The sequence below is a fragment of the Sphingomonas sp. Y38-1Y genome, from assembly GCF_032391395.1.
Taxonomy (GTDB): domain Bacteria; phylum Pseudomonadota; class Alphaproteobacteria; order Sphingomonadales; family Sphingomonadaceae; genus Sphingomonas.
The window spans coordinates 859943-914855 of the sequence record NZ_CP135916.1; the positions used below are offsets into that span (position 1 = coordinate 859943).

General features: G+C 68.3%; 58 protein-coding genes (2 of these 58 cut by a window edge). 41 read left to right on the forward strand and 17 right to left on the reverse strand.

All coding sequences use genetic code 11. From position 1 onward, the window contains the following. The 3 genes from pepN to RS883_RS03865 form a co-directional block, all read left to right on the forward strand. Window positions 1-2462 carry the 3' portion of an aminopeptidase N gene (gene pepN, locus RS883_RS03855; protein ID WP_315762853.1) on the forward strand. It extends 133 nt beyond the left edge of the window, so only the last 2462 of its 2595 coding nucleotides appear in the window; its start codon lies beyond the left edge, outside the window; it ends in the stop codon at window positions 2460-2462. A gap of 7 nt (window positions 2463-2469) precedes the next feature. Continuing rightward, window positions 2470-3060 (forward strand): Holliday junction branch migration protein RuvA, encoded by a 591-nt coding sequence (gene ruvA / locus RS883_RS03860; RefSeq protein WP_315762855.1) that lies wholly within the window; start codon window positions 2470-2472, stop codon window positions 3058-3060. Window positions 3061-3192: 132 nt separating this feature from the next. After that, the gene (locus RS883_RS03865; protein WP_315762857.1) at window positions 3193-4413 is read left to right on the forward strand and encodes an endo-1,4-beta-xylanase; all 1221 of its coding nucleotides are present in this window, start codon (window positions 3193-3195) and stop codon (window positions 4411-4413) included. 26 nt (window positions 4414-4439) lie between these two features. Here the strand turns inward: RS883_RS03865 and RS883_RS03870 are convergent, their stop codons facing one another. Next, on the reverse strand, window positions 4440-4724 hold the full coding sequence (locus RS883_RS03870; protein ID WP_315762859.1) for an energy transducer TonB: 285 nt from the start codon (window positions 4722-4724) through the stop codon (window positions 4440-4442). A 91-nt stretch (window positions 4725-4815) separates the two neighbouring features. On the opposite strand from RS883_RS03870, the gene ruvB reads away from it, so the two are divergent. The 7 genes from ruvB (at window position 4816) to pal (ending at window position 10474) form a co-directional block, all read left to right on the forward strand. Continuing rightward, entirely contained in the window at window positions 4816-5838 is a 1023-nt protein-coding gene (gene ruvB, locus RS883_RS03875; RefSeq protein WP_315762861.1) for a Holliday junction branch migration DNA helicase RuvB, read from the forward strand. Between the two features lie 52 nt (window positions 5839-5890). Then, complete coding sequence (gene ybgC / locus RS883_RS03880) at window positions 5891-6340, forward strand: tol-pal system-associated acyl-CoA thioesterase (RefSeq protein WP_315762863.1); 450 nt, start codon at window positions 5891-5893, stop codon at window positions 6338-6340. A 6-nt stretch (window positions 6341-6346) separates the two neighbouring features. Beyond that, the gene (gene tolQ / locus RS883_RS03885; RefSeq protein ID WP_315762865.1) at window positions 6347-7039 is read left to right on the forward strand and encodes a protein TolQ; all 693 of its coding nucleotides are present in this window, start codon (window positions 6347-6349) and stop codon (window positions 7037-7039) included. Further along, the gene (tolR, locus tag RS883_RS03890; protein WP_315762867.1) at window positions 7039-7476 is read left to right on the forward strand and encodes a protein TolR; all 438 of its coding nucleotides are present in this window, start codon (window positions 7039-7041) and stop codon (window positions 7474-7476) included. The genes tolQ and tolR overlap by 1 nt, the downstream gene beginning before the upstream one ends. A 10-nt stretch (window positions 7477-7486) precedes the next feature. Further along, complete coding sequence (locus RS883_RS03895) at window positions 7487-8434, forward strand: cell envelope biogenesis protein TolA (protein ID WP_315762869.1); 948 nt, start codon at window positions 7487-7489, stop codon at window positions 8432-8434. Between the two features lie 20 nt (window positions 8435-8454). After that, a complete protein-coding gene (gene tolB, locus RS883_RS03900) occupies window positions 8455-9846 on the forward strand; it encodes a Tol-Pal system beta propeller repeat protein TolB (RefSeq protein WP_315762871.1) in 1392 nt (463 codons plus the stop codon). A gap of 106 nt (window positions 9847-9952) precedes the next feature. Beyond that, the gene (gene pal, locus RS883_RS03905) at window positions 9953-10474 is read left to right on the forward strand and encodes a peptidoglycan-associated lipoprotein Pal (protein WP_315762872.1); all 522 of its coding nucleotides are present in this window, start codon (window positions 9953-9955) and stop codon (window positions 10472-10474) included. Window positions 10475-10592: 118 nt separating this feature from the next. On the opposite strand, the gene RS883_RS03910 is transcribed toward pal, so the two are convergent. Together RS883_RS03910 and RS883_RS03915 are read right to left on the reverse strand one after the other, a co-directional pair. Continuing rightward, window positions 10593-11480 carry a S1/P1 nuclease gene (locus RS883_RS03910; RefSeq protein WP_315762874.1) on the reverse strand — a complete coding sequence of 296 codons (888 nt, stop codon included), beginning with the start codon at window positions 11478-11480 and terminating at the stop codon, window positions 10593-10595. Continuing rightward, window positions 11477-12442, reverse strand: coding sequence for an isoaspartyl peptidase/L-asparaginase (locus tag RS883_RS03915; protein ID WP_315762876.1), 966 nt, complete (start codon window positions 12440-12442; stop codon window positions 11477-11479). Before RS883_RS03915 ends, RS883_RS03910 begins: the two co-directional genes overlap by 4 nt. Window positions 12443-12599: 157 nt before the next feature. Between RS883_RS03915 and RS883_RS03920 the strand changes: the two genes are divergently transcribed. Then, window positions 12600-15446, forward strand: coding sequence for a pitrilysin family protein (locus RS883_RS03920; protein ID WP_315762878.1), 2847 nt, complete (start codon window positions 12600-12602; stop codon window positions 15444-15446). Window positions 15447-15459: 13 nt separating this feature from the next. After that, complete coding sequence (locus RS883_RS03925; RefSeq protein WP_315762880.1) at window positions 15460-15756, forward strand: hypothetical protein; 297 nt, start codon at window positions 15460-15462, stop codon at window positions 15754-15756. Window positions 15757-16006: 250 nt separating this feature from the next. On the opposite strand, the gene RS883_RS03930 is transcribed toward RS883_RS03925, so the two are convergent. The 9 genes from RS883_RS03930 to RS883_RS03970 form a co-directional block, all read right to left on the reverse strand. Further along, window positions 16007-17476 (reverse strand): efflux transporter outer membrane subunit, encoded by a 1470-nt coding sequence (locus RS883_RS03930; protein ID WP_315762882.1) that lies wholly within the window; start codon window positions 17474-17476, stop codon window positions 16007-16009. Next, window positions 17473-20673, reverse strand: a complete 3201-nt coding sequence (locus RS883_RS03935) for an efflux RND transporter permease subunit (RefSeq protein WP_315762884.1) — start codon at window positions 20671-20673, stop codon at window positions 17473-17475. The genes RS883_RS03930 and RS883_RS03935 overlap by 4 nt, the downstream gene beginning before the upstream one ends. Window positions 20674-20679: 6 nt before the next feature. Further along, on the reverse strand, window positions 20680-21861 hold the full coding sequence (locus RS883_RS03940) for an efflux RND transporter periplasmic adaptor subunit (RefSeq protein ID WP_315764958.1): 1182 nt from the start codon (window positions 21859-21861) through the stop codon (window positions 20680-20682). Between the two features lie 233 nt (window positions 21862-22094). Beyond that, window positions 22095-22637: a GNAT family N-acetyltransferase gene (locus RS883_RS03945; RefSeq protein ID WP_315762886.1), complete on the reverse strand. Its 543-nt coding sequence runs from the start codon at window positions 22635-22637 to the stop codon at window positions 22095-22097. Next, complete coding sequence (gene ribH, locus RS883_RS03950; RefSeq protein ID WP_315762888.1) at window positions 22634-23053, reverse strand: 6,7-dimethyl-8-ribityllumazine synthase; 420 nt, start codon at window positions 23051-23053, stop codon at window positions 22634-22636. Before ribH ends, RS883_RS03945 begins: the two co-directional genes overlap by 4 nt. Next, window positions 23053-24195 (reverse strand): 3,4-dihydroxy-2-butanone-4-phosphate synthase, encoded by a 1143-nt coding sequence (gene ribB, locus RS883_RS03955; RefSeq protein WP_315762890.1) that lies wholly within the window; start codon window positions 24193-24195, stop codon window positions 23053-23055. The genes ribH and ribB overlap by 1 nt, the downstream gene beginning before the upstream one ends. Then, the gene (locus RS883_RS03960) at window positions 24182-24790 is read right to left on the reverse strand and encodes a riboflavin synthase (protein ID WP_315762892.1); all 609 of its coding nucleotides are present in this window, start codon (window positions 24788-24790) and stop codon (window positions 24182-24184) included. The genes ribB and RS883_RS03960 overlap by 14 nt, the downstream gene beginning before the upstream one ends. After that, window positions 24790-25731 carry a bifunctional diaminohydroxyphosphoribosylaminopyrimidine deaminase/5-amino-6-(5-phosphoribosylamino)uracil reductase RibD gene (gene ribD / locus RS883_RS03965; protein ID WP_315764961.1) on the reverse strand — a complete coding sequence of 314 codons (942 nt, stop codon included), beginning with the start codon at window positions 25729-25731 and terminating at the stop codon, window positions 24790-24792. Before ribD ends, RS883_RS03960 begins: the two co-directional genes overlap by 1 nt. Before the next feature lie 17 nt (window positions 25732-25748). After that, on the reverse strand, window positions 25749-26099 hold the full coding sequence (locus tag RS883_RS03970; RefSeq protein WP_315762894.1) for a hypothetical protein: 351 nt from the start codon (window positions 26097-26099) through the stop codon (window positions 25749-25751). A gap of 132 nt (window positions 26100-26231) precedes the next feature. Between RS883_RS03970 and RS883_RS03975 the strand changes: the two genes are divergently transcribed. Together RS883_RS03975 and feoB are read left to right on the forward strand one after the other, a co-directional pair. Continuing rightward, window positions 26232-26486, forward strand: a complete 255-nt coding sequence (locus RS883_RS03975; RefSeq protein WP_315762896.1) for a FeoA family protein — start codon at window positions 26232-26234, stop codon at window positions 26484-26486. 3 nt (window positions 26487-26489) lie between these two features. Then, on the forward strand, window positions 26490-28346 hold the full coding sequence (feoB, locus tag RS883_RS03980; RefSeq protein WP_315762898.1) for a ferrous iron transporter B: 1857 nt from the start codon (window positions 26490-26492) through the stop codon (window positions 28344-28346). A gap of 124 nt (window positions 28347-28470) precedes the next feature. On the opposite strand, the gene RS883_RS03985 is transcribed toward feoB, so the two are convergent. Next, entirely contained in the window at window positions 28471-29448 is a 978-nt protein-coding gene (locus RS883_RS03985; protein WP_409977409.1) for an alpha/beta fold hydrolase, read from the reverse strand. Between RS883_RS03985 and RS883_RS17130 the strand changes: the two genes are divergently transcribed. After that, a complete protein-coding gene (locus tag RS883_RS17130; RefSeq protein WP_409977388.1) occupies window positions 29395-29541 on the forward strand; it encodes a hypothetical protein in 147 nt (48 codons plus the stop codon). The genes RS883_RS03985 and RS883_RS17130 overlap by 54 nt on opposite strands. Before the next feature lie 42 nt (window positions 29542-29583). Here RS883_RS17130 and RS883_RS03990 read toward each other — a convergent pair whose 3' ends face one another. Beyond that, entirely contained in the window at window positions 29584-29835 is a 252-nt protein-coding gene (locus RS883_RS03990) for a DUF4169 family protein (RefSeq protein WP_315762901.1), read from the reverse strand. Between RS883_RS03990 and ssb the strand changes: the two genes are divergently transcribed. From ssb to RS883_RS04005, 3 genes are all read left to right on the forward strand, one after another. Continuing rightward, a complete protein-coding gene (ssb, locus tag RS883_RS03995) occupies window positions 29819-30379 on the forward strand; it encodes a single-stranded DNA-binding protein (RefSeq protein ID WP_315762902.1) in 561 nt (186 codons plus the stop codon). The two genes, RS883_RS03990 and ssb, sit on opposite strands and share 17 nt — an antisense overlap. 74 nt (window positions 30380-30453) lie before the next feature. Beyond that, window positions 30454-30993 carry a hypothetical protein gene (locus RS883_RS04000; protein ID WP_315762903.1) on the forward strand — a complete coding sequence of 180 codons (540 nt, stop codon included), beginning with the start codon at window positions 30454-30456 and terminating at the stop codon, window positions 30991-30993. Window positions 30994-31149: 156 nt separating this feature from the next. Then, window positions 31150-31929 (forward strand): DUF1206 domain-containing protein, encoded by a 780-nt coding sequence (locus RS883_RS04005; protein WP_315762905.1) that lies wholly within the window; start codon window positions 31150-31152, stop codon window positions 31927-31929. 130 nt (window positions 31930-32059) lie between these two features. Here RS883_RS04005 and metW read toward each other — a convergent pair whose 3' ends face one another. Both metW and metX read right to left on the reverse strand, forming a co-directional pair. Next, the gene (gene metW / locus RS883_RS04010; RefSeq protein WP_315764963.1) at window positions 32060-32641 is read right to left on the reverse strand and encodes a methionine biosynthesis protein MetW; all 582 of its coding nucleotides are present in this window, start codon (window positions 32639-32641) and stop codon (window positions 32060-32062) included. A 69-nt stretch (window positions 32642-32710) separates the two neighbouring features. Then, window positions 32711-33841 carry a homoserine O-acetyltransferase MetX gene (metX, locus tag RS883_RS04015; protein ID WP_315762906.1) on the reverse strand — a complete coding sequence of 377 codons (1131 nt, stop codon included), beginning with the start codon at window positions 33839-33841 and terminating at the stop codon, window positions 32711-32713. A gap of 303 nt (window positions 33842-34144) precedes the next feature. Here metX and hisC point away from each other — a divergent pair, with 303 nt between their 5' ends. Both hisC and RS883_RS04025 read left to right on the forward strand, forming a co-directional pair. Further along, on the forward strand, window positions 34145-35242 hold the full coding sequence (gene hisC, locus RS883_RS04020; RefSeq protein WP_315762908.1) for a histidinol-phosphate transaminase: 1098 nt from the start codon (window positions 34145-34147) through the stop codon (window positions 35240-35242). Continuing rightward, the gene (locus RS883_RS04025) at window positions 35239-36144 is read left to right on the forward strand and encodes a prephenate/arogenate dehydrogenase family protein (protein ID WP_315762910.1); all 906 of its coding nucleotides are present in this window, start codon (window positions 35239-35241) and stop codon (window positions 36142-36144) included. The genes hisC and RS883_RS04025 overlap by 4 nt, the downstream gene beginning before the upstream one ends. Window positions 36145-36349: 205 nt before the next feature. Here the strand turns inward: RS883_RS04025 and RS883_RS04030 are convergent, their stop codons facing one another. Further along, entirely contained in the window at window positions 36350-37930 is a 1581-nt protein-coding gene (locus RS883_RS04030; RefSeq protein ID WP_315762912.1) for a lysine--tRNA ligase, read from the reverse strand. 101 nt (window positions 37931-38031) lie between these two features. Here RS883_RS04030 and RS883_RS04035 point away from each other — a divergent pair, with 101 nt between their 5' ends. The 21 genes from RS883_RS04035 to rplP all read left to right on the forward strand — a co-directional run. Continuing rightward, entirely contained in the window at window positions 38032-38922 is an 891-nt protein-coding gene (locus RS883_RS04035) for a bestrophin family protein (protein ID WP_315762914.1), read from the forward strand. A gap of 203 nt (window positions 38923-39125) precedes the next feature. After that, a complete protein-coding gene (locus RS883_RS04040) occupies window positions 39126-40259 on the forward strand; it encodes a site-specific DNA-methyltransferase (RefSeq protein WP_315762916.1) in 1134 nt (377 codons plus the stop codon). Window positions 40260-40270: 11 nt separating this feature from the next. Then, the gene (gene folP, locus RS883_RS04045; protein ID WP_315764965.1) at window positions 40271-41341 is read left to right on the forward strand and encodes a dihydropteroate synthase; all 1071 of its coding nucleotides are present in this window, start codon (window positions 40271-40273) and stop codon (window positions 41339-41341) included. A gap of 189 nt (window positions 41342-41530) precedes the next feature. Then, complete coding sequence (locus tag RS883_RS04050) at window positions 41531-42478, forward strand: hypothetical protein (protein ID WP_315762918.1); 948 nt, start codon at window positions 41531-41533, stop codon at window positions 42476-42478. Between the two features lie 54 nt (window positions 42479-42532). Continuing rightward, complete coding sequence (locus RS883_RS04055; protein ID WP_315762920.1) at window positions 42533-42769, forward strand: hypothetical protein; 237 nt, start codon at window positions 42533-42535, stop codon at window positions 42767-42769. Between the two features lie 2 nt (window positions 42770-42771). Next, complete coding sequence (locus tag RS883_RS04060; protein ID WP_315762922.1) at window positions 42772-43110, forward strand: DUF3140 domain-containing protein; 339 nt, start codon at window positions 42772-42774, stop codon at window positions 43108-43110. A 55-nt stretch (window positions 43111-43165) separates the two neighbouring features. After that, a complete protein-coding gene (locus RS883_RS04065; protein WP_315762924.1) occupies window positions 43166-44455 on the forward strand; it encodes a metal-dependent hydrolase family protein in 1290 nt (429 codons plus the stop codon). Then, the gene (locus tag RS883_RS04070; protein WP_315762926.1) at window positions 44452-45432 is read left to right on the forward strand and encodes an alpha/beta hydrolase; all 981 of its coding nucleotides are present in this window, start codon (window positions 44452-44454) and stop codon (window positions 45430-45432) included. The genes RS883_RS04065 and RS883_RS04070 overlap by 4 nt, the downstream gene beginning before the upstream one ends. Window positions 45433-45641: 209 nt before the next feature. Next, the gene (gene rpsL, locus RS883_RS04075) at window positions 45642-46013 is read left to right on the forward strand and encodes a 30S ribosomal protein S12 (protein ID WP_184024456.1); all 372 of its coding nucleotides are present in this window, start codon (window positions 45642-45644) and stop codon (window positions 46011-46013) included. A gap of 60 nt (window positions 46014-46073) precedes the next feature. Further along, window positions 46074-46544 (forward strand): 30S ribosomal protein S7, encoded by a 471-nt coding sequence (rpsG, locus tag RS883_RS04080; protein WP_315762931.1) that lies wholly within the window; start codon window positions 46074-46076, stop codon window positions 46542-46544. Between the two features lie 204 nt (window positions 46545-46748). Beyond that, window positions 46749-48842 carry an elongation factor G gene (gene fusA / locus RS883_RS04085; protein ID WP_315762932.1) on the forward strand — a complete coding sequence of 698 codons (2094 nt, stop codon included), beginning with the start codon at window positions 46749-46751 and terminating at the stop codon, window positions 48840-48842. 107 nt (window positions 48843-48949) lie between these two features. Beyond that, window positions 48950-50143: an elongation factor Tu gene (gene tuf / locus RS883_RS04090; protein WP_315762933.1), complete on the forward strand. Its 1194-nt coding sequence runs from the start codon at window positions 48950-48952 to the stop codon at window positions 50141-50143. A 186-nt stretch (window positions 50144-50329) separates the two neighbouring features. Continuing rightward, complete coding sequence (gene rpsJ / locus RS883_RS04095; protein ID WP_033921125.1) at window positions 50330-50638, forward strand: 30S ribosomal protein S10; 309 nt, start codon at window positions 50330-50332, stop codon at window positions 50636-50638. Between the two features lie 303 nt (window positions 50639-50941). Continuing rightward, window positions 50942-51697 carry a 50S ribosomal protein L3 gene (gene rplC / locus RS883_RS04100; protein ID WP_315762957.1) on the forward strand — a complete coding sequence of 252 codons (756 nt, stop codon included), beginning with the start codon at window positions 50942-50944 and terminating at the stop codon, window positions 51695-51697. A gap of 2 nt (window positions 51698-51699) precedes the next feature. After that, complete coding sequence (gene rplD, locus RS883_RS04105) at window positions 51700-52326, forward strand: 50S ribosomal protein L4 (RefSeq protein WP_315762959.1); 627 nt, start codon at window positions 51700-51702, stop codon at window positions 52324-52326. Beyond that, entirely contained in the window at window positions 52319-52636 is a 318-nt protein-coding gene (locus tag RS883_RS04110; RefSeq protein WP_315762961.1) for a 50S ribosomal protein L23, read from the forward strand. The genes rplD and RS883_RS04110 overlap by 8 nt, the downstream gene beginning before the upstream one ends. Before the next feature lie 2 nt (window positions 52637-52638). Then, the gene (gene rplB / locus RS883_RS04115; protein ID WP_315762963.1) at window positions 52639-53484 is read left to right on the forward strand and encodes a 50S ribosomal protein L2; all 846 of its coding nucleotides are present in this window, start codon (window positions 52639-52641) and stop codon (window positions 53482-53484) included. Between the two features lie 3 nt (window positions 53485-53487). Next, window positions 53488-53766, forward strand: a complete 279-nt coding sequence (gene rpsS / locus RS883_RS04120; protein ID WP_184024478.1) for a 30S ribosomal protein S19 — start codon at window positions 53488-53490, stop codon at window positions 53764-53766. Next, complete coding sequence (gene rplV / locus RS883_RS04125) at window positions 53766-54146, forward strand: 50S ribosomal protein L22 (protein WP_315762966.1); 381 nt, start codon at window positions 53766-53768, stop codon at window positions 54144-54146. The genes rpsS and rplV overlap by 1 nt, the downstream gene beginning before the upstream one ends. Window positions 54147-54149: 3 nt before the next feature. After that, window positions 54150-54860 carry a 30S ribosomal protein S3 gene (gene rpsC, locus RS883_RS04130; protein WP_096343772.1) on the forward strand — a complete coding sequence of 237 codons (711 nt, stop codon included), beginning with the start codon at window positions 54150-54152 and terminating at the stop codon, window positions 54858-54860. Between the two features lie 5 nt (window positions 54861-54865). After that, on the forward strand, window positions 54866-54913 hold the 5' end (the start) of the coding sequence (rplP, locus tag RS883_RS04135; protein ID WP_096343773.1) for a 50S ribosomal protein L16. Its footprint extends 384 nt past the window's final position; 48 of the gene's 432 nt are visible here — the first part of the coding sequence; it begins with the start codon at window positions 54866-54868; its stop codon lies off the right edge, out of view.

Here is a 54913-nt window from a genome sequence, read left to right on the forward strand (position 1 = left end):
TGCTGGAGGTCACGCGCAATGGCGAGCATGACGCGCCGCTCCACCTCGACGGCGACGGGATCGAGCCGGTGTCGATCACCGTCGACGGCGCGCCCGCCGACTGGGTGCCGACCGATCGCGGTATCGCCGTCCGGCTGACCGGCGCCAGCCACCGCGTCGAGACCGAGGTGGTGATCCATCCCGAGCGCAATACCCAGCTGATGGGCCTCTATGCCTCGGGTGGTCTGCTCTGCACGCAGTGCGAGGCGGAGGGTTTCCGCCGCATCACCTTCTTCCCCGATCGCCCCGACGTGCTCAGCCGCTATTCGGTGCGAATGACCGCCGACAAGGCGCGTTTTCCGGTGCTGCTGGCCAACGGCGATCCGGTGGGCGCGGGCAATGCGGAGGGCGGGCGGCACTGGGCCGAGTGGGACGATCCCTTCCCCAAGCCCTGCTATCTGTTCGCACTGGTCGCCGGCGATCTGGTCGCCAATCGCGACACCTTCGTCACCCGCTCGGGCCGCGAGGTCCAGCTCGGCATCTGGGTGCGCTCGCCCGATCTGGCCAAGACCGACCATGCGCTCGCCGCGCTCAAGACGTCGATGCGCTGGGACGAGGACGTCTATGGCCGCGAATACGACCTCGACGTGTTCAACATCGTCGCGGTCGACGACTTCAATTTCGGCGCGATGGAGAACAAGGGGCTGAACATCTTCAACAGCCGCTACATCCTCGCCGATCCCGATACCGCGACCGATTACGATTACGACGCGGTCGCCGCGGTCGTCGCTCACGAATATTTCCACAACTGGTCGGGCAATCGCGTCACCTGCCGCGACTGGTTCCAGCTTTCCTTGAAGGAGGGCTTCACCGTCTATCGCGACCAGTGCTTTTCCGCCGACCAGGGATCGGCCGCGGTCAAGCGGATCGAGGATGTCCGGTCGCTCCGCGCCGCGCAATTCCCGGAGGATGCCGGGCCGCTCGCGCATTCGGTTCGCCCCGACGAATATCTCGAAATCTCGAACTTCTACACCGCGACGATCTACAACAAGGGCGCCGAGGTCATCCGCATGATGGCGACGATGCTGGGCGCGGAGAAGTTTCGCGCGGGCAGCGACCTGTATTTCGATCGCCACGACGGCACCGCCGCCACGGTCGAGGATTTCGCCTGCGCGATGGAGGAAGCGGGTGGGGTCGACCTTTCCCAATTCCGCCTCTGGTACTCGCAGGCGGGCACGCCGCGCGTCTCGGCACGGCTGGAGCATCAGCCGGGCAGCGGCCGCGCCGTTCTCCACCTGCGTCAGGCGGTCCCGCCGACGCCGGGCCAGCCGACCAAGGCGCCGATGGTGCTGCCGCTCCGGGTCAAGCTGTTCGGTGCCGACACGGCGAACGCGCTCAGCACCGAGCAGCTCGTGCTGCTGCGCGACGAACAGGCGGAGGTCGCGTTCGAGACGGTGACCGAGAAGCCGGTGCTGTCGATCAACCGCGGCTTTTCTGCCCCGGTCATCGTCGAGAGCGATCGCGGCCCGGCCGAGCTCGCCTTCCTGTCGGCGCATGACGACGATCCCTTCGCCCGCTACGAGGCGATGCAGCAGCTGATGCTCGACACGTTGGTCGCCGCGGTCCGCCACGGGCGTGCCGATCACGGCCCGGTGATCGAGGCGGTGCGCAACACGCTCGCCGACCCGCGCCTCGACCCCGCCTTCGTTGCCGAAGCGGTGCTGCTCCCCTCCGACAGCTTCATCGGCGACCAGCTCGCCGTCGTCGATCCCGAGGCGATCTACCAGAGCCGCGAGGCGCTGCGCCGCGAACTCGGCCAGACACTGTCCGACCAGTGGCGCACTGCTTATGAAGGCGCGCGCGATAATCGCTTCGAATACACGCCCGCCGCCAAGGGACGCCGCCGGCTGCGCACCGTCTCGCTCGGCTACATCGCCGCGTCGGGCGCGGGTGACGCGAGCGATCTCGCCTTCCGCCAGTTCGAGGGCGCGGACAACATGTCCGACCGCCAAGGCGCGCTGACGACGCTCGTCAATTCGGGGAGCGACGAGGCACGGGAGGCGGCGCTCGACATCTTCTACCATCGCTATGCCGGCAACGCGCTCGTGCTCGACAAGTGGTTCTCGACCCAGGCGCTGTCGTCGCGGCCCGATACGCTGGCACGCGTGGTCGAGCTGTCGCAGCACCGCGACTTCACGCTCGCCAACCCCAACCGCGCCCGCTCGCTGGTCGGCGCGTTCAGCGTCAACCAGCGCGCGTTCAACGCCGCCGACGGGGCGGGCTATCGCTTCGTCGCCGACCAGCTGATCGCGCTCGACAAGCTCAACCCGCAGACCGCGGCCAAGCTCATCCCGCCGCTCGGTCGCTGGCGCCGCTTCGACGAGGCGCGGGCACGGCTGATGCGCGGCGAGCTCCAGCGGATCATGACGACGCCCGGCCTGTCGAAAGACATGCTGGAGCAGGTCGGCAAGAGCCTCGACTGACCGGGGCATGATCGCGCATCTGAAGGGCGTGCTCGCCGCCGCCGGGATCGACCATGCGGTGATCGACGTCGGCGGGGTGGGGTACCGCGTCGGCGCCTCGACCAAGACGCTCTCGTCGTTGGGGCCGATCGGATCGACCGCGGTCCTCCATACCGAGATGCTGGTGGCGGAGGACTTCATCCGCTTGGTCGGCTTTGCGACGCCGGAGGAGCGCGACTGGTTCGGCCATCTGACCGCGGTGCAGGGCGTGGGCGCGCGCGTGGCGCTGGCGATCCTCTCCGTGCTGTCGCCCGATGAACTCTCCACCGCGATCGCGCGCGGCGACAAGGCGATGGTCGGCCGCGCCAACGGCGTTGGGCCCAAGCTTGCCGAGCGCATCGTCCGCGAGTTGAAGGACAAGGGTACGATCGCGATGGGCGGCACCGGCCCGATCGGCACGCTGGGCGGGCAGGCGCAGGACGCGGTCTCGGCGCTCCTCAACCTGGGCTTCCGCCCCGCCGATGCCGCCGCCGCGGTCAAGGCGGCGGAGGACGCGATCGGCCCCGCCGCCCCCTTCGATACGCTGGTGCGAGAGGCGTTGAAGCGCGCGGCCAAGTGACTGGTTACGTATTCATCGATCCCGCAAGTCTTTGGGATTGCTCGCCGCCTAACCCTCGTTAGCATCGCGCCCACGACCGGAGGCACATCCGGCGGCGGGGCGTCGAACAGCCGTGCGACGACGGGAGAGATCATGACGAACTATTCGCGGCGCCAGACGCTGGCGATGGCGGGTGCGCTCGGGCTGAGCGCGTGCAGCGGCGGGAGCAGTGGCGGTGGCGGCGGAACGCCGACGCCAAGTCCCACGCCGACGCCGACACCCACGCCCACGCCCACGCCATCGCCGACCCCCAGCCCGACAGGCACGCTTGCCGCCGCAGCGGCGGCACGAGGAATGCGGTTCGGCAGCACCTTCGCCTATGCCGCGCCGGGCGCCGATGCGGGATCGTTCAACAACCCTGCCTATGCCGCGTTGCTCGAGCGCGACTGCCAATTGCTCGTCCCCGAGAACGAGATGAAGTGGGAATATCAGTCGAGCGCCGAGAACGTCTATGACTGGACCCGTGCCGACGCGATGCTGACCTATGCCGAGAGCAAGGGCATGCAGATGCGCGGCCATGTCATGCTCTGGTATCTCGAGGACCGGCTGCCCGCCTGGCTCCGCACCTACGACATGGGTACCAACCCGCGCGCCACCGCCGAGCGGATCACGCGCAGCCACGTCCAGAACGTCGCCCGCCATTTCGGCACGCGGATCAAGAGCTGGGATGTCGTCAACGAGGCGATCGAGCCGCGCACGGGCGCGATCCGTCGTAATATCCTGGGTGATGCGGTGGGCGGGACTGCCGACATCATGGACCTGGCGTTCCGGACCGCGCGCGAGGAGCTGCCGGGGACCGAGCTCGTCTATAACGATTATATGGACTGGGGCTCGACCGTGCATCGCAACGGTGTGCTCGACCTGCTGCGCGGTTTTCGCGATCGGAACGTGCCCGTCGACACGCTCGGCATCCAGTCGCACATCGGCTTCTATTCGGCGGGCACCGCGCAATCGATCGCCGATGCGCAGATCCCGGCGATGCGCACCTGGCTCGATCAGGTGACGGGGCTGGGCTACAAGCTCATCATCACCGAGTTCGACGTCAGCGATCAGAACCGCACCGGCACGGTCGAGCAGCGCGACGCCGACGTTGCCGTCTATGGCAAGGCGTGGCTGGACCTCCTCTTCAGCTACCCCCAGCTCAAGGACGTGCTCGCCTGGGGCATGAACGACAAATATAGCTGGCTGCAGAGCTTTCAGCCGCGCGCCGACGGGCTGCCGGTGCGGCCGTGTCCTTATGATGCGCAGGCGCGGGCAAAGCCGCTGTACGAGTCGACCCGACAGGCGTTCGCCGCGACGAGCGTGCGGACTTAGCAACGGAGGAGGACGAACGGCGGCCCTTACTTCTTCTCCGCCTCTGCCGGCGCGTCCTTGCGCCAGCGGATCCGCACCTCGCGGGTCGAGGCAACGGGCTTGCCGTCCTCCAGCTTCGGCTTGACGCGGCCCTTGGTGGCGAGCGTGCGGCACGTCGCTTCGTTGACGTTCTGCGGCGCCTCGCTCTCGACGATGGTGCAGTTGGCGATGCGCCCGGCCACGTCGATCTCGAGCTTGGCGACGATGGTGAGTTCCTCGCCGGCGGGTGCGGCGGCAGTGGCGGTCTGGAGCGCGAGGGCGAGCAGCAACATGGGCCCCGTCTAGCGATTGTCGGTGCGACCGCCAACGCAGCCCCGCGCGTCCTGCTTTCGTTCCGCCGCAGCCGCGGTTAAGGATGCGGCCGTGACCGATGCCGATCGCCTGATTGCCGCCGCCCGCCGCCCCGAAGACGTCGATGCGGCGCTGCGCCCCAAGCGGCTCGACGACTTCGTCGGCCAGGCCGCCGCGCGCGGTAACCTGCGCGTGTTTATCGAGGCGGCAAAGGCCCGCGGCGAGGCGCTGGACCATGTCCTGTTCTTCGGTCCGCCGGGCCTCGGCAAGACGACGCTGGCGCAGATCATCGCGCGCGAGCTGGGAACGGGCTTTCGCGCGACCAGCGGCCCAGTCATCGCGCGGTCGGGCGATCTCGCCGCATTGCTCACCAACCTGGAGGATGGCGACGTCCTCTTCATCGACGAGATCCACCGCCTCGCTCCCGCGGTCGAGGAAGTGCTGTACCCGGCGATGGAGGACCGCGCGCTCGACCTGATGATCGGGGAGGGGCCGTCGGCGCGGAGCGTCCGCATCGATCTGCCGCGGTTCACCCTGGTGGGGGCGACGACGCGGCAGGGCTTGTTGACGACGCCGCTACGCGATCGCTTTGGCATTCCGGTGCGGCTGCAATTCTATACCGTCGAGGAGCTGACGCGGGTGGTGACGCGCGCGGCGGGGCTGCTCGGCCTGGCGATCGGCGACGACGGCGCGGCAGAGGTCGCGCGGCGGTCGCGGGGCACGCCGCGCATCGCCGGACGCCTGCTGCGCCGCGTGCGCGACTTCGCCGACGTGGCGGGGGCGCCGGTGGTCGACGCCGACGTCGCCGACCGCGCGCTCAACCGGCTGGAGGTCGACGCGCTCGGCCTCGACGCGATGGATCGCCGTTACCTGACGATGATCGCCGACATCTATCGCGGCGGGCCGGTCGGGGTGGAGACGCTGGCCGCCGGCCTCAGCGAACCGCGCGACACGGTCGAGGAGGTGATCGAGCCCTATCTGATCCAGATCGGCATGATCGCCCGCACCGCCCGCGGCCGCTGCCTCAACGCCGCCGGCTGGAAGCACCTGGGCATCGAACCGCCCCGCGGCAGCCAGGACGGATTGTTCGACTGACTGCGACCTAACGCTTTGACCCCTCGCGCCCGCGCCGATAGAGCGGGCCGGCATGACGTCAACCGTCTCCTCCATCGGCTTTTTCGAGGGCGCCGAGCACCGGTTTCCGGTGCGAGTGTATTTCGAGGACACCGACCTGTCGGGCGTCGTCTATCATGCCAACTACCTCCGCTACATGGAGCGTGCGCGCTCCGACATGCTGCGCGCCGCCGGGATCGACCAGCGTTCGGCGTTCGAGGGCGGGGAGGGCGTCTATGCCGTCCGCGACGTGTCGCTGCGCTTCCTGGCGCCGGCGCGGCTGGACGACGATCTCACCATCGTCAGCCACCTGACCCAGGTGCGGCCGGCGGCGGCGACCATTCAGCAACGAGTCATGATGGGAACGGCCATGTTGGTCGAGGCCAGCGTCGAGGCGGTGTTCGTCACCCCCTCGGGTCGCCCGCGCCGCCAGCCGCCCCAGTGGCTCGACATCTTTGCCCGTCTTTTGCCCCAAGGGAACTGAGCCCGCATGGAAGCCGCCTTCGTCAGCACCGACGCCGCCACGCTGTCGCCGATCGCCCTGTTCCTCCAGGCCGACTTCGTCGTGAAGGGCGTGATGCTCGGCCTCCTGCTCGCCAGCATCTGGACCTGGGCGATCATCATCGGCTTTCGCGTCAAGGTCGGCCGCACGAAGAAGGCGATCGAGGCGTTCGAGGCCGATTATCGACGCGCCGACGATGTCGATGCTTTCCACCGCAAGCATGCCGAGAGCGAGCTGCCGATCGCGCGCGTGTTCGCGGCGGGCGTGGCGGAGTGGCGCCGCTCGACCGCGGGCAAGACGATCGATCGCGACGGCACGCGCGAGCGGCTGGCGACGGCGATGGGCGCGGCGGTGGCGGGGGAGATCGACCGGATGAGCGATCGCCTCAACATCCTCGCCACGATCGGCTCGGTCGCGCCGTTCGTCGGGCTGTTCGGCACCGTCTGGGGCATCATGCGCAGCTTCACCAGCATCGCCGCCGAGCAGAACTCGTCGCTGGCCGTCGTCGCGCCGGGCATTGCGGAGGCGCTGTTCGCGACCGCGATCGGCCTGTTCGCCGCCATCCCCGCGGTCATCGCTTATAATCGCTTTGCCCACGCGATTGACCGGATCGAGGCGCGGCTCAACCGCTTTGCGGACGGCTTCCACGCGACGCTCAGCCGCCAGCTCGAGCTCGCCTGATGGGCGCCAACCTTCCCTCTCGCCGGGGACGCGGGCGGCGTGCGCCGATGGCGGAGATCAACGTGACGCCGCTGGTCGACGTCATGCTGGTGCTGCTCATCATCTTCATGGTCACCGCGCCGCTGCTCACCGCGGGCGTGCCCGTCAACCTGCCCGAGAGCCGCGCCAAGGCGCTCGACCAGGAGCAGGAGCCCGTCCAGGTCGCGATCGACGATGCGGGCAAGATCTTCGTCAACGACCGCGAACTGACCGAGGCGCAGCTCCCCGACGCGCTCGCCGAGATCGCCACCGCCAATGCAACGGGCGAGCCGCCGGCGATCGTCGTGCGCGCCGACCGCACCACCAATTACGGCAAGTTCATGGGGGTGATGGGCGAGCTCAACCGCGCCGGGCTGAACCGTGTGTCGCTGGTGACGCTCGGCTCGAGCGAGCGCTGAGCGGACGCCGATGGATCGCGCCGAACGCATCGGACTTGGTGTCGCCGCGGTCGCCCATGTCGTGTTGTTCGGCCTGTTGTCGGTCGGCTTCCTGGCGACGCCCAATCCGACCGAGCTGAAACCCGTCCCGATCGACGTCAGCCTGGTCGACGAAGTGGGGCTGGAGGCACAGGCACCCGCCTCGATTGAGCCGCCCGCGACTTCGATCGCGCCGGAGCAGGGCCCGCCCGAGGACGCCGCGCCGCCCGAGCCCGAAGCGGCGCCCGAACCCGAGCCGCAGCCGGAGCCCGAACCCGCACCGCCGCAACCCGCGCCCGAACCGCGCCCGGCGCCCAAGCCCGCCCCCAAGGCGCCGCCGCAGCCGAAAAAGCCCGCCCCCGCGCCCAAGGAAGTCGCCAAGCCTAAGGCCGAGCCCAAGCCGGCGCCCAAGGCAGCGGCCAAGCCCGCGCCCAAGGCGGTGCCGGCGCCCAAGGCTCAGCCCAAGGCCGCTGCGGCGAAGGGCAGCGGCAGCGATACCGCGTCCAAGGCGAGCCGCCCGCGCGGATCGCGGCTGGGCGACGACTTCCTGAAAGGGCTGAGCGACACGCCGAGCGAGAGCAAGGCGCCCAATCCGCCGGGCGCCGCCAAGATCGACGCGCGCGCGCTGGCCGGCATCCGTGACGCGATCCGCCGCCAGATCCAGCCCTGCGCCGACAAGCAGGTCAATCCCGGGCCGGGGGCGAACAACATCGTGACGGTGCTCAACCTGCGCCTCAACCGCGACGGTACGCTCGCCGGCAATCCGAAGATGGTGCGCCAGACGGGCATTTCGGGCGAGAACGAGCGCTATGCCCAGCGTGTCGTCGACCTCGGCGTCGCGGCGTTCCGGGCGTGCACGCCGCTCACGCTGCCGGCCGAATTCTACCAGACCGCCAATGGCGGCTGGAGCAATATCAACTATAACTGGCAGCTCCGTTGAGCCGCCGAGAGGAGCGTTCGATGCTGAAACTGCGGATGACGATCGCGTTGTCGGGGTGCCTGGCGCTCGGACCGCTCGCCGCGCAGGAAGCGCCGCCGCCCGCGCCCATCCAGGTGCCACAGGTCGCAGCGCCCGCGGGCGGGCAGGACGCGCCGCCGCTCGAGGTCGACGTGACCGGCGGCATCTCGGCGCCGATGCCGATCGCGATCCCGTACATGCCGACGCCCGCGGTCCAGTCGACGCCGGCCGGATCGACCGACGACCTTGGCCGCCAGATGGCGGAGATCGTCACCGCCGACCTCAAGAATTCCGGCCTGTTCACGCCGCTCCAGCCCGGCCAGCTCCGCTCGGTCGTCTTTCCCGAAGTGACCGCGCCCGCCTATGACTATTGGGGCGGGACGGGCGCGCAGGCGCTGGTGCAGGGCTTCGTGCGGTCGAATGGCGACGGCACGCTGACGGTCGGCTGCTATCTCTACGACGTGTTCTCGAAGGTCGAGCTCGCGCGTCAGGGCTTCGTCGTCACGCCTGCCGACTGGCGGCGCGCGGCGCACAAATGTGCCGACACGGTCTATACCCGGCTGACCGGCGAAGGGCCCTATTTCGACAGCCGCATCGTCTATGTCAGCGAGACGGGGCCGAAGAACAAGCGCATCAAGCGGCTGGCGATCATGGATCAGGACGGTGCCAACCACCGCTTCCTGACCAACGGCCAGTCGATCGTGCTGACGCCGCGCTTCGCGCCCAACCAGCAGTCGATCGTCTATATGAGCTATGTCGGCGACCAGCCGGCGATCTATGTCTACGACCTCGGCACCGCGCGGCAGCGCAAGGTGGTGCAGGGCGTCAGCCTGACCTTCGCGCCGCGCTTCTCGCCCGATGGGCGCTACATCCTCTTCTCGATGGCGCAGAACGGCAACACCGACCTCTATCGCGTGGCGGCGAGCGGCGGCAGTCCGCAGCGGCTGACCAATTCGCCAGGGATCGACACCGGCGGCAGCTATTCGCCGGACGGCAGCCGGATCGTCTTCGAAAGCGATCGCGGCGGGTCGCAGCAGCTCTATGTCATGAACGCCGACGGATCGAACCAGCGGCGGATCAGCTTCGGTGGCGGTCGCTATGGCACGCCGGTCTGGAGCCCGCGCGGCGACCTGATCGCGTTCACGCGCATCTCCGGCGGGTTCAAGATCGGCGTGATGAACGCCGATGGCGGCGGCGAGAAGCTGCTCACCGACGCATGGGGCGACGAGGGGCCGAGCTGGGCGCCGAATGGCCGCGTGCTGACCTTCCTGCGCTCAGCGCAGGGCTCGGGCCGGGCGCAGGTCTGGTCGGTCGACCTCACCGGCGTCAACGAGCGGCGCATCGCCACCCCGCTCGATGGTTCCGACCCAAGCTGGGGACCCGTAAGGCCCTGATTTGACGGATCGTTGCAAAGGCGCGACGATCCGAACGACAAGAGCTTTCAACGGTTCGTCGCATGGGCAACGAGCGACGGACACATTTTCCGAGGAGGAGACCGACATGGCCAACCGTACCGCCGCGCTGATGATGAGCGTCGCGCTGATCGCCGTCGCCGGCTGCGCCAAGAAGCGCCCCGAGGTGCTGCCGCCGGCACCGGGCGAGACCGCGCCTGCGACCGGCACGGGCGAGACCGGCGGCCAGGTCGGCAACGGCGTGCTGCCGGGCTCGGCCGAGGATTTCCGCCGCTCGGTGCGATCGGACACGGTCAATTTCAGCCTCGACAGCTATGACATCGACCCCGAGGCGCGCGCGATCCTCGACACCCAGGCACAGTGGCTGACGCAGTACGGCCAGGTTCGCGTCACGATCGAGGGCCATTGCGACGAGCGCGGCACGCGCGAGTACAACCTCGCGCTCGGCGATCGCCGCGCCAATTCGGCGAAGAACTACCTCGTCGCGCGCGGCATCGACGCCGGGCGGATCACGACGATCAGCTATGGCAAGGAGCGCCCGGTCGCGACGGGTTCGGACGAGGGCGCCTATCAGCAGAACCGCCGCGCCGTGACGGTGGTGATCTCCTAAGATCGACGAAGAAGCGGGACCCCGGATCAAGTCCGGAGTGACGATCCGGGCCTATAGGTCCAGACAATTTCCGTCACCCCGGGCTTGACCCGGGGTCCCGCTTCTTTCTTCTCGAAGCTCATCCCCCGCGATAGGGTGGCCTTTTCTCCGGCACGAACGCCTTTGCCGGGTCGAACGCCTCGTCCAGCATCCGCGCCAGCCGCACGCCGGCTCGCTCGATCTGGCGGCGCTGTACCGGCACCATCTTCTCGATCGCTTCCGGCGTCACCGTCACCGGTCCGGTCGGCTTTGGCCCGCACGCCTCGCCGAGCGCCAGCGCATAGGCGGCGTCGCGGCTCGCTTCCCAGCCTTCGCGGCTCCAGTCCTCGACCGTGCCGGCGCCCAGCGCCGCCCGCTCCTCGGCCGAATAGACGCGGAAGGGCGAGGGCGGCGTCGTCACCGCACGCTCGGCGAGCGGCGAGTCCCAGATCGAATGGAGGTTGAGCCAGCGCGCGGTCACCGGACCATAGCTTGCCTTGACGTCGTTCCCGCCGCGATCGCCGCGGTCGCCCGCATGCGGCGGCGCGTGGAGGTCGCCGACGAAGTGGATGAGGAAAATGAGCGCCATCGCCTTCTCGCGCTCGGGCACGGTTTTGTTCTGGAGCAGCTTCACCTGCCGCTCGATCTGCGCGGAGACGCAATTGCCGTCCTTGCACGCGGCCTTGAGGTCGAAGGGCTGGCACACGTCGACATTCTGATAATGCCAGTTGGCGGTGTAGCTGAACCGCTCGCCCAGCCCGCGCACGCAATCGGGCCAGGTCGATGCCTGCTCGGGCGTCGCCGCCTTGCACTCGGGGGTCTGGAGGAGCGGCGGCGCCGCGCGCAGCATCGCGCGGATCGTGCGCGCGGTCTCGGGCCGGACGTTGAGCATCGCGATCCGCGCGATCGCCTCGTGCGTGAAGAAGCCATAGGCCTGCGCGCTCGCGGGCACGACCAGCAGCGCCAGGGCCAGGAGGAAGCGGATCACTTCTCGTCGCCGTAGATCGCGACAACGCGCTCGCCGCCCGCGCTCACGCGGCCGCGGTACATACCCGGCGTGTTGAAGCTCCACGCCATCTCGCCGGTGGGTCCGGTGACGATGACGCCGCCGGTGCCGCCCAGCGCCTGCGTCTCCGCCATCACCGTGTCGGCAGCGGCCTTCAGGCTCTCGCCCTTGAAGCGGACGCGCGCGCAGATCTCGTGCGCCACGCCCTCGCGGATGAAGAACTCGCCCGCGCCGGTGGCGGAAATGGCGCAGGCGCGATCGTCGGCATAGGTGCCCGCCCCGATCAGCGGCGAGTCGCCGATCCGGCCCCAGCGCTTGCCCGTCACCCCGCCGGTCGAGGTCGCTGCCGCGACATGGCCAGCCGCATCGCGCGCGACCGCGCCGACCGTGCCGTACTTCATGTCGACGTCGAACCAGTTGGCGCCGCGCGACTTCATCGCCTCGAGCTGCTGGCGGCGTTCCTCGGTGCCGAACCATTCCGGGCCGGCCTGCGGCAGACCCTGCTCGCGCGAAAAGGTGTCGGCGCCGGCGCCCGCCAGCATGACGTGCGGGCTGTTCTCCATCACGCGGCGAGCGAGGCCGATCGGGTTCTTGGTCGCGGTGACGCCCGCGACCGCGCCTGCCTTGCGCCCAGTCCCTTCCATGATCGCCGCGTCGAGCTCGTTCTTCCCTTCATAGGTGAAGACCGCGCCGCGGCCGGCGTTGAAGTTGGGATCGTCCTCCAGCACGCGCACCGCCGCCTCGACCGCGTCGAGCGCGCTGCCGCCGCCGGCCAGCACCTTCTGCCCCGCGGAAAGCGCCGCATCCAGGCCCGCCCGTGCCGCCTTCTCGCGCTCGGGCGTCATCCGTTCGCGCTCGATCACGCCGGCGCCGCCATGGATGACGAGCGTCCAGCCCTGGTTTGCTTGGCCGGGCTTGTCCTGAGCGGCGGCGGGGGCGGTCATGGCAAGCACTCCGGCGATAGCGAGGAAGCGTAGGGTCATGGCGAACCTCGACAGGATGGTGGATGCCCGCGCCCTTGCCAGAAAGCCGCCGCGCTTGCACGCCCGGTCGCGGACGCTATCGTCGCGAATGTAACTGTCCCGGAGTATGTTGATTCCGATGCGTTCTTTGCTCCTGATCGGCGCTGCCTTCGGCGCCTTGTCGACCGCCGCCATCGCCCGCCCCGCCGATCCCGCGCCAGCCCCCGTCGCCGAACTCATCAAGTCGGTAGACATCCCGTATGAGAGCTTCACGCTCAAAAACGGCCTGCGCGTGCTCGTCCACACCGACCGCAAGGCGCCGGTCGTCGCGGTGTCGGTCTGGTACGATGTGGGGTCGAAGCACGAACCCAAGGGCAAGACCGGCTTCGCGCACCTGTTCGAGCATCTGATGTTCAACGGAACGGAGAATGCGCCGGGCGACTTCTTCGAGCCGCTGCGCTCGGCCGGCGCGACCGACATGAACGGCACCACCAGCTTCGACCGCACCAATTATTTCGAGACGGTGCCGAAGGCCGCGCTCGATCGCGTGCTGTTCCTCGAGAGCGACCGCATGGGCTATCTGCTCGGCGCGGTGACGCAGGGCGTGCTCGACGAGCAGCGCGGTGTCGTCCAGAACGAGAAGCGCCAAGGCGACAACCAGCCCTATGGCATGATCCGCTACAAGTCGGTGGAGGGCCTGTTCCCTGCCGGCCATCCCTATCACCACTCCACCATCGGCTCGATGGCGGACCTGTCGGCGGCCAGCCTGGCGGACGTGAAGACGTGGTTCCGCAGCTATTACGGACCCAACAATGCCGTGATCGCGCTGGCGGGCGACATCGACGTGGCCACCGCGCGGCCGATGCTGGAGAAGTATTTCGGCGGCATCCCCGCCGGGCCCAAGGTCGAGGCGCCGGCCGCGCCCGTGCCGACGCTGCCCGCGGTCAAGACCGAGACGATCAAGGATCGCGTCGCCAACACGCGACTCTATCGCTTCTGGGCAGTGCCGGGTCTGCGCGATGGCGAATCGCCGCTGCTCGACGTGTCGGCGGGTGCGCTGGGCGGGCTGGCCAGCTCGCGGCTGGAGAACACTTTGGTCCGCAAGGAGGGCGTCGCGGTCGGCGTCCAGGCCTATAACCAGTCGTTCACGCAGGTCGGCATCTTCGGCATCGTCGTCGACGTGAAGCCCGGCACCGACGCCGCCGTCGCGTCGCAGAAGCTCGATGCGGCGATCGCCGACTATCTGCGCACCGGCCCGACCGAGGACGAGGTGAAGCGCGTCGCGACCACCGCGATCGCCGGCCGGCTGTCGGGGCTGGAGGCCGTCGGCGGCGGCGGGGGCAAGGCCGGGACGCTCGCGTCCGGCCTGCTGTTCGCCGGCGACCCGGGTTTCTACAAGAAGGAGCTCACAGAACTCGCCGCGGCGACGCCGGCGAGCGTGAAGGCGGCGACGACCAAGTGGCTGTCGCGTCCCGTCTATGCGCTGACGGTCGAGCCCGGCCAGCGCGAGGCCTATGCCGAGGTGAGCGGCGCCCCTGCCGCGACCCCCGGCAACGGCGCCGCACCGCAATCGGCGAGCGCGGAGGGGCCGGCAAAGGGCACGCGCGGCGCGTTGCCGGCAGTGGGCGAGGTTCGCGACATCGCCTTCCCCACGGTCGAGCGCACGCGCCTGTCGAACGGGATCGAGCTCGTCTATGCGCGCCAGGCAGCGGTGCCGATGACGCAGGCGGTGGTGAGCTTCGATGCGGGCATCATCGCCGATCCGGCGACCAAGCTCGGCCTCGGCAATCTCACCCTCGCGCTGATGGACGAGAGCACGACGACGCGCGACACGACGCAGCTGGCTGAGGCGCGGGAGCGGCTCGGCGCCAGCATCGTCACGACAAATGACGCCGATCGCAGCCGCGTCGGCGTGGTCGCGCCGAGCGCCAACCTGGCGGGCGCGGTCGCGCTGCTCGGCGACGTGATCCGCAACCCCGCCTTTGCGCCCACCGACGTCGAGCGCGTTCGCGGCCAGACGCTCGCGCGGATCGCCGCCGAAATGACGAGCCCCGGCGGCCTGTCGCAGCGCGCGCTGCCCAAGCTCGTCTACGGCGAGGCCTCGCCCTATGCGAAGCTGGCCGCGGGCACCGGCGATCCGGCGGCGGTGAAGACGATCACCCGCGCCGACCTCACCGGCTTCCAGCAGGCATGGCTGCGCCCCGACAAGGCCAAGGTCTTCGTCGTCAGCGACCGGCCGCTTGCCGAGGTGAAGGCGGTGTTCGAGTCGGCGCTGGGCAACTGGCGCGCGGCCGGGCAGGGCGGCACCAAGCCCGCCGCCGCGCCGGCCACGACCGTCACGCCGCGCATCGTCCTGATCGACCGGCCCGATTCGCCGCAGTCGCTGATCGCGGGCGGGCAGCTGACGCCGCTCGATTCGCGGGCGGAGCTGCTCCCGGTGCTGACCGCCAACGAGGTGCTGGGCTCGGGCTTCCTCAGCCGCATCAACATGGACCTGCGCGAATCGAAGGGCTGGTCCTATGGCGTCCGCGGCGGTTTCTCGCGGCTGGAGCGGGCCGTGCCCTACACGATCAACGCGCCGGTACAGGCGGACAAGACCGGCCCGGCGCTCGCGTCGCTGCGCGAGCAGATCGGCGGCTTCCTGTCGACGAACGGCGTGACGCCGGTCGAGTTCACCCGGACGATTGAGGGCGAGACGCGCGAGCTTGCCGGGAATTTCGAGACGAGCGGCCGCGTGCTGGCAGCGATGGAGACCAACGACCTCTATGGCCGGCCCGACGATTATTACGACACGATCGCGCAGAAATACCGCGCGCTGACGGCTCCGCAACTTGACGCTGCGGCACGGCGGGCGATCGATCCCAATCGGTTCGTCTGGGTCGTGGTCGGCGACGCATCCAAGGTCCGCGGCCAGCTTGACAGCTTGGGCCTGCCTGTCGAGGTGGTGTCGAGCGGCGCCGCAACCCCCCGCGCGTCGGCGAATTGAGGAGAGAGAGAAAATGGCGGATGTCGACGGCAAGTGGAACGTCACGGTCAAGTCGCCGCTGGGTGACCAGCAGGCGACGCTGGACGTGCAGAGCGCGGGCGACAGTTTCTCCGGCACCTTTGCCGGCGGCATGGGCACCAGCCAGGTCAACGGCGCGCTCTCGGGCGACACGATGACGTGGAAGATGGACATTACCGTGCCGATGCCGATGACGCTCGATTGCGAGGCGCAGGTGTCCGGTGACAGCCTAGACGGCAAGGTCACCGCCGGCGCGTTCGGCAGCTTCCCGCTGACGGGGACGCGCGTTTAAGTTTCGGTTGTGCTCTCGCGCAGGCGGGAGCCCAGGGCGGCAGGCGAACGCGTTTGTGGCTCTGGGCTCCCGCCTGCGCGGGAGCACGGCTCTCTACGCGTCACGCTCAGTCAACGTGACGAGAGCCGCAACCAATCCGTTCGTGCTGAGCTTGTCGAAGCACGTGCCTCAAACGCATCGCCCGTGACACGTCCTTCGACAAGCCGGTCCTGAGCTTGTCGAAGGGCTCAGGACGAACGGGGGAGGGGCCTTACCGCTCGCCCCTCAGCGCCTCACCCGCGCGCGGGTTTTCCGGCGGGCCGTCGAGTGCCTCCGGCACCAGTTCCCCGCCGCCCAGCGAGCGATAGAGCTCCACCAGATTGTTCGCACGGATCAGCCGCGCCGAGGCGAGCGAGCGGCGCGCATTGTAGAGCGTGCGCTGCGCGTCGAGCGTGTTGAGGAACGGGTCGATCCCCTCGCGATAGCGCGCGTCCGACAGCCGCAGCGTGTCCGCCGCCGCCTCGACCAGGCCCTGCTGCGCGCGAAGCTGGTCGGCGATGACGGCGCGGCGGGCGAGCGCGTCGGCGACTTCGCGGAACGCCGTCTGGATCGTCTGGCGATACTGTGCGACCGATGCGTCGCGCCGCGCGCGCACGCTTTCCAGATTGCCGGTCAGCGCGCCGCCCTGAAAGATCGGCGCGTTGACGTCCGCCGCGCCGTTCCAGATCAGCCGGTCGCCGGTGAACAGCGAGCCGAGCGCATTGCTGGCGAAGCCAACGAGCCCGGTCAGGCTGATCGACGGGAAGAAGGCCGCGCGCGCCGCGCCGATCCGCGCATTGGCGGCGCGCAGCGTGTATTCCGCCTGCACGACATCGGGCCGCGCGAGCAGGATGCGCGAGTCGAGCCCGGCGGGCACGTCGGCGATCAGCGGTTCGGCCGCCTCGATGGAGGCTGGTAGTTCGGCGTCGGTGACGGGCGCGCCGACGAGCAGCTCGAGCGCATTGCGATCCTGCTGGACGAGCGCGGTCAGGTCCGCGCGATCGGCCTCTGCCTGGCGGAGGATCGTCTCGGCCTGGCGAAGGTCGGTGCGCGCGGCGATGCCGCCGTTGACGCGCGCGCGGGTGAGGGTGACGGTCCGTTCGGCGCTCGCCAGCGTCTCGTTGGCGATGGCGAGCAGGCTGCGATCGTTGGCGAGCGTGTAATAGGCGCCGGCCGTCTCGCCGACCAGCGTCAGCCGCGCGGCGCGCACGCCCGCGACGGTGCCGAGATATTCGGCCAGCGCGGCGTTCGATTGCGAGCGGATCCGGCCGAACAGGTCGATCTCGAACGCGCTGAGGCCGAGTTGGGCATTGTACTGCTCGGTGACGCTGCCGCCATTGGCGCCCAGGCCCTGCGCCGCCCCGCGGTTGCGCGCGATCGAGGCACCGGCATTGGCGTCAATCGCCGGCAGGAAATCGGCGCGCGCGACGCGAAGCTGGCCGCGTGCCTCACGGACATTGGCGAGCGCGACCTGAAGGTTCTGGTTGTTGGCGAGCGCGCGCTCGATGATCGCGATCAGGCGCGGGTCGCGAAAGATCTCGCGATAGCCGACCGGCTGCGCGCCGGTGGCGGGAAGCGGTGCGCGATCGCCAGGAGTGACGGGAAAGGCGCCCGGCACCGCCGGCGAGGGCCGCTGATAGGCGGGCTCGAGACTACAGGCGGCGACCAGCGGCAGCGCGAGGAGGGGAAGGCGGCGGATCATGTCGTGGCAGGCCTTTCGTCGCCCTCGCCGGCGTCCTTCTCGCGCCGCGCGGCCTCCGCTTCCTCGGCGCCATGGACCTTGCCGCCGAACAGCTTGCGGACGAGGACATAGAAGAGCGGCACGAAGAAGATGGCGAGCACGGTGGCGGCGATCATGCCGCCGATCACCGCGGTGCCGATCGCGACGCGGCTTGCCGCGCCAGCGCCGGTCGAGATGGCGAGCGGGACGACGCCGAAGATGAAGGCGAAGCTGGTCATCAGGATGGGGCGAAGGCGAAGGCGCGCAGCCTCCAGCGAGGCTTCCATGGGGCTCATCCCCTCCCGCTCCGCCTGTTCGGCGAACTCGACGATCAGGATGGCGTTCTTTGCCGACAGACCCATGGTGGTGAGCAGGCCGACCTGGAAATAGACGTCGTTCTCGAGACCGCGGAGCCACACCGCGATTGCTGCGCCGAGCAGGCCGAGCGGCACCACCAGCAGCACCGAGAAGGGCACCGACCAGCTCTCATAGAGTGCGGCGAGGCAGAGGAAGACGACGAGGATCGACAGGCCGTAGAGGAGCGGCGCCTGTCCGCCCGACAGCCGCTCCTGATACGAAAGGTCGGACCAGGCGACGCTGACGCCCTGCATCTGGCCGACCAGTTCCTCCATCCGGTCCATCGCCGCGCCCGAGCTCTCGCCCTGGCCGGGCTCGCCCTGGATCTGATAGGCGGGCTGACCCTGGAAGCGGGCGAGCACGGTGGGCGCGACGCCCCAATCGGCGCGGGCGAAGCTGGTGAACGGCGCCATCTGGCCGTTGGCACCGCGAACGAACCAGTTGGACAGGTCCTCTGGCCGCGCGCGATAGCCGGCATCGCCCTGGACGAACACGCGCTTCACGCGGCCGCGATCGACGAAGTCGTTGACGTACACGCCGCCCCAGGCCGCCGACAGCGTCTGGTCGACCTGATTGGCGTTGAGGCCGAGCGCGCCGAGCTTGGCCTGATCGATCTGCACCTCCAGCGTCGGCACGTCGGGCAGCTCGTTCTGGCGGACATTGGTCAGCAGCGGATCGGCGGAGGCGGCGGCGAGAAGCTCGTCACGGCGCGCCTTGAACGTCTCGCGGTCGAGGCCGCCGGTGTTGAGCAGCTGGAGCGTGAAACCGCCCGCCTGACCCAGGCCGCGGACGGGCGGTGGGTTCAATGCGAAGAACTGGACGTCGCGAAGGCCGCGCAGCGCCTGCGTCGCCTGGCGCGTGATCGTCTGCGCGCTGTTCTCGGCGCCCTCGCGCTCGCCCCAGGGTGCCAGCGCGATGAACCCGCGGCCGGCATTCTGGCCGGCGCCGCCCGGTCCCGATCCGCTGATCGTATAGACGATGTCGACATTGTCCTTGGCCGGACCCATGAAGTACTTCTCGATCGCCTGCGCAGCGGCGAGCGTGCGCTCCTGCGTGGCGCCGGCGGGCAACGTGTACTGGATCTGCGCGCGGCCCTGGTCCTCGCTCGGCAGGAAGCTGGTCGGCAGGCCCATGAAGACGAGCACGAACAGCGCGCACAGCCCGGCATAGACGACGAGCGCGAGAACGCGGCGGCCGAACACCCACTTCACGGCGTCGCGGTACTTGCGCGATGTCTTGTCGAAGCCCGAGTTGAACTTCTCGCCGAACTTCTTGACCCAGCGGCCGACGCGATTGCGCGGCTCCTTCTTGTCGGCATGGGGCTTCAGCAGCGTCGCGGTCAGCGCCGGCGAGAGCACGAGCGCGACGACGACCGACAGGATCATCGAGGAGATGACGGTGATTGAGAACTGGCGATAGATTTCGCCCACCGAGCCGCCGAAGAACGCCATCGGCGCGAACACCGCCGACAGGACGAGCGCGATCGCGATCAGCGCGATCTGGATCTCGCCCATCGAGATGATCGTCGCCTCGCGCGGGCTCATCTCCGGGTTCTCCTCCATCACGCGCTCGACATTCTCGACGACGACGATCGCGTCGTCGACGAGCAGGCCGATGGAGAGGACGAGGCCGAACAGCGTCAGCGTGTTGATCGTGAAGCCGAAGATCGCGAGCACGCCGAACGTGCCGAGCAGCACCACCGGCACCGCGATCGCCGGGATCAGCGTCGCGCGCCAGCTTTGCAGGAACACGAACATGACGATGACGACGAGGATGATCGCCTCGATCAGCGTCTTCACGACTTCCTCGACCGACAGCTTGATGAAGGCGGTCGAATCGTTGGGATAGGCGAACTTGTAGCCCGGCGGGAACGAACCCGCCTGGCGCTCGACCTCGGCCTTCACCAGCTCGGCGGTCGCGAGCGCGTCGGCGCCCGGTGCGAGCTGGATAGCGATGCCGGCGCCCGGATGGCCGTTCAGGCGGCTGATCGTCGTGTAATTTTCCGCCCCCAGCTCGACGCGCGCGACGTCGGACAACAGCACGCGGCTACCGTCGGTCTGCGTCTTGACGATGATGTTGCGGAATTCCTCCGGCGTCTGGAGGCGCGACTTGGCCGTGACGGTCGCGTTGAGCATCTGTCCCGGCGGGGCGGGCTGCTGGCCGATCTGGCCGGCGGCGACCTGGGTGTTCTGCGCCTCGATCGCCGAGGTGACGTCGCTCGGCATGAGCTGGTACGAGGAGAGCGCATAGGGGTTGAGCCAGATGCGCATCGCGTACTGCGTGCCGAACACGTTGACGTCGCCGACGCCGGTGATGCGCCCCAGGCGATCTTGGAGGTTCGAGACGAGGAAGTCGGCGACGTCGATCGCGGTGGTCTTGTCGCTCTCGTCATAGACCGACACGACCATCAGGAAGTCGGCGTTCGACTTGGTGACGGTCAGGCCCTGCTGCTGCACCTGCGCGGGCAGGCGAGGCAGTGCCTGCTGCACCTTGTTCTGGACCTGCACCTGCGCGATGTCGGGGTCGGTCCCTTTCTCGAACGTCACGGTGACGCTGACCGAGCCCGCCGAGCTGGACGAGGACGAGAAGTAGATCAGCCCGTCGATGCCGGTCAGCTGCTGCTCGATCACCTGCGTGACCGAACTCTCGAGAATCTCGGCCGATGCGCCCGGGTAGTTGGCGCGGATGTTGACCTGTGGCGGGGCGATGTCGGGATATTGCTCGATCGGCAGCGAGAAGATGCTGCCCAGCCCCGCCAGCATGATGACGATCGCGATGACCCAGGCGAAGATCGGCCGGTCGATGAAGATGCGTGAGATCACGAGGGGTCAGCGCCCACCCTGGCCGGCACCGGCACCGCCGCTTCCACCGCCACCGCTTCCGCCGCCCTGACCGCCCTGCGGCTGCTGGCGCGGCGGCGAGCCGGCGGGGACGGGGCGCACCTGCGTACCCGGCTTCACGTTCGCGAGACCCTCGGTAATGACGCGCTCGCCGGGGCGAAGGCCCGCGGTGACCAGCCACTTGTCGCCGATCGTGCGGGTCGCGCGCACCTTGCGCTGCACCGCCTTGTTATCGGCGCCGATCACGAACACCGTCGCGTTGCCGCGCGCGTCGCGCGCGACGCCCGCCTGCGGGACGAGAATCGCTTCCTCCGCCGTCGCCTGGCTGAAGCGTGCGCGAACGTACATGCCGGGAAGCAGGATGCCCTCCGGATTGGGGAAGCTGGCGCGCAGCGTCACTGCGCCGGTGCCGGCATCGACCATCGCCTCGGCGAACTGGAGCGTGCCAACCTGGCCATAGTCGCTGCCGTCCTCCAGGCTGAGGCGGACCTCGGCCGAGGAGGGAATCACGCCGTCGGTGGCGAGCGCGCGGCGAAGCTGGAGCAGCTCGGACGAGCTTTGCTGGATGTCGACGAAGATCGGGTCGAGGCGCTGGATCATCGCCAGCGGATCGGCCTGGTTGGTGGTGACGAGCGCGCCGGTCGTGAACAGGCTGCGACCGATGCGTCCGGTGATCGGCGCGGGCACGTCGGTGAACTTCAGGTTGATGCGCGCGGTCTCCAGCTGCGCCTGGTTCTGACGCACCTGCGCCGCCGCCTGCCGAGCCGCCGCCACCGCGTCGGTATAGTCCTGCTTGGCGACCGCCTCGATCTCCGCCAGCGGGCGGAAGCGGTCCGCGCGCGCGGTAGTGGCGACGCGATTGGCCTCCGCATTGGCGACGTTGGCGACCGCCTCGTTCACCGCGGCGCGATAGAGGCGCGGGTCGATGCGGTAGAGCGTCTGCCCCTTGCGCACGATGCTCCCCTCGGTGAACAGCCGCGCCTGGATGACGCCGGACACCTGCGGGCGCACCTGGCTGGTTTCATAAGCGGCGGTGCGGCCGGCAAGCTCGCTGACCAGCGGCACGGCTTCGCTCTTCATCACCACGAAGCCGACTTCGGGCGGGCCGCTGCGCCCCTTGCCCTTGGCTTTGTCGCTTTCCTCGCCGCCGCCCGAGCAGGCGGCCAGCATCAGGATGAGCGGCAGGATGGAGGTCTGGACGCTTCGCAAGGCGGACTTTCCGAAAAGAGCGGGCAAGGGGCTGAGTCGCTTGAGACCGCGAACCCGCGCGTCGCGGAACGGCTCACGCGGCGGACGGGTTCCGGTCGGTTCCGGACTATGTCGCTGCTTTCGCTGCATCGCGCAACGGTGCGATTTGTCGCAAAGTTTGTCACGGTGGACGAATGACTAGGCCGGGGTGGGCCTCAGCCGCGGCGGCGTGCCTTCCACTCGGCCGCGGTCTGGCCCCAGGCATGGACGGGAAAGTCGGCAAGCGGCGGGGGCAGGCGCGTCGGGCCGCGGTTCCGCGAGCCGAGCCGCTCGGCCAGCGCGATCGAGCGCGTGTTGGCCGGATCGATGGTGTGGATGATGTCGGTCCAGCCGAGCCGGTCGACCGCGAAGTCCATGCACGCGACCGCCGCCTCATGTGCATAGCCGCGCCCGGCAAAGGCGGGGTGGACGCCCCAGCCGATCTCGGTGCCCGGCCAGCCCTCCGGCTGCCACGGGCCGATCCGGCCGACCCAGGCACCGCCGTCGCGCTCGATCACGGAGAACATCGAAAAGCCGCGCACGTCCCACGCCCCGCGCCGCATTGCAAAGTCGCGCCACGCAACTTCCTGCGCCATCGCGCCGCCCAGGAAGCGCATCGTCTCCGGCGCCGCGGCCATCGCGGCCCAGGCGTCGAAATCCTGCGGCTCGGGCAGTCGGAGGATCAGCCGGTCGGTCTGGAGGACCGGCCCCGTCGTCACGCGAAGCGTTCGCGAAGCGCCATCAGCGCGAGCGCGGCCTTGGCCGCTTCGCCGCCCTTGTCCTTTTGCGCCGGATCGGCGCGAACCAACGCTTGCGCCTCGTTCTCGACGGTGAGGATGCCGTTTCCGATGGCGAGGCCGTCCATCGTCATGGCGAGGATGCCGCGCGCGCTTTCGCCCGCGACGATCTCGAAATGATAGGTCTCGCCGCGGATCACGACGCCGATCGCGACATAGCCGTCATAAAGCCCCGACTGGTCCGCCAGGGCGATCGCGGCGGGGATCTCGAGCGCGCCGGGGACGGTCACCGTCTCCGACGTGTGTCCCGCCGCCTTGATCGCGGCGCGAGCGCCGGCGATCAGCATGTCGTTCAGATGGTCGTAGAAGCGCGCCTCGACGATCAGGAGCTTGGCCATCAGGCGTCCTCTTCCGGGGTGATCGGCCGCTCGCCGACGATCGACAGGCCATAGCCCTCGAGCCCGACGAGCGTGTGGTGGGTATTGGTGAGGAGGATCATCTCCTCGACGCCCATCTCGGTCAGGATCATCGCGCCGACGCCATAGTCGCGCAATTCGTCCATGTCGGCCGGCGCCAGCTTGCCCTCGCGCGCCATCAGCGCGGTAGTGAAGGCGTCGCTGCGCGGCTTGTTGATGACGACGATGACGCCTGCGCCCTCTTCGCCGATGATCTCCATCGAGCGGCGGAGAAGCGACCCGCGCTGCCCCGCCTCACCGAACAGGTCGGGAAGGGGGGAAAGCGCATGCATGCGGACGAGGGTCGGCGCAGTCGGGTCGATGCGGCCCTTGACCAGCGCGATCTGCTCGGTTCCCTGCGCACGGTTCCAATAGGTGATCGCCCGCCACTCGCCGCCCCAGGCGCTCTCGAAGCGCGTCTCGGCACGCTTCTCGACAAGGTGGTCGTAGCGGCGGCGATAGGCGATCAGGTCTCGGATCGTGCCGATCTTGAGATTGTGGAACTGCGCGAAGGAGACGAGATCGTCGAGGCGGGCCATCGTCCCGTCCTCCTTCATGATCTCGCAGATCACGCCCGACGGGTTGAGCCCGGCCAGGCGCGAGACGTCGACCGCCGCTTCGGTATGGCCGGCGCGGACCAGTACGCCGCCCTCGCGCGCGACCAGCGGGAAGACGTGCCCGGGCGTGGTGATCGCCTCCGGCCCTTGGCTGGCGTCGATCGCAACCGAGACGGTGCGCGCACGATCGGCGGCGGAGATGCCGGTGGTGACGCCCTTCACCGCCTCGATCGAGACGGTGAAGGCGGTCTGGTGGCGCGTGCCGTTGGCGGCGCTCATCAGCGGCAGGCCGAGCTGGTCGACGCGCGTCTTGGTCATGGCGAGGCAGATCAGCCCGCGGCCATGCGTCGCCATGAAGTTGATCGCGGCGGGCGTCGCCATCTGAGCCGGGATGACGAGGTCGCCTTCATTCTCTCGGTCCTCGTCGTCGACGAGGATGAACATGCGGCCGTTGCGCGCCTCGTCGATGATCTCCTCGGGCGAGGAGAGGAAGGCATGGCGGAGGCGGGCGACTTCAGGCTGCGGCACGGGCCTGTTCCATGCGCTGGAGGTAACGGGCGAGCACGTCGATCTCGAGATTGACGGCAACGCCTGCCTTGAGGTCGGCAAAGGTCGTGACCTCGGCCGTGTGCGGAATGATGTTGAGGCCGAAGCGGACGCCATCGGCGCGATCCTCGACCGAGTTGACGGTCAGCGACACGCCGTCGACGGTGATCGAGCCCTTGGCAGCCACATAGGGGGCAAGGTCACGCGGCGCGTCGATGGTGATGCGAAGGCTGCCACCCTCGGGCTCGACCGACGCGATCGTGCCGACGGCATCGACATGGCCGGTGACGATGTGCCCGCCCAACTCGTCGCCCAGCCGCAGCGCGCGCTCCAGGTTGAGGCGGCGGCCCGCGGTCCACATGCCGTCGGCCGTGCGCGACACACTTTCGGCCGACACGTCGAAGGCGAGGCGGTTCGGCGCCTTGTCGACGACGGTCAGGCAGACGCCCGAGCAGGCGACGGACGCGCCGAGGTCGATGGCGAGCGTGTCATAGGCGGTGGCGACGGTAACGCGCAGGTCGCCGCGGCTCTCGACGGCCTCGATCCGGCCGACATCGGTGACGATTCCGGTAAACATCAGGCGCGCCCGTACACCTCCAGCGTATCGACGCCAAGCGTCCGGCGATCCTGCTGGCGCCAGCGTCCGTGTGCGTCCCCAAGCGCGGACAGACCGATGTCGCCGAGCGTGCGCGCGGCGCCGATCAGGATGGGTGCGCGATAGAGGAGGAGGCGGTCGACCAAATCCGCCTTCAGGAACGCCGCGGCGGTCGCTGCGCCGCCTTCGACCATCAAATGGTCGCCGGGCAGGCCGGCGATGTCGGCGGGTTCGCGGATCGTCAGCCAACCTGGCGGCGTATCGGCCCGGCGGCTGAGCAGGACGCGGGTCGGCGACTGCGCCTGGAGGCCAGGCAGCCGCACGTCGAGCGAGGGCGTATCCGCAGTGAGCGTGCCGGCACCCACCAGGATGAGCTCATGCCGGCTGCGTTCCAGATGCGCGTGCGCCCTCGCTTCCGGGCCGGTGATCCACTGGCTGCGCCCGTCGGCCATCGACACGCCGCCATCCAGCGACAGCGCGAGCTTGAGCGTGACATGGGGACGGCCGAGCCGCTGGCAGGTGAGGAAGCCGGCGATGCGATCCCTCGCTTCTGCCTCGCGCACGCCGCTGACCACGGCAATGCCGGCGTCGGAGAGCCGGGCTAGGCCCTGACCATCGGTGCGCGGATCGGGGTCGCGCAGGGCGGCGACGACTCGCGCGATGCCCGACGCGACCAGAAGATCGGCGCAGGCGGGGCCGCGGGGGGAGGTGTGCGCGCAGGGTTCGAGCGTGACATAGGCGGTGGCGCCGCGCGCCGCCTCACCCGCTTCGGCGAGCGCCATCGCCTCGGCATGCGGGCGGCCGGTCGGCTGGGTCCAGCCGCGGCCGACGACGCGGCCCTTCCTGACGATCACGCAGCCGACGCTGGGATTAGGGGATGTCCGGCCGCGACCGCGCGTCGCCAGCGCGAGCGCCGCCCCCATCCAGCGCTCGTCCTCGATCAAAGGCCCCAGCGCTCCAGCTTGTCGTTCAGGCGCTTGAACTCGGCCTTGCGCTCTTCCTGCCTGGCCTTGAACTCGGCGCGCAGCCGGTCTTCCTTGACCTTGTCGATCGCCTGCTGCGCCTTGATCTGCTCATCGGTCCGATCCGCCGACCAGCTCTGGAAATAGGTGATCTCGGGCCGCTTGTACGGCCGCTCCATCTTCGAGTCGGCATAGAAGCCGAGGATGACGATCGCGGTGACGATGATCGCCAGCGCAAGAAAGCCGAGCTCGTAGGGCTGGCGATAGGAGAGGAACAGCCGAAGGTCGCGCCAGGCGCGCATCGGCGAGAAGCGGGCAAGAAGGCTCATGCACGAGAGATAGGGCTTTCGGGTGCGGGGGGCCAGTGTCGGTGTTCCGCGCCCCCGCCCGGCCGGTCCGCAACCGGCGGTTCGCGCATTAGGGGGCTGGCGCATCGCGGTCCTAATTGATAATCGCTCGCAATGCTTTCTCCCACGCTCAGTCTCGTCCAGCTCTCACGCGATGCCCGCGCCGTCGTTCAGGCGGTCGATTGGCAATCGCTGTCGGTGCCCGAGGCGCGGCGGCTGCGCGAGCTTGGGCTCGACGAGGGTGTCGGCGTCGAGATGGTTCACCGCTCGGGTCTGGGCGGCGGACCTGTCGCCTGCCGGATCGGCCGCATGACCATCGCGCTTCGCCGCCACGTCGCCCGCGCGATCCACGTCGCGCCCGTTGCATAAGGCGTGCAAGCCGCACCCCTGATCGCGCTGGTCGGCAATCCCAATGCCGGCAAGTCCGCCCTGTTCAACGCGCTGACCGGCGCGCGGCAGAAGGTGGGCAATTATCCCGGCGTCACCGTCGAGCGGCATTCGGGCCGCCTTGCGCTCGCCGACGGGCGCCCCGCCGAGCTGATCGACCTGCCCGGCACCTACAGCCTCGATCCCGCAAGCCCCGACGAGCGCGTGACGCGCGACGTCGTGCTCGGCCGCTTGCCGGGCGAGCGGCGCCCCGACGCGCTGCTGGTCGTGGTCGATGCTGGCAATCTCGACAACCATCTGCGCTTCGTCCTCCAGCTCAAGACGCTTGGCATGCCGATCGTCGTCGCGCTCAACATGATCGATCTGGCCGAGCGCGACGGGCTGATGCTCGACGCCGGCAAGCTTTCGGAAGCGCTGGGCGTGCCCGTCGTCGCCACGGTGGCGGTGCGTCGCCGCGGCCTGGATGGCCTCCGCGAGCAGCTGGTCGAGGTGCTGCGCCGGATGCCGGTGGGACAGCGCGGCGAGACCCCGCCGCTTCCCGACATCGCGACGCTCCAGCGCGAGGCGCGCGGGCTGGCGCTGGCGGCGACGGTCAGCGAGACGCGCACGCGCCGCTTCGCGCACCGGCTGGACGGCGTGCTGCTGCACCCCGTCTGGGGCATGGGCGTGCTGCTGGCGCTGCTGTTCGTCATCTTTCAGGCGGTGTTCGCCTGGTCGGAGGTGCCGGTCGGCTGGATCGAGGAGGGGGTGGCGGCGCTTGGCACCGGCGTCGCCGGGCTGTTGCCGGAGGGGTTCGTCCGCTCGCTGATCGTCGAAGGCATCATCGCCGGCGTCGGTGCGGTGATCGTGTTCCTGCCGCCGATCCTGATCCTGTTCGGCTTCATCCTGCTGCTTGAGGCGTCGGGCTATATGGTCCGCGCGGCGTTCCTGATGGACCGGCTGATGGCGAGCGTCGGGCTGTCGGGGCGCGCATTCATCCCGCTGCTCTCCAGCTTCGCCTGCGCGGTGCCGGGGATCATGGCGACGCGAACGATCGACGACGAGAAGGACCGGCTGACGACGATCCTGATCGCGCCGCTGATGACCTGTTCGGCGCGGCTGCCCGTCTATACGATCATCATCGGCGCGTTCATCCCCGATCGGGCGGTAGGGCCGGGTGTCGGCTTGCAGGGGCTGGTGCTGTTCGGCCTCTACATCGCCGGGATCGCGGGCGCGTTCGTGGCGGCGCTGGCGCTGCGGCGGTCGGTAACCAAGGGGGCGTCGTCCGGCTTCATGCTGGAGATGCCGCGATATCAGTGGCCCAATTTGCGCGATTTCGCGATCGGCCTGTGGCAGCGCGCGGCGGCGTTCCTGAAGCGGGCTGGCACGATCATCCTGCTGACGACGGTGGTGCTCTGGGCGCTGCTGAGCTTCCCCAAGGCGCCTGAGGGCGTGAGCCAGACGGAGTATTCGGTCGCGGGGCGGATCGCCAGCGGGCTGGAGGTCGTCGTTCGGCCGATCGGCTTCAACCACGATATCGCGTTGGCGCTGATCCCGGCGATGGCGGCGCGCGAGGTCGCGGTGGCGGCGATCGGCACCGTCTATGCCGTTGACGATTCGGAAGGCGTCGGCGGACAGGCGACGATCCGCGAGCAGCTTCAGAAGCGGTGGAGCCTGGCGACGGCGCTCGCCTTCCTCGCCTGGTTCGTGTTCGCGCCGCAGTGCATCTCGACCATCGCGGTGACGCGGCGCGAGACCAATGGCTGGAAATGGCCGCTGTTCATGGTGGGGTATCTGTTTGCGGTGGCCTATGTCGCGGCGGGCGTGACCTACTGGATCGCGGTCTGGGCGGGGTTGGGATAGCACCCGACCGTTCGTGCTGAGTAGCCGTTGAGCGAAGTCGAAACGGCGTATCGAAGGACCGCCAAGGGTGCTTCGATACGCGACTTCGACAAGCTCAGCCGCTACTCAGCACGAACGGTGAGGATTATAAATCCGTGCGCGCCAGCAGCTCGCGCAAATCCTGTTCCCAGAAGCGCGCCCAGGTGTGGGTGCCGTGGCCCCGCGTTTCGGGCGTTTCCGCGATTATCCGAAAGCGGGCGTTCTTCATCCGCTTCACCGCTTCGGCCGGATAGGGGAGGCCGCGCGGGTTGATGAAGTCGTCGGCAGAGTTGATCCACATCACCGGCGCGGTGATCGCCTCCAGCCGCGGCCAGGGATCGTAGTTCCGCGAGGCGTCGAGCTGATAGATGAGGTCGTTGGCGTCGAGCGCGGCGATCGAGGCGGCGACGCGCTCCTGCGCATAGCTGCTCGCGGCCACGCGTGTCGGATAGGTGGCCTGTAGGTACAGGGGCGCGCCGCCCGCGACGAACAACAGGCTGGCGGCGGTGCGCAGTCCTGCGGCGGGCTGGGCGCGATAGTCGCCGCCGGTCCAGGCGGGATCGGCCTTGATCCCGTCGATCGCGAGTTGGCGCCACATCCGGTTGAGCCCGGCGATCGGCACCGGCTCGCACGCCATCGGCATCAATGCGCGGGCGAAGTTGGGATGGCGCTCGCCCATGACGAAGCCGTGCATGCACCCCATCGACGTGCCGAACACCAGCCGCGGACGCGCGATGCTCAGTCCTTCCTTCAGCAGCCGAACCTGTGCGTCGACCATGTCGTCATAATCATAGGCCGGAAAGCGCATCCGGAGACCGTCGGATGGCTTGGACGACCCGCCATGGCCGATATTGTCGATCAGGACGATCCAGTAGCGCTCGATGTCGAGCGGCTGGCCGGGACCATAGAGCCGGTCGGCGAATTGCGGCTGGAGGAACTGTTTGCCCGTGCCGCCGGTGCCGTGGAGCACGACCACGGCATTGTCGATCGCGCCCGTGGCGTCGCGATGCGGCTTGCCGAGCGTCGTATAATGCATGCGCAACTCGGCCATCCGCTCGCCGTTCGCGAAGCGGAAATCGCGCAGGACGTGGTCGGCTTCGCGGGTCGGCCATTTCGTCGGCGCGGGGCGGGCGCGGTGGTGGCCGCGGCGGGCGGGGGCTTGGCGGTCTGGCTGTAGGCGGCGCGGCTGCGAACGCGGCGGCGAGCAGCAGGGCGGCCTTCACGCGTCGTCCTCGCGTCGGGCGTCGTCAAGCAGGCGGGCGGCGCGGGCCTTGTCGGCGGCGTCGCTTGCCTTTTGGGCGGCGGTCCGGCCGAACTTGGTTCGGTTCGCGTCGGCGATCGCGGTGCGCTCGGCCTTAGCTTTTGCCTTTCGAGCGCGGTTCAGATTTACTAGGTCGTCCACAGAACACGAATCTCCCCGCGCGATCCGCTCGCGCGCCTTCATCGGAGCGAACATGGCCGGCAGCGTCAACAAAGTCATCCTCGTCGGCAACCTCGGCCGCGATCCCGAATCGCGCAGCTTCTCGAACGGCGGCAAGGTCGTGAACCTGCGCATCGCCACGTCCGAATCGTGGAAGGACCGCAACAGCGGCGAGCGCAAAGAAAAGACCGAGTGGCACTCGGTCGCGATCTTCAACGAAGGGCTGGCGAACGTCGCCGAGCGGTTCCTTCGCAAGGGATCGAAGGTCTATATCGAGGGTCAGCTTCAGACGCGGAAGTGGCAGGACCAGCAGGGCCAGGACCGCTATTCGACCGAGGTCGTGCTCCAGGGGTTCAACAGCGTGCTGACGATGCTCGACGGACCGGGCGGCGGCCAGGGCGGCGGCGGCGGAGGCGGCTTCGGCGGCGGATCGCGCGGCGGCGGTGACGATTATGGCGACGACTTCGCCGGTCAGTCGTCCAGCCGCGGCGGCGGCAACCAGCGCGGCGGGTCGGGCGGTGGCCAGGGCGGCGGCGGCCGCGGCAACGACTATGGCGGGTTCGCCGACGATCTGGACGACGACGTGCCCTTCTGACGCGTCGATCGGCGATTGATCGCCGAGCGCGTTGCTGTAGATTCAGAAATCGCCCGCTCAGTGGAGTCGCGACGATGGATCTTGCCCTGCCCGCGCTTGCCGATCGTTTCTCCGTGGTGACCTTGTCCGAGCGGCGCGTGCCCGCCTGGAGCCGGCTGCTCGACTGGCCGGCGGCGGGCAACGCGCATGTGCCCGTCCGCGCGCGCCGCCTGTCCGACCGCAACCTGCTTGCCGCCAAGATCGACCGGGCGGTGCTCGATGCCGATCGCGCGGTGCTTCTCGTCGCCGAGGGCGCCGGGTGCTTCGCTGCCGCATGGTGGGCGCGGCTGTCGCCGGCCGATTATGTCGGCCGGGTTGCGGGTGCCCTGTTCTTCGAGCCCGGCGCCAAGGACGAGGCGCGCTTCGCCTCGCCGCGGGTGACGCTGCCGTTCCCGTCGGTGCTGGTCGGCGACGACGAGGTTCGCGCGCTGGCCGATGGCTGGGGCAGCAGCATGGTCGATGGCGAGGAGGGGCCGCTGCTGCGCGCCCAGCGCGCGGTCCACCGCTTCACCGCCGCGGTGGTCGAGCGCGAGGTCCGTTCCGGCGAGCGGCTTTGGATGGGCATCGTCCGCTGATCCTTTTCGCCTGACCGGCGTTGCGTCGCTGTTTGATTACGGTACCGGCCCGCTCCTCCACCCCGCCGCCCATCGGTATGATGATTGGGCGGCGGGGTGGGGGAGCGGGCCGGTACCGTCTCCGGCGTGAGCCGGCCGACGAAAAGGGGACTGCCGATGAAGCCCGACGAACGCATCGCGATGCTGGCGCGGATCGGATACGCCGCGCGGGCGATCATCTATTTCGCGCTCGGCTATCTCTCGCTGGCGACCGGCCGCGCGGAGGGGACGACGAGCGTGCTGTCGCCGCTGTCGCGCATTCCCGGTGGTGAGGCGCTGACCGCGGCGCTGGCGGTGGGGCTCGCGGCGTATGGCCTGTTCCGCCTGTACGGCGCGGCAATCGACCTGGAGGCGGATGGCGACGATGCCAAGGGGATCGCCAAGCGTGCGGGCCATGCGTTGAGCGGCTTTGCGCATTTCGGTCTCGCTTACGGTGCGGCGTCGCTGTTCGCGTGGGGCACGCAGCCCGACGACGGCGCGGCGGGGCGCGACGCCACCGCCTATGCGCTGGATCTCCCGATGGGGTGGGCGCTGCTGATCCTGGCGGGCGTCGGCTTCGGTGCGGCGGCGTTCGCGCAGGCCGAAAAGGCGTGGAGCGCCAATTTCATGCGGCTGCTGACCCGCGACGCGCCGCACTGGAGCGAGATCGTCGGGCGCATCGGCGATGCCGCGCGGGCGGCGGTGTTCGCGGCACTCGCCTGGGCGCTGGTCGATCTTGGCCGATCGGGCCGCGCCGGCGAGGTGGGATTCCAGGATGCGCTGGCGGCCTATGACGATCGTGGCTGGCTGTTCGCGGCGGTGGCGGCGGGGCTGATGCTGTTCGGCGTCTTCAGCCTGGTGATGGCACGGTATCGTGACGTCTGTGACACGCCATTGGTGCGGCGATTGATGGCCTAACTATTCTAACGACCGTTCGTGCTGAGCTTGTCGAAGCACGTGCCGAGAGCGGGCTGTGCGGGACACGTCCTTCGACAGGCTCAGGACGAACGGTAAAGGGGGCAAACGCTGACACCGCTCAACGAGCGGACTACCGCCTGAGCAGGAACACCGCGTGTTCGGCGAAGAAGTTGGCGCCAGCCGGTTTCGCGGGGCGGCCGTTCGACAGGAACCAGGCGCCCTCCACCGTCAGGCCGCGTTCGCGGACGAGAGCGCGGAAATCGTCGATGGTGACGTGGTGGATGTTCGGCGTCTCGTACCACGCGACCGGGAGCAGCCGCGTGACCGGCATTCTTCCACCCCACAGCAGCGAGACGCGCACGCGCCAATGCGCGAAATTGGGGAAGCTGACGAACGCGCGCTGGCCGATCCGCAGCAGATGATCGAGCACGACGTGCGGGCGCATCGTTGTCTGGAGCGTCTGACTGAGGATCGCATAGTCGAAGCTTTGATCCGGATAGTCGGCGAGGTCGGTGTCGGCATCGCCCTGCACCACCGACAGCCCGCGCGCGACCGCGGCGGCAACGTTGGCGGGGTCGATCTCCAGCCCGCGCGCGTCCACCTGCTTCTGGTCGCGCAGCGCCGCCATCAGCGCGCCGTCGCCGCACCCGACGTCGAGCGCGCGCGCCCCCGGCGCGACATTGCGCGCGATGATCGCAAGGTCGGGACGCAGTTCTCCCCTCCCGCTTGCGGGAGGGGTCGGGGTGGGAGGTCGGGCGCATCGCTGTCGCCATGCCCACCCCTAACCCCTCCCGCAAGCGGGAGGGGGATTGCCAAGAAAACCCTCGACCACCCGGTTTAACTCGGGGCTTTCGAGCAGGAAGGCGTCGTGGCCGAAGGGGGAGGAGAGCTCGACGAAGCTCGCCGCCGCGCCCGCGGCGTGGAGCGCCTGCACCACCGCGCGGCTTTCGCGCGTGGGATAGAGCCAGTCGGTGTCGAAGCTGACGAGGCAGAAGCGCGTTGCCGTCCCGCGGAACGCGTTGGCGAGGACGCCGCCATGCTCCTCGGCCAGGTCGAAATAGTCGAGCGCGCGGGTGATGTAGAGATAGGCGTTGGCATCGAACCGGTCAGTGAAGGCGAGCCCCTGGTGCCGAAGATAGCTCTCGACCTGAAAATCGGCATCGAAGCCGAACGACTTGGCCTCACGCGCCTGAAGCCGGCGACCGAACTTCTCGGTGAGGCCCGCCTCCGACAGATAGGTGATGTGCGCGGCCATCCGCGCGACCGCCAACCCCGCGGCGGGCGCGGCGCCGTCGTAATAGTCGCCGCCGTTCCATGCGGGGTCCGCCATGATCGCCTGTCGCCCGACCTCGTGAAAGGCGATGTTCTGCGCCGAGTGGCGCGCGGTCGCGGCGATGATGACCGCGGCGGCCACCCGGTCGGGGAAGGTCGCGGCCCAGCTCAATGCCTGCATCCCGCCCATCGACCCGCCGACCACCGCCTTCAGCCGGCCGATGCCGAGATGGTCGAGCAGCATCGCCTGCGCGCGGACCATGTCGCGGATGGTGATGACGGGGAAGGACATGCCCCAGGGCTTTCCCGTCGCCGGATTGATCGTCGCCGGGCCGGACGAGCCCATGCAGCTTCCCAGCACATTGGTGCAGATGACGAAGTCGCGCGCGGGGTCGATCGGCTTGCCCGGCCCGATCATCCGCGTCCACCAGCCGGGCTTGCCGGTGATGGGATGGTTCGACGCGACATACTGATCGCCGGTCAGCGCGTGGCAGACGAGGATCGCGTTCGATCCGTCGGCATCGGGCGTGCCATAGGTCTCGTACGCGATCTCGACCGGCGACAACAGCACCCCGCCGTCGAGGCGGAGCGGGCCGGGAAGCGTGACGCGGCGGTTCTGGCCGAAGCGGGGGTCGGACATGGAGGGCGCGCCTTAGGGTCAGGACCCGTTACTGGCAACGGTCGTGATCGCCCGGAGCAGCCCGCCGACGAGGAGCGCAGCGCAGTCGCGTAGCTGTCGCTACGCGCAAGCAAGCGACGACGCTCGGCGGGCTGCTCCGGGCGACCGCGGCGGGCCGATGGGGCCGCACGGCGGCGTCGCGCGGCCCCATCGGCTCCGTCACGACCGTTGCCAGTAAGGGGTCCTGACCCTTAGCGAAGCGCGTGTGCCGGCGAAAGGGCCATGCCCTTGCGAGTGCCCCGCGGCGGGCCTATCGGCGGCGCCATGATCGCACCCGTTCCCAAGCCCTGGATCATGGGCATCGCCCCTTATGTCCCCGGTCGGTCGAAGACCGACGACGGGCGCACCGTCGCCAAGCTGTCGTCGAACGAGAATCCGCTCGGCACCGCGCCGGAGGCACGCGCGGCGTTTACCGCGGCGGCGACGAGCCTCGACCGCTATCCGGACGCTGGCGCGAGCGCGCTGCGCGAGGCGATCGGCGCGCGCTATGGCCTCGATCCGGCGCGGGTGATCTATGGCACCGGGTCGGACGAGGTGCTGCACCTGGTCGCGGGCGCCTATGCCGGACCGGGGGACGAGGTGATCTTCGTCCGCTATGGCTTCGCGGTCTATGAGATCGCGGCGCGGCGGGTCGGCGCGACGCCGGTGATCGCGCCTGACTCCGATTACGCTACCGATGTCGATGCGATCCTGGCGTCGGTCACGCCGGCGACGCGGATCGTCTATGTCGCCAATCCTAACAACCCGACGGGCACGTTTGCGGGCCGTGACGAGATCGCGCGGCTCCACGCCGGGCTGCCGCGCGACGTGGTGCTGGTGATCGACCAGGCCTATGCCGAATATATCGACGCGGCCGACGACGACGGCGCGCTCGAACTCGCCAAGTCCGAGCCCAACGTCATCGTCACGCGCACCTTCTCCAAGATCTATGGCCTTGCCGCCGAGCGGATCGGCTGGGGCTATGGCTCGGCGGAGGCGGTCGAGGCGATGCACCGCATCCGGATGCCCTTCAACATCACCACCGCCGGCCAGGGTGCGGCGATGGCCGCGCTGGAGGCGCAGGACTTCGTCGAAGCGAGCCGGGCGCACAATGCCGAGTGGCGCGCGTGGCTGACCGAGGAGGTCGGCAAGCTCGGCAATGCGGGCCTGCGCGCGGTGCCGTCGAAGTGCAACTTCGTGCTGGTGCTGTTCGAGGGGCCGGTGAGCGCCGAGACCGCATACAAGGGCCTGATGGATGCGGGCTATATCGTCCGCTGGCTGCCGGGGCAGGGGCTGCCGCACGGGCTGCGCATCACGATCGGTACTGCCGAGGAAACGCAGGGCGTGATGGCGGCGCTGCGCACGATCGTCGAGCGGGGATGAGCTTCGCTCGGATCACCGTCGTCGGACTGGGGCTGATCGGCTCGTCGGTCGCGCATGCGGTGCGTGCGCGGCTGCCCGAGGCTCGCGTCACCGGCTATGACGGCGATCCCGAGGTGCGTCGCGTCGCGAGCGAGATCGGGTTGTGTGACACGATCGCCGACGATGCCGCCGCGGCGGCGCGCGAGGCGGAACTGGTCGTGCTGTGCGTGCCGGTCGGCGCGATGGGCGCGGCGGCGAGCGAGATGGCGGGCGCGCTGCCGGTCGAGGCGATCGTCACCGACGTGGGATCGTGCAAGGGCAGCGTGGTCGAGGCGCTTCAGACCGCATTGCCGGGGCGCACGATCGTCCCCGCGCACCCGGTTGCCGGCACCGAGCAGAGCGGGCCGACCGCAGGCTTTGCGACGTTGTTCAACCATCGCTGGTGCATCCTGACCCCGCCCGAGGGCACCGATGCCGCCGCGGTCGAGCGGGTCGCGAACTTTTGGCGCGCGCTGGGGGCGGAGGTCGAGACGATGGCGCCCGACCATCACGACCGCGTGCTGGCGGTGACCAGCCACCTGCCGCACCTCATCGCCTATACGATCGTCGGCACCGCGTCGGACCTCGAGGAAGTGACGCAGTCGGAAGTCATCAAGTTTTCCGCGGGCGGCTTTCGCGACTTCACGCGCATCGCCGCGAGCGACCCGACGATGTGGCGCGACGTGTTCCTGGCCAATCGCGAGGCGGTGCTCGACATGCTTCAGCGCTTTTCGGAGGATCTGGCGCTGCTCCAGCGCGCGATCCGCTGGGGACAGGGCGATGCGCTGTTCGACCATTTCACCCAGACGCGCGCGATCCGGCGATCGATCGTCGAACAGGGTCAGGACGACGCGCGGGCCGATTTTGGGCGGGCGCACGAGTAGGAAGAGCTCTTCCCCGCTCTTCTACCCATTCGTGCTGAGTAGAGACCGAGTAGCTGCGCAAGCAGCGTATCGAGGGCTCGTATCGAAGCACGGTCCCACGCGCCCACCTGTCCTTCGATACGCCATCTCGATACGCGGCTATCGCCGCTACTCGACGGCTACTCAGGACGAACGGAGGCGGGGGGACTGAAAGGGTCCCGCTGCGTCAGCCCCGCCCCAACGCCGCCGCGATCAGCGCGCGGGTGTTCGCCACGCCGTACAGCGCGATGAAGCTGCCCATGCGCGGACCCTGGCTAGATCCCAGCAGCGTTTCGTAGAGCGCCTTGAACCAGTCGCGCAGCTGCTCGAACCCGCCGGTTTTGCCGATCTCGTAGACGATGTTCTGGATGTCCTCCGCCGACGCATCCTCAGGCAGTGCGGCGAGTTCGGCGTCGAGGCGTTCGAGCGCGGCGACTTCCACGCCCTCGGGCGCGCGGCGGACGGGCTTTTCGGCGACGTCGCGGACATAGGCGATGGCGTGGCCGATTAGCGCGTCGAGCGCGGGATAGCGCGCCGGCGACGCATCGGCGACATAGTTGCCGAGATAGCCCCAGACCTGTTCCTTCGTCGCCTCGCCCATCACGCCGATGAGGTTGAGGAGCAGCCCGAAGGTGACAGGCAGCGCCTCTTCGGGTGGCGGGCCATCATGGATGTGGTGGACGGGATTGCCCAGCCGCTGTTCGACCGGCTGGCCGGCATAATTGCCGCGGAACTGCCAATATTCGTCGATCGCGCGCGGGATGACGCCCAAGTGGAGCTGCTTGGCCTTCTTGGGCTCGCGATAGGCGTAGAAGGCGAGGCTCTCTTCGGGGCCATAGGTCAGCCACTGGTCCAGGCTGAGGCCGTTGCCCTTGGACTTCGAGATCTTCTGCCCGTTCTCGTCGAGGAACATCTCGTAGTTGAAGCCCTCGGGCGGGCGAGCGCCGAGGACGCGGGCGATCTTCGACGACTGGGTGACCGAATCGATCAGGTCCTTGCCCGCCATTTCGTAATCGACGCCGAGCGCGACCCAGCGCATCGCCCAGTCGACCTTCCACTGAAGCTTGGCGCGGCCGCCCAGGATCGACTGTTCGATGTGCTGGCCGTCGTCCTGGAAGGCGATCAGGCCGGCATCGGCATCGACGACCTCGACCGGCACCTGGAGGACGATGCCGCTGGTGGGGCTGATCGGCAGCACCGGGGAATAGGTCGCGCGCCGCTCCTCGCCCAGCGTCGGCAGCATCACGCCCATGATCGCGTCATAGTGGCGCAGCACCGCCTTCAGCGTGTCGTCGAAGCGGCCGCTGGCGTAATAGTCGCTGGCGGAGGCGAACTCGTACTCGAAGCCGAAGCGGTCGAGGAAGTCGCGCAGCATGGCATTGTTGTGGTGGGCGAAGCTTTCGAATTTCTCGAACGGGTCGGGCACCTGGGTCAGCGGCTTGCCGAGATGCTCGGTCAGCATCGCGCGATTGGGGACGTTGTCGGGCACCTTGCGCAGCCCGTCCATGTCGTCGCTGAACGCGATCAGCCGCGTCGGCTGGTCCGAAAGCGTCTCGAACGCGCGGCGGACCATCGTTGTGCGCAGCACTTCGTTGAAGGTGCCGATATGCGGCAGGCCCGAGGGGCCGTAGCCGGTCTCGAACAGGATCGCCTCTCCCTCCGGCTTTCCAGCGGGATAGCGCGCGAGGAGCTTTCGTGCTTCCTCATAAGGCCAGGCCTTGGAAGCGAGGGCGGCGGTGCGGAGTTCGGGGGTCACGTCGATCGGCATGGCGGAGCCTCTAGCGACGGTAACGCTTCCTTACAAACCGGACCGGAACACTTCGCAGCCGCAACAATTCTAGGGCGCGTCCAACGCAGGTTAAACAACGCATGATCGTCAACAACTCCCCCCGCATGAGCACGATCGTCGTCGAGGTGTGGAAGCCGCTGCTGGCGCTTTTCGTGTGGGACGTGATCGTCACCGTCTTCTACATGACGACCACCTTCAGGGCGCCGTCGCTGCCGCTCACCATCTTCGGTACGGTGCTCGCGCTGTTCCTGGGGTTCAGGGACAATTCGGCGTATCAGCGCTGGTGGGAGGGGCGGCAGCTCTGGGGGTTGATGATCAACGCCTCGCGCAACCTCGCCCGCGCGGCGATCGCATTCATCCCCGACGAGCCGGCGCGGGCCCGCGACCTCAAGCGGTCGATCGCGCTCCGCCAGGTCGCCTATGTCAATGCGCTCCGCGCCCAGCTCCGCAAGCTGGGCGAGTGCCCCGAGGTCTATCAATTCGTCTCGAAGGAAGAGGGTGCCGAGCCGATGAGCCGCGTCAACGGCGCCAACGGCTTCCTCGACGGGACGGCGAAGCGGATCGAGGAGGCGCGGCGCGAGGGCTGGATCGACACGATCCAGCAGACGCAGATGGAGCGCATCCTGGTCGACATCGCCAATGCGCAAGGAGGCATGGAGCGGCTGAAGAACACGCCGCTGCCGGTCCAGTACCGGTTCTTCCCGTCCTTCTTCACGCGGCTGTTCTGCGTGCTGCTGCCGATCGGGCTGGTCGAGACGCTGGGCTGGGCCACGCCGGTCGGCTCGACGCTGGCGGGCCTGATGTTCCTCGCCGCGCTCCAGATCGGCGACGACCTGGTCGATCCGTTCAGCAACACGCCGCACGACCTGCCGATGAACGCGATGTGCCGGACGATCGAGATCGACCTGAAGCAGGCGATCGGCGACGAGGCGCCGAAGCCGCTGACCCCGGTCAACGGGGTGCTCTGGTAAGATTGCGGCCGTGTGAGTCCGCTGCGCCACACCGCAAGCGGTAGCGGTGGCGCTGAGCCCGCGCGGCCCCAGATGTGGTTGCGGACTCGCAATGTTCCTGCGGATTAGCGGAATCTCAAGCTTTTGCGTTAACCACTTCGCGCTTGACCCGAAGCCCGCTTTGGATTCCCGATGCGCGGCCAAGGGGTTCGGGGAAGAGCGGGATGGCGGTTGCGGAAAAGCTGAAGCGGACGGCGGGGGTGCGTGCGCGCAAGGCGGCGGCGCCGCTGCCGCTCGACACGATCCTGCGCGGCGACTGCGTCGCGGCGATGAAGGCGCTGCCCGATGCCAGCATCGACTGCATCTTTGCCGACCCGCCCTACAACCTCCAGCTCGGCGGCGAACTGTTCCGGCCGGACGGCAGCCATGTCGACGCCGTCACCGACGACTGGGACCGGTTCGACACCTTTGCCGCCTATGACCGGTTCACGCGCAGCTGGCTGAAGGAAGCGCGCCGCGTCCTGAAGCCGAATGGCACGATCTGGGTGATCGGCAGCTATCACAACATCTTTCGCGTCGGCACCGCGATCCAGGACATGGGGTTCTGGATCCTCAACGACATCGTCTGGCGCAAGTCGAACCCGATGCCGAACTTCAAGGGCACGCGGTTCACCAACGCGCACGAGACGCTGATTTGGGCGTCGATGGGCGAGAAGGCGCGCTACACCTTCAACTATCGCAGCCTGAAGACGCTGAACGACGAATTGCAGATGCGGTCGGACTGGGAGTTCGCGATCTGCTCGGGCGCGGAGCGGCTGAAGGGCGAGGACGGGCACAAGGTCCATCCGACGCAGAAGCCGGAGGCGTTGCTCTATCGCGTAATGCTGGCGGCAACGCATCCGGGCGACGTGGTGCTCGACCCCTTCTTCGGCACCGGTACGACGGGCGCGGTCGCAAAGCGGCTGGGCCGCCGCTTCATCGGCATCGAGCGCGAGGAAGCGTACATCGCCGCCGCCGAGGCGCGGATCGAGGCGGCGCTGCCGCTCGACGAGTCGCTCCTCCAGACGATGCAGGCGCCGCGCAACGCGCCGCGCGTGTCGTTCGGAACCCTGGTCGAGAACGGGCTGGTCACGCCGGGCACGGTGCTGACCGATGCCAAGCGGCGCTGGCGCGTCACCGTGCGCGCCGACGGGTCGCTGGCGGGCGACGGCGGCGAGGGATCGATCCACAAGCTAGGCGCCGCGGTGCAGGGCGCGCCGTCGTGCAATGGCTGGACCTTCTGGCACCATGAGGACGAAAGCGGGCTCGCGCCGATCGACAGCCTGCGCAAGCGCTGGCTGCTCGCCACGCAGCCCTGAGACGCGGCGTGATCCACCTTCGCCCCGTCCAGTTCGCCGACACGCCGGTGGGGCGCGATGGCGAGGTCGCGCGCCTGGCGGGCGGACTGCAATGGTTCGCGGCTTATGACGTGATCGGCGGGGGCGAGCGGCGGACGGTGCCGGTCGCCGCGTTCGACGATTTCGTCGCGACCCTGCCCGATGCGCAGGCGGAGCGGGCGAACCTGGTCGCCAGGCGCATTTCGGCACCGCGCGCGCCGATCGCGGCGGGGGAGCGGGTGCTCCGCTTCGACCAGCCGCAGGTGATGGCGATCCTGAACCTCACGCCCGACAGCTTTTCCGATGGCGGGCGGCATGACGGCGATCCGGCGAGTGCCGCTGCAGCGGCGGTCGACATGGCGGCGGTGGGCGCCGCGGTTATCGACATCGGCGGCGAATCGACTCGCCCCGGCGCGGCGACGGTCTGGGAAGGCGACGAGATCGCGCGCGTCGTCCCCGTGATCGAGCGGCTGGCGGCGAGCGGCACGCCCGTCTCGATCGACACGCGCAAGGCGGCGGTGATGGAAGCGGCGCTGGCAGCAGGCGCGCACATCGTCAACGACGTGTCGGCGCTCCTCTACGACGATCGCGCGGTCGAGGTGGTCGCGCAGGCGGGGGTGCCGGTGGTGCTGATGCACGCGGCCGATCCCAAGGGCGGCGCGGCGGGGACGATGGCTGGCGGCAACGCGCTGACCGACTGCTTCGACTGGCTGGAGACCCGGATCGAGGCGGTCGTCGCGGCCGGCATCGATCGCGCGCGCATCATCGTCGATCCGGGCATCGGCTTCGGCAAGTCGCTGGCCGACAACTTGGCGATCCTCAACGGCCTGTCGCTGTTTCACGGGCTCGGCTGTCCGCTGTTGCTGGGGGCCAGCCGCAAGCGGGTCGTCGGCGCGCTGTCGGGCGAAGCGCCGGTCGAGCGGCGGCTGGGCGGATCGCTGGCGCTCGCGCTGAAAGGTGCGGAACAGGGCGCGCAATGGCTGCGCGTCCACGATGTGGCTGAGAGCGTTCAGGCGCTGCGCGTGTGGCGGGGGCTGCGGGACGCGGCGCTTACCGCCGCGTAAAGAGCGCCGTCATTTCCGAACCGTCGGCGAAGACGAACAACGGGCTTGGTCCGAAGCGGATAAATCTTGATTAAGAACCCGCTTCAAACGCTTCTCAAAGCATCCAAAATGAAGCGTTTGGAACATTTGGTGTCCGCGTAACTTGCGTCAGTATCAGCTTCGGATTTGAACCAATCTGAGGGGATTGGCATGAGCGATCAGTCGGTAAGCTATCGCGGTCTGTTCGAAGTGGACGAACGAGTCGTCGTGGCGATCGGCGATGGACCCGGCGCCGACGCGCTCGCCGATGCGGCGCGGATCAGCGGTGCCCGGCTCGCGGCACAGGTCGGACTGGCCGAGGGCGCGGCGCGTCTTGCCATGCAGGCGCGGCTTCACGTGATCGCCATCGACCTGCCGGGTGGCGAGCCCGACGCGCGAACCGCCGCTGCGCTCGACGCCGCGGCGGCGGCAGCGCATCGCCACGGTGCACGCGTCATCGCGAGCTTCCCGCCGGACACGATCGACCTGGCGGTCGCGGCGTTCGAGGGTGTTGAGGCCGAGTTGCTCTGCGATCCCACGCCGGTCGATCGCGTTGCCGCGTTCGCCATGCTCGCGCCGCCATCGACGATGCTGCACGATGCCGCGCGAGAGGCGGACCAGCGGCGGCTGCGCCAGCTCAACGACGAGGTTGCGCGCATTGCCGAGACGCTGGCGCGGCTGGCACGTGCCGAACCTGACCTGGCGTCGCTCGCGCCGCCGCTCGTCGATCGCAGCGCGAGCTTCCACGCCGATCCCGACGATGGCGAGCCGGGGATTGACGCCGCCGACGTTCGTGCCTCGATCCGTGCGCGGCGGATGCGCGACCAGTTCTTCGATCCGACGCTGTTTGCCGATCCGGCCTGGGACATGCTGCTCGACCTGTTCGCCGCGCATCTGGAGCATACGCGCGTCTCGGTCTCCAGCCTGTGCATCGCCGCCGCCGTACCGGCGACGACGGCGCTGCGCTGGATCACGACGATGCGGGAGGCGGGATTGTTCGAGCGGCACGACGATCCTTTCGACCGCCGCCGCGCCTATGTCGGGCTGAGCGACGTCGCGGTGACGGCGATGCGGCGCTATTGCGGGGCGATGCGGCGGGCGGGGTTCGCCATCCCCTGACGCAACGAGTTGGCGAGTCGTCGGTTGAGCCTTTCGCAAACCGAGGAGAGGTTCATGAAATCGCGCTACTTTCTGGCCCTGCCGCCGATCGCGCTGCTGGCAGCCTGTGGCGGCACCGCGACCGACCAGTCGGCGACGACGACGAACACCGGCAACGTCATTCTCAACGATGCGCAGGCCAACTACTCGTTCGAGAACGACGCGATCCTCAACACGACCGCCGACGATGCCGCCGCGATGAACGCGATGGGCAACGACATGAACGGCGCGATGCCCGCCAACGGCATGTGAGCATGGACGACGACGACAAGAAGTCGGTGCGCGACGACTTCGCCGAGGCGGTCAACATGGCGCCGGCGGCGATCGAAAAGTTCCTCGACAGCGAGGATTCGAAGCGGGTCGGCCAGAAGGACGGCGGCGGCGAGAGCGTCGGCCACGCGTCCGGCCGGCGCATCGTCGAGATCAAGCGCAAGAAGCAGGGCGACCTGACCGACGACGATTACGCGCACATGAAGAAGGTCGTCGGTTACGTCCACCGCCACCTGGCGCAGGGCGGGCCCAAGGACGATGCCGAGCATTCGGACTGGCGCTATTCGCTGATGAACTGGGGTCACGATCCGCTGAAGGATTGATCGGCCGCCGCTTTGGGGTTGCCGCGGTCGTTTCGACGCGGCAACGTCATTCACCATGTTCAGTTCGCTTCTCGCGCTCGCCGCCGTCGCTGCGCCCGTCCAGGAAGCGCCCGCTTCCGACAGCGTCGTCATCACCGCCGACCGGCTGATCGATGTCTCGACCGGCCGCGTGATCGACCGGCCGGTGATCGTCGCCACCGGCGGCCGGATCGTGTCGATCGTGGGGGAGGGGACCTCCCGGCCCGTCATCCCCGCCAATGCCCGCCGGATCGACTTGCCCGGCAAGACGCTGCTCCCGGGCCTGATCGACATGCACGTCCATCTGACGAGCAACCCGAAATATGGCGGCTATACCGGGCTTCAGTTCACCGACAGCTTCTGGATCGCGCAGGGCGTCGGCAATGCCGAGCGCACGCTGCGCGCGGGCTTCACGACGGTGCGCAACGTCGGCAGCGACGGCTATGCCGATGTCGGCATGAAGCAGGCGATCGAGGAGGGCTGGGTCGTCGGTCCACGCATCGTCCCCGCCGCCCACGCGCTGGGCGCGACCGGCGGGCATTGCGACGAGACGTTCCTGCCGCCCTCCTACAACCGCAAGTCGGTGGCGGTCGGCGACAGCCCCGAGGAATTGCGCCGCCGGGTGCGCGAGCAGCGCAAATACGGCGCTGAAGTCATCAAGGCGTGCGCCACCGGCGGCGTGTTCAGCCGCAACACCGAACCCGGCGTCCAGCAGCTCCGCCTCGAGGAGCTGAAGGCGATCGCCGACGAGGCGCATTTCTGGAAATTGAAGGCCGCGGCGCACGCGCACGGCGCTGACGGCATCCGCGCGGCGATCGAAGCCGGGTTTGACACGATCGAGCATGTCAGCTTCATCGACGATGCCGGGATCAGGGCGGCGAAGGCGCGCGGCACCTTCCTGGGCTTCGACGTCTACAACACCGAATACACCCTGTCGGAGGGCGAGAAGAACGGCGTCCTCCCCGAGAATATCGAGAAGGAGCGCCGCGTCGGCACGATCCAGCGCGAGAATTTCCGCAAGGCCGCCCAAGCGGGCGCGCGCATGATCTTTTCCACCGACGCCGGCATCTATCCGCACGGCGACAATGCCAGGCAGCTGGCGGTGATGGTGCGGTTCGGGCTGACGCCGCTCCAGGCGATCCAGTCGGCGACGGTCAACGCGGCTGAGGCGCTGGGACGGTCGGGGGACGTCGGCACGCTCGCGGTCGGTCGCTATGCCGACATCGTCGCTGTCGAGGGCGATCCGCTGAGCGACGTTCGCTTGCTCGAACGTCCTGCCGCGGTCATCAAGGGCGGCGAGTTGATCGTCGGGGAGGGCGCGCGATGAGCGTCCTTGCCGCGCTTGCGCTGCTACAGGCGGGCGCCGCCGCGCCGGTGCCTGACCTCGGCGCCAATCTGGAGCGGTTCGACTATCCCTTCACCGTCGAGCGGCTGCGCGTGCCCGTGGGCGGCGAGATGGCGCAGATGGCGTTCATGGACGTGCGGCCGGCGACGTCGAACGGGCGCGCGATCGTGCTGCTCCACGGCAAGAATTTCTGCGGCGCGACCTGGGAAGCGGCGGCGCGGATGCTGACCGCGCGCGGCTGGCGCGTGCTGATCCCGGACCAGATCGGTTTCTGCAAGTCGGACAAGCCGGCGGGTGCGCAATACACGCTGTCGGGGCTTGCGGCGAACACCGCGCGGCTGATGAAGGCGCGCGGGATCGGCCGCGCGGTCGTCGTCGGCCATTCGATGGGCGGGATGCTCGCGGCGCGCTTCGCGATCGACCATCCGGAGCTCACCGAACGGCTGGTGATGGTCAATCCGCTCGGCCTCGCCGACCGCGCGGCGGAGGGCGTGCCCTATCGCGCGCTCGCCGACCTGATCGCCGACGAGCGCAAGACCGACGCCGCGAGCATCAAGGCGTATCAGCTCGCCAACTATTATCACGGCGAGTGGCGGCCGGGGTACGACCGCTGGGTGCGGATGCTGGCGGGCCAGTCGGCCGGCGCCGGGCGCGAGGCCGTGGCGATCGCGCAGGGCAAGACCAGCGAGATGATCTTCACCCAGCCCGTCCTCTATCAGTTCGGCCGGATCAAGGCGCCGACGACGCTGATCGTCGGCACCCGCGACACGACGGTGTTCGCCAAGCGCCAGGCGCCGGCGACGCTTCAGGCGTTCCTGAAGCCGATCCCGGCGCTCGCCCCCGCCGCAGTCGCGCGCATCCCGGGCGCCAAGCTGGTCCGCATGGAGGGGCTGGGCCATTCGCCGCAGGTCGAGGCGCCCGACCGCTTTCACGAGGCGCTGCTCGGCGCGATCGGGTGACGGGTGCGCGCGGGGCGGCGGTGTTGACCGTCCCGGCGCCCGCGCGTATAGGCCCGCCGGTTCCTGCCGGGGGCCTTTCGATTCCCGACCGGACATGCGCTGAACGTTGCTGGAGACGTCAAAGACCTGGGCGTGCGCGTCCGGGTCGTTTTCGTATTCGCTCGTAAAGGGCTCCAGCAAAGTAACCACTAGATAAGGTGAAGGGCTTCATGCCGACGATCAACCAGCTGGTCCGCAAGGGCCGCGAACCGCAGAAGGCCAAGTCGAAGGTCCCTGCGATGGACCAGAACCCGCAGAAGCGCGGTGTCTGCACCCGCGTCTATACGACGACGCCGAAGAAGCCGAACTCGGCGCTTCGCAAGGTGGCCAAGGTCCGCCTGACCAACAGCCGCGAAGTCATTTCGTACATCCCGGGCGAGGGCCACAACCTGCAGGAGCACTCGGTCGTGCTCATCCGCGGTGGCCGTGTTCGCGATCTTCCCGGCGTCCGCTACCACGTCCTTCGCGGCGTGCTCGATACGCAGGGCGTCAAGGATCGCAAGCAGAGCCGTTCGAAGTACGGCGCCAAGCGTCCGAAGTAATCGCCATAGTAGGCTCCGGACGGGTTCCGGATCGGCCGAAGTTCTAGAAGGAAGTCTGAGATGGCACGTCGTCGTCGTCCCGAGAAGCGGGAAATCCTGCCTGATCCCAAGTTCGGAGATCAGGTCCTGTCGAAGTTCATGAACAGCGTCATGCTGGACGGCAAGAAGGCGGTCGCCGAGGGCATCGTCTATTCGGCGCTGGAAACCGTCGAGAGTCGCGCCAAGCGCGATCCGATCGGCGTGTTCCACGATGCGCTGAACAACATCAAGCCGGGCATCGAGGTCCGCAGCCGCCGCGTCGGCGGTGCGACCTATCAGGTGCCGGTCGAGGTGCGTCCCGAGCGTGCGCAGGCGCTGGCGATCCGCTGGCTCATCACCAGCGCGCGTAATCGTAGCGAGAACACCATGTCGGCGCGCCTGTCGGGCGAGCTGATGGATGCGGCGAACAATCGCGGCAATGCGGTCAAGAAGCGTGAGGACACGCACCGCATGGCCGAAGCGAACCGCGCCTTCTCGCACTATCGCTGGTAATGACTATATAGGGGGTGAGGCTTCGGCCTTGCCCCCACCCCGTTTGACCTGAGCAGGGTCTGAGCATCGGCGAAGGTCCGTGTCGAAGGGTCCTTCGATACGCCACTTCGCCAAGCTCAATGGCTACTCAGGACGAACGGATCGGGCTAAAGGCCCCCAGAATTCAATCCGCACCCGCCGCCATTCGGCACCAGGAGTAAGACCATGGCCCGCAGCCATCCGCTCGAGCGCTATCGCAACATCGGCATCATGGCGCACATCGACGCCGGCAAGACGACGACGACCGAGCGCATCCTCTATTACACCGGCAAGTCCTACAAGATCGGCGAGGTCCATGAGGGCACCGCGACGATGGACTGGATGGAGCAGGAGCAGGAGCGCGGCATCACGATCACGTCGGCGGCGACCACCTGCAAGTGGAAGGCCGAGGACGGGCAGGGGCCTGAGCACCTCATCAACATCATCGACACGCCGGGCCACGTCGACTTCACGATCGAGGTCGAGCGTTCGCTGCGCGTCCTCGACGGCGCGGTCGCGTGCTTCGACGGCGTCGCCGGCGTCGAGCCGCAGTCGGAGACGGTGTGGCGCCAGGCGGACAAGTACCGCGTGCCGCGGATGTGCTTCGTCAACAAGCTCGACCGCACGGGCGCCGACTTCTATTTCTGCGTGCAGTCGATCATCGATCGCTTGGGCGCGAAGCCCGCCGTCCTCTATCTGCCGATCGGCATGGAAGGCGGCTTCAAGGGCCTGGTCGACCTGGTCGAGAACCGCGCGATCATCTGGCTCGAGGAGAGCCTGGGCGCGAAGTTCGAGTATCAGGAGATCCCGGACGACCTGAAGGAAAAGGCCGCCAAGTATCGCAGCGACCTGATCGAGCTTGCCGTCGAGCAGGACGACGATGCGATGGAAGCGTATCTCGAGGGCAACGAGCCCGATTCGAAGACGCTGAAGGCGTTGATCCGCAAGGGCACGCTCAACATGACCTTCGTGCCGGTCGTGTGCGGCTCGGCGTTCAAGAACAAGGGCGTGCAGCCCCTGCTCGACGCCGTGGTCGATTATCTGCCGAGCCCGCTCGACGTTCCGGCGATCGCCGGCGTGAAGCTGGACGGCGAGACGGCGGACGAGCGTCCCTCGTCGGACGATGCGCCGTTCGCGGCGCTGGCGTTCAAGATCATGAACGATCCGTTCGTCGGCTCGCTGACCTTTGCGCGCATCTATTCGGGTATCCTGACCAAGGGCGGGTACCTGAACTCGGTGAAGGACAAGAAGGAAAAGATCGGCCGTATGCTCCTCATGCACGCGAACTCGCGTGAGGACATCGACGAGGCGCGCGCGGGCGACATCGTCGCGATCGCGGGCCTCAAGGAGACGACGACGGGCGACACGCTGTGCGACCCGGCGCACCCGATCATCCTGGAACGCATGGAGTTCCCCGAGCCCGTGATCGAGCTCAGCGTGGAGCCGAAGACCAAGGCCGATCAGGAGAAGATGGGCATCGCGCTCAATCGCCTCGCCGCCGAGGATCCCTCGTTCCGCGTGACGACCGACCACGAGAGCGGCCAGACGATCATCAAGGGGATGGGCGAGCTCCACCTCGAGATCCTCGTCGACCGCATGCGCCGCGAGTTCAAGGTCGAGGCCAATGTCGGCGCGCCGCAGGTCGCGTATCGCGAGTATCTCGGCAAGCCGGTCGACATCGACTACACGCACAAGAAGCAGTCGGGCGGCACCGGTCAGTTCGGCCGCGTCAAGGTCAAGCTGACGCCGGGCGAGCGCGGTTCGGGCTTCGTCTTCAAGGACGAGATCAAGGGCGGTAACATTCCGAAGGAATATATCCCCGCGATCGAGAAGGGCTTCCGCGAGACGGCGGCGACGGGTTCGCTCGTCGGCTTCCCGATCATCGACTTCGAGGTGCTGCTGTACGACGGCGCGTACCACGACGTCGACTCGTCGGCGCTGGCGTTCGAAATCACCGCGCGCGCAGCGATGCGCGAGGCGGCGCAGAAGTCGGGCATCAAGCTTCTCGAGCCGATCATGAAGGTCGAGGTCGTCACCCCCGAGGATTATCTCGGCGACGTCATTGGCGACATGAACAGCCGCCGTGGCCAGATTCAGGGCACCGACACGCGCGGCAACGCGCAGGCGGTGACCGCGATGGTCCCGCTGGCCAACATGTTCGGTTACGTGAATCAGCTTCGTTCGTTTACGCAGGGCCGCGCGAGCTATTCGATGCAGTTCAGCCACTATGACGAAGTGCCCGCCAACGTCGCCGACGAAGTGAAGGCGAAGCTGGCGTAACGCGCCCGGCGCCTGGGCGCTGGCATTATCGGAAATCAGCCGCTATGGGGCCGCCTTCGCGCGAGTCCCCTGCGTGGCCGGGAAATCGAATCAGAAGGTAGGAAAACATGGCGAAGGCAAAGTTCGATCGGAGCAAACCGCACCTCAACATCGGCACCATCGGCCACGTCGATCATGGCAAGACGTCGCTGACGGCGGCGATCACCAAGATCCTGGCGGAGAACGTCGCGGGCAACGCGGCCGTCGATTTCGCCAACATCGACAAGGCGCCGGAAGAGCGTGAGCGCGGCATCACCATCTCGACCGCGCACGTCGAGTACGAGACCGACGCGCGTCACTATGCGCACGTCGACTGCCCCGGCCACGCCGATTATGTGAAGAACATGATCACCGGCGCGGCGCAGATGGACGGGGCGATCCTGGTCGTCGCCGCGACCGACGGCCCGATGCCGCAGACGAAGGAGCACATCCTACTCGCCCGTCAGGTCGGCGTGCCGGCGATGGTCGTATTCCTCAACAAGTGCGACCTGGTCGACGACGAGGAAATCCTCGAGCTGGTCGAGCTGGAGGTCCGCGAGGAGCTGTCGAAGCGTGAGTTCGACGGCGACAACATTCCGATCATCCGTGGCTCGGCGACTGCCGCGCTGAACGGCACCGACGAGAAGCTGGGCAAGGACGCCGTCCTGGCGCTGATGGCGGCGGTCGACGAGTCGATCCCGCAGCCGGAGCGTCCGCTGGACAAGCCCTTCATGATGCCGATCGAGGACGTGTTCTCGATCTCGGGTCGCGGTACGGTCGTCACTGGCCGCGTCGAGACCGGCGTCGTCAAGGTCGGCGAGGAAGTCGAGATCGTCGGCATCAACGACACCCGCAAGACCACGGTCACGGGCGTCGAGATGTTCCGCAAGCTGCTCGACCAGGGCCAGGCCGGCGACAACATCGGTGCGCTGATCCGCGGCGTCGGCCGTGAAGAGGTCGAGCGTGGCCAGGTGCTCTGCAAGCCCGGCTCGATCAAGCCGCACACCGAGTTCACGTCGGAAGTGTACGTCCTGTCGAAGGACGAGGGTGGCCGTCACACGCCGTTCTTCGGCAACTATCGTCCGCAGTTCTACTTCCGCACGACCGACGTCACCGGCACGATCGAGCTGCCCGAGGGCACCGAGATGGTGATGCCGGGCGACAACGTCGCGCTGGGCGTCAAGCTCATCGCGCCGATCGCCATGGACGTCGGCCAGCGCTTCACCATCCGTGAGGGCGGTCGTACCGTCGGCGCGGGGGTTGTCAGCGGTATCTCGAAGTAATATAGGCGCCAGCCTTGCCCGGTGAGCTCGCTCACCGGGGCTTCAGGAAGCGGCCGGACCAGGCGACTGGTCCGGCCGTTGCCTTTTTATGAGGGCAGGGTGCATCGGCACTCGTCCAACCAGTTAGTCGCGTAGAAACAGCACGAGCCTGGCAACAGGCCCGCTCTTTCGCATCGGTAGGGAACCATGGACAACAACATCCGTATCCGCCTGAAGGCGTTCGACCATCGCGTGCTCGATCAGGCCGCCGGCGACATCGCCGACACCGCGCGCCGCACCGGCGCCCTCATCCGTGGCCCGATCCCGCTGCCCACGCACATCGACAAGTTCACGGTAAATCGCGGCCCGCACATCGACAAGAAGTCGCGCGAGCAGTTCGAGACCCGCACCTACAAGCGTCTGCTCGACATCGTGCAGCCGACTCCGCAGACCGTCGATGCGCTGATGAAGCTCGACCTGGCGGCGGGCGTCGACGTCGAGATCAAGCTCGCCTGATCTGTCCCGCGCCCTTGGGGAAGCGGTTGACGACCTCGTCCCATTTCCCTAAAGGCGCTGCTTCCGCAGGAGCCGAGTCTCCGGCGTGTTGAGAATCACCTTCGGGTGACCCTCACGAAAGCAGGGATACCGGCCAGTCCCAGACTGGCGCCTGAGTCCCCGTCTTTCGCTTTATACGAAGCGAAACCACGGCCCTGACGGGGGCACTTGTAATTGGGCTGGCCCTTCGGCGGTGACGCTGAGGGGTCTTTTCGTTGGCACGCTCCCGAGAGGGAGCCTCTGTTATGGGAAGGAATACGCATCATGCGCACTGGCGTGATCGCGAAGAAGATGGGGATGACCCGCCTGTTCCAGGACGACGGCCGGCACGTGCCGGTCACGGTCCTGGCGCTGGAAGGCGTCCAGGTGGTTGCACAGCGCACCGCCGATCGTGACGGCTATGTCGCCGTGCAGATCGGTGCCGGCACCGCCAAGGCCAAGAACGTCGCCAAGCCGCAGCGCGGCCACTTCGGCAAGGCCGAAGTCGAGCTGAAGGCTCAGCTTTGCGAGTTCCGCGTCGCCGACGACGCGATGCTCGATGTCGGGGCCGAGATCGGCGCCGATCACTTCGTCGCCGGCCAGCTGGTCGACGTGTCGGGTCGCACGCAGGGCAAGGGCTTTGCGGGCGCCATGAAGCGGTGGGGCTTCGGCGGCATGCGCGCGACGCACGGCGTCTCGATCAGCCACCGTGCGCATGGTTCGACGGGTAACCGCCAGGATCCGGGCAAGGTCTTCAAGAACAAGAAGATGGCCGGTCACATGGGCGACCGTGAGCGTACGCAGCAGAATCTCGAGATCGTCTCGACCGATTCGGAGCGCGGCCTGCTCTTCGTCAAGGGCTCGGTGCCCGGGCACAAGGGTGCTTGGCTGGTCGTCACCGACGCGGTTAAGGTCGCGCGCCACAAGGACGCGCCGTACCCGGCCGGCCTGCGCCAGGTCGCCAACAACAACGACGCCGCTGCCGACACCCCCGCCGAGGGCGGTGAGGCGACTGCGGCGACCGACGGCCAGGAGGGCTGAACGTGAAGGTCAAGGTCCAGACCCTCGACGCCGCCGACAAGGGCGAGATCGAGCTCAACGAGACCGTGTTCGGCATCGAGCCGCGCGCGGACATCCTGCACCGGGTCGTTACCTGGCAGCTGCACAACCGCCGCGGCACCGCCCGCCCGACGCGCGAGCGTTCCGAGGTGGCCCGCACGGGCAAGAAGTTCGGTCGCCAGAAGGGCGGCGGTACCGCCCGTCACGGCGATCGCAAGGCGCCGATCTTCATCGGCGGCGGTAAGGCGCACGGCGCCCGCCTGCGCGAGTTCGAGTCGAGCCTCAACAAGAAGGTTCGCGCGCTCGGCCTGAAGATGGCGCTGTCGAGCCATGCGGCGGCGGGCACGCTGATCGTGCTCGACGACCTCAAGGTCGCCGACGCCAAGACCAAGGCGATGACCGGCACGCTGTCGAAGCTCGGCTTCGGCAAGACTGCGCTGGTGATCGACGGCGAGGCGGTCGAGACCGGTTTCGCGCTGGCGACCCGCAACCTGTCGGGCGTCAACGTCCTGCCGGCGGTCGGTGCCAACGTCTATGACATCCTGAAGCACGACACGCTGGTCCTGACCCGCGCTGCCGTCGAGAAGCTGGAGGCGCGCTTCAATGGCTAAGAAGGGCAAGGCTGCGATCGACGCGCGTCATTACGACGTGATCGTCGCGCCGCACATCACCGAGAAGTCGACGCTGGTTTCCGAAGCCAACGCCGTGGTCTTCAAGGTCGCGAACGATGCCACCAAGCCGCAGATTAAGGCGGCGGTCGAGGCGCTGTTCGACGTGTCGGTGACGGGCGTGAACACGATCGTCCAGAAGGGCAAGACCAAGCGCTGGAAGGGGCTCCCCTACAAGCGCTCCGACATCAAGAAGGCGATCGTGACGCTCAAGGACGGCGATTCGATCGACGTCACGCAGGGGGTCAACTGACCATGGCGCTGAAGAACTACAATCCGACGTCGCCGGCGCGTCGCGGCCTGATCCTGGTCGACCGCTCGGCGCTGCACAAGGGCGGCCCCGTCAAGGCGCTGACCGAGGGCAAGCGCAAGACGGGCGGCCGCAACAACAAGGGCCATGTGACCAGCCGCGGCATCGCGGGCGGCCACAAGCAGCGCTATCGCATCATCGACTTCAAGCGTCGCAAGTGGGACGTCGAGGGCACCGTGGTGCGGCTCGAGTACGATCCCAACCGCACGGCGTTCATCGCGCTGATCGAGTATGGCACGGCCGAGGCTTCGGACGTCGCGTACATCATCGCGCCGCAGCGCCTGTCGCCCGGCGACAAGGTGATCGCGGGCAAGAAGACCGACGTGAAGCCGGGCAACGCGATGGAGCTCGGCCAGATGCCGGTCGGCACGATCGTCCACAACGTCGAGATGAAGCCCGGCAAGGGCGGTCAGATCGCGCGTTCGGCGGGCACGTACGTCCAGGTCGTCGGTCGCGATCGCGGCATGGTGATCGTTCGCCTGAACTCGGGCGAGCAGCGCTACATCCGTGCGGACTGCATGGCGACGGTGGGTGCGGTGTCGAACCCCGACAACGGCAACACCAACCTTGCCAAGGCCGGCCGCAACCGCTGGCTGGGCAAGCGCCCGCTGACCCGCGGCGTCGCCAAGAACCCGGTCGACCACCCGCACGGCGGTGGTGAAGGCCGGACTTCGGGCGGCCGTCATCCGGTCACGCCCTGGGGCAAGCCGACCAAGGGTGCGCGCACCCGTCACAACAAGGCCACGGACAAGTTCATCATCCGTAGCCGCCACGCGAAGAAGAAGGGCTAACCCATGGCTCGTTCGGTTTGGAAGGGTCCGTTCGTCGAGCTCAGCCTCCTCAAGAAGGCTGAGACGGCTCAGGACGCCGGCGGTCGCGGTGGCCCGATCAAGACGTGGTCGCGCCGCTCGACGATCCTGCCGCAGTTCGTCGGCCTGACGTTCAACGTCTATAATGGTCGCAAGTTCGTGCCGGTTTCGGTCAACGAAGAGATGGTCGGCATGAAGCTCGGCGAGTTCGCGCCCACGCGCTTCTTCCCCGGCCACGCCGCGGACAAGAAGGGCAAGCGCTGATGAGCAAGGACAAGGCTCCCCGCCGCGTTGCCGATAACGAGGCGCTGTCGGTCGGCACGCAGATCCGGGGTTCGGCGCAGAAGCTGAACCTGGTCGCGGAACTGATCCGCGGCAAGAAGGCCGGCGACGCGCTCAACATCCTCACCTTCTCGAAGAAGGCGATGGCGGTTGACGCGTACAAGGTGCTCGCCTCTGCGATCGCCAATGCCGAGAACAACCACAACCTCGACGTCGACGCTCTGATCGTCACCGAGGCGAGCGTGGGCAAGTCGATCACCATGAAGCGGTTCCACACGCGTGGCCGCGGCAAGTCGACGCGCATCCTGAAGCCGTTCTCGCGGCTCCGGATCGTGGTTCGCGAAGTGCAAGAGGAGGCCTGATCCATGGGTCACAAGAGCAATCCGATCGGCCTTCGCCTTCAGATCAACCGCACCTGGGACAGCCGCTGGTTCGCCGAGGGCGCTGACTATGGCCGGCTGCTGCTGGAGGATCTGAAGATCCGCCAGTACATCATGTCGACCCACAAGCAGGCCGCGATCAGCAAGGTCGTGATCGAGCGTCCGGCCAAGCTGTGCCGCATCTCGATCTATGCCGCGCGTCCGGGTGTCATCATCGGCAAGAAGGGCGCCGACATCGAGAAGCTTCGCAAGAAGCTCGGCTCGATGACCGCGTCGGACGTGTCGCTGAACATCGTCGAGATCCGCAAGCCGGAAGTCGATGCGCGCCTCGTGGCGCAGGGCATCGCCGACCAGCTCGAGCGTCGTATCGCCTTCCGCCGCGCCATGAAGCGCGCGGTGCAGTCGGCGATGCGTCTGGGCGCCGAGGGCATCCGCATCAACTGCGGCGGCCGTCTGGGCGGCGCGGAGATCGCGCGGTCGGAATGGTATCGCGAGGGCCGGGTGCCGCTGCACACGCTTCGCGCCAACATCGACCATGCCGAGGCCGAGGCGCACACCGCGTACGGCGTCTGCGGCGTGAAGGTGTGGATCTTCAAGGGCGAGATCCTGGGTCACGACCCGCTGGCCACCGATCGCCTGAACCTGGAATCGCAGACGTCGGGCGTGCGCCCGGCGCGCGACGACCGTAGGAACTAAGTCCGATGCTGCAACCGAAGCGCACCAAGTTCCGCAAGGCCTTCAAGGGCCGG

Bases quoted from the DNA above. Each gene is read 5' to 3' on its own strand.
- ruvA (WP_315762855.1), top strand. From the start codon at position 2,470: ATGATCGCGCATCTGAAGGGCGTGCTCGCCGCCGCCGGGATCGACCAT.
- RS883_RS03865 (WP_315762857.1), top strand. From the start codon at position 3,193: ATGACGAACTATTCGCGGCGCCAGACGCTGGCGATGGCGGGTGCGCTC.
- RS883_RS03870 (WP_315762859.1), bottom strand. From the start codon at position 4,724: ATGTTGCTGCTCGCCCTCGCGCTCCAGACCGCCACTGCCGCCGCACCC.
- ybgC (WP_315762863.1), top strand. From the start codon at position 5,891: ATGACGTCAACCGTCTCCTCCATCGGCTTTTTCGAGGGCGCCGAGCAC.
- tolQ (WP_315762865.1), top strand. From the start codon at position 6,347: ATGGAAGCCGCCTTCGTCAGCACCGACGCCGCCACGCTGTCGCCGATC.
- tolR (WP_315762867.1), top strand. From the start codon at position 7,039: ATGGGCGCCAACCTTCCCTCTCGCCGGGGACGCGGGCGGCGTGCGCCG.
- RS883_RS03895 (WP_315762869.1), top strand. From the start codon at position 7,487: ATGGATCGCGCCGAACGCATCGGACTTGGTGTCGCCGCGGTCGCCCAT.
- tolB (WP_315762871.1), top strand. From the start codon at position 8,455: ATGCTGAAACTGCGGATGACGATCGCGTTGTCGGGGTGCCTGGCGCTC.
- pal (WP_315762872.1), top strand. From the start codon at position 9,953: ATGGCCAACCGTACCGCCGCGCTGATGATGAGCGTCGCGCTGATCGCC.
- RS883_RS03915 (WP_315762876.1), bottom strand. From the start codon at position 12,442: ATGACCGCCCCCGCCGCCGCTCAGGACAAGCCCGGCCAAGCAAACCAG.
- RS883_RS03920 (WP_315762878.1), top strand. From the start codon at position 12,600: ATGCGTTCTTTGCTCCTGATCGGCGCTGCCTTCGGCGCCTTGTCGACC.
- RS883_RS03925 (WP_315762880.1), top strand. From the start codon at position 15,460: ATGGCGGATGTCGACGGCAAGTGGAACGTCACGGTCAAGTCGCCGCTG.
- RS883_RS03930 (WP_315762882.1), bottom strand. From the start codon at position 17,476: ATGATCCGCCGCCTTCCCCTCCTCGCGCTGCCGCTGGTCGCCGCCTGT.
- RS883_RS03940 (WP_315764958.1), bottom strand. From the start codon at position 21,861: ATGCTGGCCGCCTGCTCGGGCGGCGGCGAGGAAAGCGACAAAGCCAAG.
- ribH (WP_315762888.1), bottom strand. From the start codon at position 23,053: ATGGCCAAGCTCCTGATCGTCGAGGCGCGCTTCTACGACCATCTGAAC.
- RS883_RS03960 (WP_315762892.1), bottom strand. From the start codon at position 24,790: ATGTTTACCGGAATCGTCACCGATGTCGGCCGGATCGAGGCCGTCGAG.
- ribD (WP_315764961.1), bottom strand. From the start codon at position 25,731: ATGGGGGCGGCGCTCGCGCTGGCGACGCGCGGTCGCGGCCGGACATCC.
- RS883_RS03970 (WP_315762894.1), bottom strand. From the start codon at position 26,099: ATGAGCCTTCTTGCCCGCTTCTCGCCGATGCGCGCCTGGCGCGACCTT.
- RS883_RS03975 (WP_315762896.1), top strand. From the start codon at position 26,232: ATGCTTTCTCCCACGCTCAGTCTCGTCCAGCTCTCACGCGATGCCCGC.
- RS883_RS17130 (WP_409977388.1), top strand. From the start codon at position 29,395: ATGCATGCGCAACTCGGCCATCCGCTCGCCGTTCGCGAAGCGGAAATC.
- ssb (WP_315762902.1), top strand. From the start codon at position 29,819: ATGGCCGGCAGCGTCAACAAAGTCATCCTCGTCGGCAACCTCGGCCGC.
- RS883_RS04000 (WP_315762903.1), top strand. From the start codon at position 30,454: ATGGATCTTGCCCTGCCCGCGCTTGCCGATCGTTTCTCCGTGGTGACC.
- RS883_RS04005 (WP_315762905.1), top strand. From the start codon at position 31,150: ATGAAGCCCGACGAACGCATCGCGATGCTGGCGCGGATCGGATACGCC.
- metX (WP_315762906.1), bottom strand. From the start codon at position 33,841: ATGTCCGACCCCCGCTTCGGCCAGAACCGCCGCGTCACGCTTCCCGGC.
- hisC (WP_315762908.1), top strand. From the start codon at position 34,145: ATGATCGCACCCGTTCCCAAGCCCTGGATCATGGGCATCGCCCCTTAT.
- RS883_RS04025 (WP_315762910.1), top strand. From the start codon at position 35,239: ATGAGCTTCGCTCGGATCACCGTCGTCGGACTGGGGCTGATCGGCTCG.
- RS883_RS04030 (WP_315762912.1), bottom strand. From the start codon at position 37,930: ATGCCGATCGACGTGACCCCCGAACTCCGCACCGCCGCCCTCGCTTCC.
- RS883_RS04035 (WP_315762914.1), top strand. From the start codon at position 38,032: ATGATCGTCAACAACTCCCCCCGCATGAGCACGATCGTCGTCGAGGTG.
- RS883_RS04040 (WP_315762916.1), top strand. From the start codon at position 39,126: ATGGCGGTTGCGGAAAAGCTGAAGCGGACGGCGGGGGTGCGTGCGCGC.
- RS883_RS04050 (WP_315762918.1), top strand. From the start codon at position 41,531: ATGAGCGATCAGTCGGTAAGCTATCGCGGTCTGTTCGAAGTGGACGAA.
- RS883_RS04055 (WP_315762920.1), top strand. From the start codon at position 42,533: ATGAAATCGCGCTACTTTCTGGCCCTGCCGCCGATCGCGCTGCTGGCA.
- RS883_RS04060 (WP_315762922.1), top strand. From the start codon at position 42,772: ATGGACGACGACGACAAGAAGTCGGTGCGCGACGACTTCGCCGAGGCG.
- RS883_RS04065 (WP_315762924.1), top strand. From the start codon at position 43,166: ATGTTCAGTTCGCTTCTCGCGCTCGCCGCCGTCGCTGCGCCCGTCCAG.
- RS883_RS04070 (WP_315762926.1), top strand. From the start codon at position 44,452: ATGAGCGTCCTTGCCGCGCTTGCGCTGCTACAGGCGGGCGCCGCCGCG.
- rpsL (WP_184024456.1), top strand. From the start codon at position 45,642: ATGCCGACGATCAACCAGCTGGTCCGCAAGGGCCGCGAACCGCAGAAG.
- rpsG (WP_315762931.1), top strand. From the start codon at position 46,074: ATGGCACGTCGTCGTCGTCCCGAGAAGCGGGAAATCCTGCCTGATCCC.
- fusA (WP_315762932.1), top strand. From the start codon at position 46,749: ATGGCCCGCAGCCATCCGCTCGAGCGCTATCGCAACATCGGCATCATG.
- tuf (WP_315762933.1), top strand. From the start codon at position 48,950: ATGGCGAAGGCAAAGTTCGATCGGAGCAAACCGCACCTCAACATCGGC.
- rpsJ (WP_033921125.1), top strand. From the start codon at position 50,330: ATGGACAACAACATCCGTATCCGCCTGAAGGCGTTCGACCATCGCGTG.
- rplC (WP_315762957.1), top strand. From the start codon at position 50,942: ATGCGCACTGGCGTGATCGCGAAGAAGATGGGGATGACCCGCCTGTTC.
- RS883_RS04110 (WP_315762961.1), top strand. From the start codon at position 52,319: ATGGCTAAGAAGGGCAAGGCTGCGATCGACGCGCGTCATTACGACGTG.
- rplB (WP_315762963.1), top strand. From the start codon at position 52,639: ATGGCGCTGAAGAACTACAATCCGACGTCGCCGGCGCGTCGCGGCCTG.
- rpsS (WP_184024478.1), top strand. From the start codon at position 53,488: ATGGCTCGTTCGGTTTGGAAGGGTCCGTTCGTCGAGCTCAGCCTCCTC.
- rplV (WP_315762966.1), top strand. From the start codon at position 53,766: ATGAGCAAGGACAAGGCTCCCCGCCGCGTTGCCGATAACGAGGCGCTG.
- rpsC (WP_096343772.1), top strand. From the start codon at position 54,150: ATGGGTCACAAGAGCAATCCGATCGGCCTTCGCCTTCAGATCAACCGC.